We start from the raw sequence: 56,506 nt of genomic DNA, 5'->3' as shown, positions 1-56,506 counted from the left end.
ACAGGCCGAATTGTACAGGACTAGCGCGCTGCAACAGGGTTTTCGCCAGGTGGCGGCCGGCAGCGATGCAATCATGCGACAGATGCGCGCGTCATGGCGTAATTGGCGTGCTTTGTGCGCGATCTTGCGGCAATTTCCGTGAAAATCTTGCGACAACCCTGCCGATGGCGCGCGAGCGGGGCGTTTGGGCGAAGCTCGCGCTGTGGCATCATTTCTTCATTGCCGCCGCCGGCTTTCCTGGGAGCGCGCCGCCATGACCGCCTCCGCTTCATCCCCGCATGCCGTCCGGCACGCGCGCTGTCCGCGCTGCGGCTGCGCCTTCGACTGCGGCCGCCACACCGAGCCATTCGATTGCTGGTGCAACGCGCTGCCGGCCTTGCCGGCCAACCAGCTCGACCCGCGTGGCCGCTGCATGTGCCCCGAATGTCTCGCCGCGGCGGTGGCGGCGGGCGGCGCGCCGAAGAGCGGCGCGCCCCGCTGACGCGCGATGCTCAGGCCGCCCCGGCCCGATGGGCGGCGGCCAGTTTCGCCAGATCGGCGCGCATGTCGTCGAGCACCGGCTCCCATTGCCTGAACTGCTTCTGCCGATACAACGTGGTGTTCGGGTACCACGGGCTGTCGCGGCGATCGAGCAGCCAGACCCAATGCGGATTCACGTCCAGCAGCACCCAGGTGCGCTGGCCGAGCGCACCGGCCAGATGCGCGCTCGACGTGCAAACCGAGATCACCAGATCGAGCGCATCGACAAAAGCGGCGGTGTCGTCGAAATTTTTCCACTCGCGGGTGAAGTCGATCACCTCGAAGCCGGCTTCGCGCGCGGCGGCGACGTCGGCTTCGGCGCCCGGTTGCAGCGAGTAGAACGCCACGTTGTCGAGGCCGCCGAAGTGACGCGCCAGGCGATCCAGGCCAACGCGCCGGAACGGATTGCGCTTGTGCGTGAGGCTGCCGGTCCAGGTCAGGCCGACTTTCAGGCGCGTCTCACCGGCCAGGCGTTCGCGCCAGCGCGCGGTGGCGGCCGGTTCGGAACTCAGATAGCGCGTCGGGCCGGGAATCGTGTCTTCGCGGGTGGCGAAGAACAACGGCAGGCTGACCAGCGAGATCTCGTAATCGAACGGCGGCAGCGCTTCGACAGGGCCGCCCGCCGTGTACTGGTCATAGTGCCCGGCCATGCTGCGAGCGAGCAGCGCGCCCATCTGCGGGAACGAATTCCACAGGAGTTTGCCGCCTTCGCGGCGCACGCGTTCGGCGAGCATCGGGATATAGCGGCTGAACTGCAGCAGATCGCCCATGCCCTGTTCGCCCCACACCAGCAGCGTGCGGCCGGCCAGCGGCTCGCCGCGCCATTCGGGCTTCGGAAACACCGGGCGACCGGCTTTCAGTTCGCTCGAACCTTGCCAGCGCAACTCGTGATCGGCCCAGCCATCGGCGAAGTTGCCGCGCACGAGCTGCGTCATCGCCAGGTTCACGCGTATCGAGGCGTCGTTCGGGGCATACTGGCAGGCGGTACGGGCCGCGCGCTCGGCTTCCGCCCAGTTCTGCGCCTCCCGGTTGGCCATCGAGTAGTTGTTGAGCGCCAGCGGATTGTGAGGCGCCAGCGCAATGGCCCGGCGGCTCGCTTCGAGTGGCCGTGCGACATCGGTTTCGTCGGCACGCACGCGGCCGAGATTGGTCAAGGTGTTGATGTCATCGGGGTCCTGCGCGAGCTGTTCATCGAGCAGTGAGTTGGCTTCGTCGGCGTTCGAATTGATCTGCATCAAGGCGGTCGCAAGATTGTTGCGCAGATTTGGAAACGTTCGATCGATTTCGAGTGCGCGGCGGTAAGGTGCTACGGCGTCGGCATGGCGATTCGTGAATTGCAGGGCCAGGCCAGCAGCGAACCACGTGGCGGCGCGCCCGGGTTCGAGCCGGGCGGCGGCGGCGCTCAGGCGAACCGCTTCGTTCGCCAGTTCGGGCTGCTGGGCGCGTGAGGCGAGCACCATCAGCGTATCGTCGTCGAGCCCGCGCAGCGCGGCGCGCGTGGCGTACAGCAAGCTGTCGACCGACGACATATCGCCGCAGGCGGCATCAACGAAATCGAAAAAGAGATCACGCAGCGTTTGAGTGGGATCGGGCGTAAAGGTAGTCATCTTCTGCTTGCCATGTCGGAAAAAGCCGCCGTTTCAGTCATCGGCGTATGACAGATATTGAAGCAAACCTTTTCAAGACGATGAATCAGACAAGTCCGAACAGGTAAACTGACGCCATGCATCGCATAACTGTCAGTGCCCGCGTCAATCTTAGCCATGTGTTCTGGCTGCGCAGCCTCGCCATCATCGGCCAGCTGTGCACGATTGCGTTCGTGCAATTCTTCTTCGGCGTGCAATTGCCGCTGCCCGCCATGCTGTTCGTGATCGCGCTCGAAGTCGCGTTCAACGGCGTGACCTGGCTGCGTGTCACGCAGGATCGTCCCGAATCCGATCTCGAACTGTTCGGTCAACTATGGGTCGATCTGGGCGCGCTTTCGGCGCTGCTGTTTCTCTCGGGCGGCACGACCAATCCGTTCGTTTCGCTTTATCTGCCGTCGCTCGCCATCGCGGCCGCCGTGCTGCCGTGGTATCTCACGGCCTGGCTCGCGTGCTTTGCGGTCGTTTGCTACGTGCTGCTCGGTTTCGACAACGTTCCGCTCAGTCTCGACAATCCCGCCAACCTGTTCGATTACTACCGCGCGGGCATGTGGGTGAACTTCATGGTGAGCGTCGCGCTCATCGTGTGGTTCGTGGCGCGCATGTCGCGCGCGCTGCGCGAGCGCGAAAGCGCGCTTGCGGATGCGCAGCAGCGCCTGTTGCGCGACGAACGCGCGGTGGCGCTCGGCGTGCAGGCGGCCACCGTGGCGCACGAAATCGGCACACCGCTGTCCAGCATCGCCATGCTGACGGAAGAACTGCGCGACATCGCCCGCAGCGACAAAGGCCTCGAACCCTATTCCGCCGACCTCGAACTGCTCGACAAACAGATCACGCTTTGCACGTCCGCGCTGGCGCGCCTGCGTAGCCGGGCATCGTCCACGGGCAGCCGTCAGGCCGTGAGCGAATGGCTCGAGCCGTTTGTCGAGCAGTGGCGTCTGCGCCATCCGCATGTGCATTTCGAACTGCTTGGCAATACGCCTTCCGACCTGTGCCTGGACGACACCGTGGCGGTCGGGCAGATCCTCACGATCCTGCTCGACAACGCCGCGCGCGCGAGCCGCGACTTTGTGACGCTACGCGCCGCGTCGCTTCCGGGGTATATCGATTTCGAGGTTTGCGATGCAGGGCCGGGCATTCCGCCATCGCTGCGCGCCTCGCTGGGCGCGGCGCCGGTGGACAGCACGCAGGGCGGCCATGGCGTGGGACTGTATCTGGCGTTTTCGTCGGCGGCGCGTCTGGGCGGGTCGATCGATCTCGCCGATGTCTCGGCCAGCGCTTCGGCCAGCCGTGGCGCGGACGAATCGGCCGTCAGCGCCCGCCCGCGCAAGGCGCGCGGCACGCGCGCGGTGCTGCGCGTGCCGGTCAGCGAAGGCGTGGTGGCGGGTGAGGCGAGCGTGGCTGCGGGCTCGCGCGACGGCGCGGCAGCGGCGCATCAAGGGCATTAATCTGGGTTCAGGCGAGGCCTGGCGCGATCAACGCGGCCGGCCCCGACCCGAACGATACGGAACATCGGTGCAACACGGAGAAAGTGGCATGAGCGATATGAATTTTCTGGTGATCGACGACGACGAAGTCTTCTCCGACATCCTCGCGCGCGGTCTGACGCGACGCGGTTACCAGGTCCAGCAGGCGCACAACGCCGAAGAAGCAATCCGCTTCGCCAATCAGCAGAAGTTTGGGCAGATCACCGTCGACCTGCATCTGGGCAACGACTCGGGCCTCACGCTGATCGCGCCGCTGCGCGATCTGCAGCCCGACGCCCGCATGCTCGTGCTGACCGGCTACGCGAGCATCGCCACGGCGGTGCAGGCGGTCAAGGACGGCGCGGATAACTATCTGGCCAAGCCTGCCAACGTCGAAATGATCCTCACGGCGCTGCAAGGCGACGCCAGCGCGCTGCAGGCGGATGCCGCCATCGAGCATCCCGCGCCGCTGTCGGTTGCGCGTCTCGAATGGGAGCACATCCAGCGCGTGCTGTCCGAGCACGGCGGCAATATTTCGGCCACGGCGCGCGCGCTCAACATGCATCGCCGCACGCTGCAGCGCAAGCTCGCGAAGCGCCCGGTCAAGCAGTAAGCGTTTTCGAAGCGGTATCGCAATGAAAAAAGCCCTGCATTTGCAGGGCTTTTTGCTGGTGCAGCGAGAAAACGCCGGGTGCGCTTACAGCACGGCTTACAGCACGTAGCGCGACAGATCCTCGTCCTGCGAGACTTCGCCAAGCGCCTTGTCGACATAAGCCGCATCGACGGTCACGCTCTGGCCGGCATGATTGCCCGCCGCGAACGACACATCTTCCAGCAGCTTTTCGATCACCGTATAAAGACGACGCGCGCCGATATTCTCGGTCTTCTCGTTGACCGAGTAGGCGATTTCCGCGAGGCGGCGAATGCCGTCTTCGGCGAAATCGAGCTGCACGTCTTCGGTCGCGAGCAGCGCCTGATACTGCTTGACGAGGCTTGCGTCGGTAGAGACCAGAATTGCTTCGAAGTCCTTGACAGACAGCGATTCCAGTTCCACGCGGATCGGGAAACGGCCCTGCAGTTCGGGAATCAGATCGCTCGGCTTCGCGAGATGGAACGCACCGCTGGCGATGAACAGGATGTGATCGGTCTTGATCATCCCGTACTTCGTGTTGATGGTGGTGCCTTCCACGAGCGGCAGCAGATCGCGCTGCACGCCCTGGCGCGACACTTCGCCGCCGCCTGCGCCTTCGTTATTGCGCGAGGCGATCTTGTCGATTTCATCGAGGAACACGATGCCGTTCTGCTCGACGTTCTGCACGGCCTTCTGCTTGACCTCTTCGTCGTTGAGCATCTTGGCCGCTTCCTCGTCGGTCAGCAGCTTGAGCGCTTCCTTGACCTTCACCTTGCGGCGCGCCTTCTTGCCGCCGCCCAGATTGGCGAACATCGAGCGGATCTGCTCGGTCATGTCTTCCATGCCCGGAGGACCCATGATGTCCATGCCGGCTTGCGGCATTTCGACGTCGAGTTCGATTTCCTTGTCGTCGAGCTGGCCTTCGCGCAGACGCTTGCGGAAGGTCTGGCGCGTGGCGTTATCGCCTTCGGCAGGCGCCGCTTCCGACGGGCTGAAACCGACCGGGCGAGCGCCCGGCAGCAGGATGTCGAGAATGCGGTCTTCGGCCTGATCGGTGGCCTTGCTGCGCACTTTGCGCATTTCCGTTTCGCGCGTCTGCTTCACCGAAATTTCGATGAGATCGCGCACGATGCTGTCGACGTCGCGGCCCACATAGCCCACTTCGGTGAACTTGGTGGCTTCGATCTTGATGAACGGCGCGTCGGCGAGCTTGGCCAGACGGCGGGCGATTTCGGTCTTGCCGACGCCCGTCGGCCCGATCATGAGGATGTTCTTCGGCGTGATTTCCTGGCGCAGCGGCTCGGCCACCTGCTGACGGCGCCAGCGGTTGCGCAGCGCGACAGCCACGGCCTTTTTAGCCTTGGCCTGGCCGATGATGTGCTTGTCGAGTTCCGAGACGATCTCGGCGGGAGTCATGGTGCTCATCGTGATTCCTTGTCGTCCTGGTGGGTTACTCGATGGTTTCGATCACGCGGTTGTGATTCGTGTAGATACACATGTCGCCCGCGATTTCGAGCGACTTTTCGACGATCTCGCGCGGCGAGAGGTCGGTGTTGTCGACGAGCGCTTTTGCGGCCGCCTGGGCGTACGAGCCGCCCGAACCGATCGCGCAGATGCCGCCTTCGGGATCGAGCACGTCGCCGTTACCGGTGATGACGAGCGTGGTGGTGGCGTCGGCGGCGATCAGCATCGCTTCGAGACGGCGCAGCATGCGGTCGGTGCGCCAGTCCTTGGCGAGCTCGACGGCTGCGCGCGTGAGATTGCCCTGATGTTTTTCGAGCTTGGCTTCGAAGCGGTCGAGCAGCGAAAACGCGTCGGCAGTACCGCCGGCGAAGCCGACCATGACCTTGCCGCCGTAGATGCGCCGCACCTTCTTCGCGCCGCCCTTCATGACGATATTGCCGAGAGTGACCTGGCCGTCGCCGCCGAGGGCGACCTTGTCGCCGCGCCGCACGGATACGATCGTCGTGCCGTGAAATTGCTCCATGTGCGTTCCTTTTACCGTTGATGCCAGGTAGAGACTGGCGCGGCTGCGGAGGTCATTTCCGCGTTGCCGCGCCATCGGGATTCGGTACGCGCCGCGCGTGCCTGGCGAATGGGCTTCGGACTTGCACAAAGCCGTGCATCAGGACGCGCTGGCGGGCGTGTCGATAGAAGTTTAGGGCGGCGGCGGGCACTTCAAGAGTGCGCGGCGCAGAAAACGGGATAAGCGCGCTGAATACGCCGAAGAGGCGTGCGACGCAGGCGGGAGCGGGATGCGTATTGGCGCACGCGGGCGGCACGCGCAAATAAAAAAAGCGCACGGGGCTCCGTGCGCTTCTTCGAGAAGGCAGTCGATCCGGCAAGCGCTCACGGGGTACGTGGCGCAGCCGGCAGCCGGTCAGTCGCCGAACAGCTTCTGGCGCAGTTCGCGGCGCTCTTGCGCTTCGAGCGAGAGCGTAGCGGTCGGGCGGGCGAGCAGACGCGGAATGCCGATCGGCTCACCGGTTTCTTCGCACCAGCCGTAATCGCCCGATTCGATGCGCGCGATCGATTGCTGCACCTTCTTCAGGAGCTTGCGCTCGCGGTCGCGCGTGCGCAGTTCGAGCGCATGCTCTTCCTCGATCGTTGCGCGGTCGGCCGGATCGGGCACGATCACCGTTTCACGCAGGTTCTCGGTGGTCTGTCCCGCATTGCGGAGAATTTCCGCCTGCAGCTGTTCGAGCCGGTTCTTGAAGAAGGCGAGCTGATCCTCGTTCATGTAATCCTTGTCGCTCATCTTCAGGATTTCGGCTTCGGTCAAGAGTCGTGTCGTCGTCATCTGGCTTGCTTCTTCAATGAGTGAGGCAAAACTGGCACAGTTTGCCTGCACTTTTGTGTTGCCCGCAGTGGCCTTTACCACCCAAAACCGCGTTTTTGCGCGCGCTTTTTCGCGCCAAGGTGCGCACCGGCTGGCACGGACGGTGAATTGTCGTGACGCCTGAGCGCCGCTGCGGGGCCGAACTCCTCTGGAAACCGTGGTTCAGATGCTCCTGAGGCATATTTCGTACCGGCTGCGCGCTGCGACGCGATGCGCGGCCGGGGGCGATTGTTGCCCGAAATAGCCGGAAACCGATATTGGGAGACTCCGGGGCGCCTCTCTTCCAGTGGGGCCGTATTGTAACCGAACCGCAAACTCGCGCCGCAAGCGGGAAATCCCTGCGTTCGCAGCTTCGTCTTACGATCGATATCCAGAAAATATAACGCGCCAATCGTGAAAAAGCGATGGTCGGGTACGTTATTTGATGCGCGACGCACGGAAAGACGCAATTGCACGCATTGCAAGGCCGATAAATGCCGTTAAAAACGACAACGCCCGGCGTGAAAGCCGGGCGTGCAAACATCAAAGCGACATCAAACTGGTCTGATACGCGGATTTAGCGTTTCAGACGCGCCTTAAACCAGGCAGGCGTCGAGACCGTCGGTGATGAGATCCTTCGGCAGATCGATGCCGATGAACACCATCTTGCTGTTCTTCTTTTCGATCGGCAGCCACTTGGCGGCCAGATCGCTGCCCATCATCTGGTGCACGCCCTGGAACACGACCTTGCGGTCGACGCCCTTCATGTAGAGCACGCCCTTGTAGCGCAGCAGGTGCTCGCCGTAGATCTGCAGGATGCCGCCGAGGAAGTCTTCGAGGCGGTTCGGATCGAACGGGCGGTCGCTGCGATACACGAACGACTTGATCTTGTCGTCGTGGTGCGCGTGATGATGGTGATGGCCGTGATCGTGGCCTTCGTGCGAGCACTTGCCGTGGTCGTGATCGCAATCGGCGTGATCGGCGTGATCATGCGCGTGGCCGTGATCGTCGTGTGCGTGCGCGTGATCATGCGCGTGCTCGTGATCGTCTTCGGCGAGGAAGTCCGGATCGATTTCGAGCTTGGCGTTCAGATTGAAGCCGCGCAGATCGAACACTTCCTTGATGTCCGTTTCGCCGAAGTTCACTTCGCGCACCTGCGCCTTCGGGTTCATGTGCAGGACGCGGTGACGCAGATCGGCGACTTCCTTCGCATCGACCAGATCGGCCTTCGTGACGAAGATGCGATCGGCGAAACCGACCTGACGCTGCACGACTTCGTGTTCGTCGAGCTGCTTGTTGCCGTGCTTGGCATCGACCAGCGTGATGATCGCGTCGAGCAGGAAGGTGTCGGCGATCTCGTTGTCCATGAAGAACGTCTGCGCGACCGGGCCCGGATTCGCGAGGCCGGTCGTTTCGATCACGACGCGCTCGAAGTCGAGCTTGCCGTCGCGCTTTTGCTGCGCGAGGTCGCCCAGCACGCGTGCGAGGTCGCCGCGGATCGTGCAGCAGATGCAGCCGTTGCTCATCTGGATGATCTGCTCGTTGCTGTCCTGCACGAGAATTTCGTTGTCGATGTTCTCTTCGCCGAACTCGTTCTCGATCACGGCGATCTTCATGCCGTGGTTCTCGTTGAGGATGCGCTTGAGCAGCGTGGTCTTGCCGCTGCCGAGGAAGCCGGTCAGGATGGTGACGGGAATCATGCTGTTTGCCATGCTCTGTGCCTGATGAGTGTCGGGTGAGGACGCGGCGCGTCGCGCGGTCTGCGCGCTCTGTCGCCAGTGTTACAACATAACTATCTATTGAATCATATCTGCGGCGCGCACGCAGGAGTGGCGACGATCCGGGGCCGGATCGCGGCATGTCCGCGTGCGCGAATCAAGCGCAGATAGGGCCGTTTCAGGCGATTTGCAACAGCAGGCCCTTGAGGTATTCGCCTTCCGGGAACGCCGTGAGCAGCGGATGATCGACGCCCGCGCCCAGCCGCTTGATGATGCGCGCATCGACTTTCGCATCGGCGGCCGCGCCCGCGACGATCTTCTGGAACAGTTCCGCGTCGATCGCGCCCGAGCACGAGTAGGTGAACAGCAGACCGCCCGGACGCAGCAGCTTGAAACCGGTCAGATTGATGTCCTTGTAGGCGCGCGAGGCGCGATCCACGTGCTCGCGCGAAGCGGCGAACTTGGGCGGATCGAGCACGACCAGATCGAAACGCTCGCCTTCTTCGTGCAGACGGCGCAGCGTCTTGAAGGCGTCGGCGTCGAGCCAGGTGGCGCGGTCGGCGTCGAAGCCGTTGGCCTGCACGTTCTTCTGCGCGGTGTTCAGCGCTTCGCCCGAAGAGTCGATCGACACCACGCGCTTCGCGCCGCCCTTCATCGCCGCGAGCGAGAAGCCGCCGGTGTAGCAGAAGCAGTTGAGCACGTCGCGGCCATCGGCGTAGGTCTGCACCAGCGCGCGGTTGTCGCGCTGATCGACGTAGAAGCCGGTCTTGTGGCCCTTGCGCACGTCGACGTGATAACGCACGCCGTTTTCGCTCGCGATGATGGTTTCGGGCGGCTCGTCGCCGGCCAGCAGACCGGTGATGGGCTCCAGGCCTTCCTTTTCGCGGATCGACACGTCCGAGCGCTCGTAGACGTTCGGGCAGCCCGTGGCCTGCGTCAGCGCGTTGACGATGGCCTCTTTCCACGCTTCCACGCCCGCCGCCATGAACTGGCAGACCAGCTGGCCGCGCGCGTTCTGCGCGACGTCTTCCGTGTACCAGTCGACGATCAGGCCGGGCAGGCCGTCCGCTTCGCCGAAGATCAGGCGCACGGCGCCTGTGTTGCGCACCATCGCCTGACGATGCGCGAGTGCGCGCTGCACGCGGCGCTTGAAGAACGCGTGATCGATCGGTTCGTTTTCGTCGAAGCTCCAGACGCGGGCGCGGATCTGCGAATGCGGGCTGTACGCGGCGCGCGCGAGGAAGCGGCCGTCGTGCGCGCGCACGATCACCGTGGCGCCGGAGGCGGGCTTGCCGTCGACGCGATCGATCGCGTTGGCGTAGACCCACGGATGGCGGCGCAGCAGGGATTTTTCTTTCGACGGCTTGAGTGTGACGATGTTCATGATGGATGTGATGCCAATGATGCGGCGTCGTCCAGATGGCTGCGCATGCGAGCGCTGGACGCGCTGAAAACGGTGGATGCGCGGCGAAGCTTTGTCGGCTTGTGGGCCTGCTTATGGGCTTGCGTATGTGTCTGCTTACGAGCCCGATTCGTCGCGCTTCTTCGCGCGTGGATGCGCGTTGTCGTACACCTTCGCAAGATGCTGGAAATCGAGCGACGTGTACACCTGCGTCGCCGCGATGCTGGCGTGGCCGAGCAGTTCCTGCACGGCCCGCAGATCGCCGCTCGACTGCAGCAGATGCGTGGCGAACGAGTGCCGCAACACGTGCGGATGGACGTTCGCCGGAATCCCGGCCACCAGCGCGGCGCGCTTCACGCGCTCGCGCACGACGCCGGGCGCCATGCGATTGCCGCGCACGGAGAGAAACAGCGGGGCGTCGTCGTGCTTGACCCAGGCGTCGCGCACGGCGAGCCAGGCATCGATCGCATCGAGCGCCTTGCGCCCGACCGGCACGAGGCGATGGCGATCGCCCTTGCCGTGCACTTCGACTTCGGCGGCATCGCGCTTGAGCCAGCCCGCCGATTCGTAGCCGTCGCGCCGCACGTAGCGCACGTCGAGACCCACGAGTTCGGCCAGCCGCAGCCCCGACGAGTAGAACAGTTCGAGCATCGCGTGGTCGCGCAGCGCTTCCAGGCTGCCGGCGGCGGCTTCGCTCGCGGCGCCGGGCGCCTCCATGAGACGCGTCGCGTCATCGACGGAAAGCGCCTTGGGCAGCGTCTTCGCGCGCTTGGGCGCACGCACCGCGGCGACCGGATTGGCGTCGAGTTCGATGCGGCCCGCGAGCCAGCGATAAAACGCGCGCCACGCCGACAGCCGGTGCGCGATCGAGCGCGCCGACAGACCGCCCGCGTGCGCGCGCGCCACGGCGCCGCGCACCTCGGCGGGCGTGACCCGTTCGAGCGGCCGGCCGTTGGCGAGCTTCTTCAGCTCGTCGAGTTCGTGCGCGTAGCCGCGCAGCGTGTGCGCCGAGAGCCGGCGCACGTGCTCGAGCGTGTCGAGGTAATCGGCGATCGGATCGGTCGGGTTCACGGTGGCGGCTTCGGTACGGTTAAAAACAGCTTCGATGCAACATCAATGCGGCAGCAGACGGGCCAGCGCGCCACTGGCGAGCGTGCCGATCTGGCGCAGGAAATCGGTGCCCATGCCGTCATGGAAGCGGCGCGGATCGGGCGAGCCCATCACGAGCAGACCGAACGGCTCGCCGCTCGGGTCGCGCTCTTCATCGCTCACGCGCTTGCGCAGCGTGATGATCGCAACGGATTGCGGCTCGCCTTCGGCGCCGTCGAGCCATTGCGCGGCTTCGAAACCGGTGTTCGCGCCGCAATACGGCGTCTCCAGGCTGGCCGCGAACAGGCGCACTTCTTCGCCCGTGTGCTTCGCGAAACTCGCCTGCGCGTGGGTTTCGGCGACATCCCACAGACGCAGCGCCGATTGCGGCACGTCGAATTCCTCGCGCAGACGCTCGGCGATCATGCGCGGCAACGCGTGCGGATCGCGCTCGGCGAGCACGAGCGAGGTCCAGTGGACCATCTTCGCGGCGATGCTGTCGTTCTCGTGGCCGTAGCGCAGCAGCTCGGACAGACGCAGTTCCAGGTGTTTGTTCTTCTCGCGCAGCATCTCCATCTGGCGCTCCTGGAGCGACACGGCAGCCTTGCCGTGCGGATTGCCCAGTTTGAGCGAGACCAGCAGTTCGGCGTGCTCGACGAAGAAGTTAGGGTTGGCAAGCAGATAATCGGCGACTTCGCGATCGGTCATGTTGTTAGCACGTCAATAAGCGCGTTCGGTCAGGAAGCAGCGCGCGGTTGCGCGCCGGATGAGGCGATATATCGTGACACGCCACGATTGCATCCAGATGCATGCCGATGCAATCGCGACGCGGAAGGTCTTGCGTAGTGCTGGGTCCTGCAATGCTGCGCGCGGATGTCGAAGCGCGGGTTTCATCGGCGCTTCGACAGGAATGCCTCAAGCCTTAGTCCTGAAGCTCGATCTCGCCCTGGAACACGGTCGTGGCCGGGCCTGCCATGCTCAGCGCGGCGTTTTCGTCGCGTGCGCCGTCCCAGGCGATCGTGAGCATGCCGCCGTGCGTATGCACCTTCACCGGCGAATCGAGCAGACCGCGGCGAATGCCCGCGGCCACCGCCGCGCACGCGCCCGTGCCGCACGCGAGCGTTTCGCCCGCGCCGCGTTCGAACACGCGCAGCTTCACCTCATTGCGCGACACGATCTGCATGAAGCCCGCGTTCACCTTGTTCGGGAAGCGTGCGTGCTTCTCGATCACGGGACCGTCTTCGAGCACGGCAAAAGCTTCGGTATCGTCGACGATCTGCACGGCATGCGGATTGCCCATCGACACCGCTGAAATCCAGCGCGTCTGACCGTTGATGTCGAGTGGCCAGAGCGTGTCGTTGCCTTCGCGGCGGCCGTCGAGGCCGTTTGCATCGAATGGCACCTGCGCCGGTTCGAACACCGGGCGGCCCATGTCGACCACGACTTCGCCGTTGTCCTGCATGACGAGCGTGAGCACGCCCTTCTGGACCTGCACGCGCACGCTGCGCGCATCGGTGAGCTTGTGGTCGCGCACGAATTTGACGAAGCAACGTGCGCCGTTGCCGCAATGTTCGACCTCGCCGCCGTCGCAATTGAAGATGCGATAGCGGAAATCGACGCCGTCGATGGTCGGCTTTTCGACCACCAGCAACTGATCCGCGCCAACGCCGAAATGGCGGTCGGCGAGCGCGCGCACGCGTTCGGGCGTGAGCGTAAGCGACTGGGTATAGCCGTCGAGCACGACAAAATCGTTGCCCGCGCCGTGCATCTTGGTGAATTTCAGCTTCACGATTTGCTTCTGTTCCTTGCTGCGAGAGGATTCGTGGCGAATAGCGAATGATACACGGTGGCCCGGCGCCGGTAGCGGGCATCGAAAACGGCCGGCAAGCAAAAAGCCGCCCGCAGGCGGCTTTTCACGTTGACGCGCAGCCGGTCAATACACGCTCGCCTCACCCTCAGGCCGCGTCTTGAACCGCTTATGCACCCAGTAATACTGCTCGGGAATGCGCGGAATCTGCTCTTCGAGAAACGCGTTCATGCGACGCGCGTCGAGTTCATCGTCGCCGGTCGGATAGTTTTCCCAAGGTTTGAAGACTTTCAGCCGATAACCCTTGTAATTGGGCAGCACCTCGCCGATGAAAGGCACGACCTGCGCATGACCGACTTTCGCGAGCCGCCCGACCGCCGTCAGCGTACAGGCCTGCACGCCGAAGAAGGGTACGAAGGTGGAGTTGCGCATGCCGTAGTCCATATCCGCGCCGAGCATCACGGGCTTTTTGTCGCGCAGCCAGCGCAGCACGGCGCGCGCGCTGTCCGCGCGGCTGACCATTTCGGCGCCGAAGCGGCTGCGGCCGGCCTTCGCGGCGGCTTCGAATTCGGGGTTCGAAAACGGCTGATACAGCGATCCGCACGGACGATGCAGCGAGTAGTTCAGGAACATCGACCCCGCCTCGATCCCCACGAAATGCAGGCCGAGGAACAGCGTCGGCGGCAGGTTGGGATCGGTCAGGTCGATTTCGCTGTCGAGCTGGACGAGCTTTTCGAGCTTCTTCGCCGAGCCGAACCACTGCACGCTGCGCTCCATATAGCTGCGGATCGCCTGGCGGAAATGGAGGCCTGCGACTTCCTCGCGCTTTTCCTCGCTCCATTCGGGGAAGCACAGGCGCAGGTTGGTATGGACGACGCGCTTGCGGCGGCTTGGAATCTGGTACAGCAGCCAGCCCAGCCCGTCTCCCAGACGAGCGACGAAACCATAGGGTAGGATCGCAAATAGTTTCAGCAGACCAATGGCGAAACGTGAGCCGAGTTTGCCTAGCATGCGGCGACTCCCGTGACGTGCCAGGTAGCAGTGGAGAAAACGATTGACAACACGCGGTGTGACTCTGCGACAAATTAGGGAAGTCGCTATAATACGGGCTTCGCCGAGTTAACTGACAACTTGCGGGGCGAAGCCGGTTCGCCATGTATCGCGCCACGGAGCTAAGTGTGCGGTCATGACCAACTGGACCAGGAAATCCGCTAAAGCGTCGCCGCTTCAAAGCTCCCGAAGCTGGCTACGTGAAATTAACCGTCACCAGCTACAAGGAGCCTTACACGTGGCAAACGACTATTTCTTCACTTCCGAATCGGTTTCGGAAGGCCATCCGGACAAGGTCGCCGACCAGATCTCGGACGCAATCCTCGACGCCATCCTCACGCAGGACAAATACTCGCGCGTTGCAGCGGAAACGCTGTGCAACACGGGTCTCGTCGTCCTCGCCGGTGAAATCACCACGACCGCCAACGTCGACTACATCCAGGTCGCGCGCGACACGATCAAGCGCATCGGCTACGACAACACCGACTACGGCATCGACTACCGCGGCTGCGCGGTGCTCGTCGCTTACGACAAGCAATCGCCGGACATCGCTCAAGGCGTCGACCGCGCGCACGACAACAACCTCGATCAAGGCGCTGGCGACCAGGGCCTGATGTTCGGTTATGCGTGCGACGAAACGCCCGAACTGATGCCGCTGCCGATCCACCTTTCGCACCGCCTGGTCGAGCGCCAGTCGAACCTGCGCCGTGACGGCCGTCTGCCCTGGCTGCGCCCGGACGCGAAGTCGCAGGTCACCGTGCGTTACGTCGACGGCAAGCCGCACGCGATCGACACGGTCGTGCTCTCGACGCAGCACTCGCCGGACATCGATCTGGCCACGCTGCGCGAAGCCGTCATCGAAGAAGTCATCAAGCCGGTCCTGCCGGCCGACCTCATCAAGGGCGACATCAAGTTCCTCGTCAATCCGACCGGTCGTTTCGTGATCGGCGGCCCGCAGGGCGATTGCGGTCTGACCGGCCGCAAGATCATCGTCGATACGTACGGCGGCGCAGCCCCGCACGGCGGCGGTGCGTTCTCGGGCAAGGACCCGTCGAAGGTCGACCGTTCGGCCGCTTACGCGGGCCGTTACGTGGCGAAGAACATCGTCGCCGCCGGTCTGGCATCGCGCTGCCTGATCCAGGTTTCGTACGCCATCGGCGTGGCCGAGCCGACTTCGGTGATGGTCAACACGTTCGGCACGGGCAAGGTTTCGGACGCCACCATCACGAAGCTCGTGCGCGAGCATTTCGATCTGCGTCCGAAGGGCATCATCCAGATGCTCGACCTGCTGCGTCCGATCTACGAAAAGACCGCTGCTTACGGCCACTTCGGCCGCGAAGAGCCGGAATTCTCGTGGGAAGCGACCGACAAGGCGCTCGCGCTGGCCGAAGCGGCCGGCACGGAGCCGGTTGGCGCGCTCGCTTAAGCCGCGAAGCACGCTGCGCGAAGGCTGGTTTGACACCGGCCTTCCCGTTCATCGTCGCGCAAAGAAAAACCCCGCAGGGCGCAAGCCCGGGCGGGGTTTTTTGTTATGCGGTGCGGCGTGGCATGCCGCCGCGCTTTAACGCGTCGTTTAGCGCATCGCGAAGCCGAACCAGCCTTCGCTGCTGGGCGTGTTACGGCGCGGCCGGCGCGCGTTGCGGGCCGTATGCACGGTCGACGGCGCAGCCAGCGCGCGCAGCGTCGCATTCGGCCGATACAGCAGCGTGCGCAGCGAGAAGTGGCGCGAACCGGCGCGCTGGCGCAGCACCGAGAAGAACGTATGGAACCACGTGCGCATGTTGTCGACCGGATGCGCTGCGCGTACCTGTTGAGCGATTGCGCGCGTGCGCGCGGCATGGTGGCGCAGGGCGCGCACGACATGGCGGCGGGCGGGGCGCGCCGCTTTCAGGGCAGCATGGCTCATGCGACGGGTATCGGAAAGGGTATTCATGGTGTGAGCAGTGTCGGATTCGGTACGAAGTTCGAAGCGCGCCATGAGCGGCGCATCGATTCGAGCAGGTGTGCGTGCGGTGCGTGCCCTATCCACAGCACCAAACGTGCCTATTTTTAGCGTGGTCACAATAAAGGGAAACGCAGGGCTGGCCGGCTGGTGTGCGCAGGGCGGGAGAGGGCGCGCCGGGATGAACCTGAAAGGGCCGCGGCCCCGGTGGGCCAAGGCTCGACGGCGGTTCGTCCGCGCGATAGATGTTCTTTGTCGAAAAACAGCATGCGGGCAGACTACACGCGAATCATGACGCCCGAAAGTCGGTTAATACCCGCCCCCGCCGGTTCCCCGCGCGTTCTTGATGCATGTCATCGCGCCCTTAGTCGCCATGCCGGTGCGGTGCTGCTTCATCGATGTGCGTCGATGTGAGCATCGATGCGTGCGCGCGCCGCTTCCTGCCGCGTGCGCGCGCTCTTACAATCGAGCGGACGGCGCGCTTCTAGTGCATCAACGCATCGAGCGCGGCGCCGCAGCCGCGGTCCGGATGGCCGCGGTCTTTGCAGGCCTCGAATAACGGAAGTCTCATGTCAGTCCAGTCAAAGAAGGAACAGGTGCAGGCGCTGCACGAGCGCGGTTTCGTGGTCGTGCCGGGGCTCGTTTCGCCCGAGCGGTGCGACGAGATCAAGCGCGTGGCGCAGGAGCAGTTGGAGGCGGCCGTGGCGCCGCTCGAATTCGAAGCCGATCTGCGATATCCCGGCGCGCCCGATTCGAAGGACGCGCCCGGCGGCCATACGGTGCGGCGTCTGCTCGACGCGCATGGGCGTCATCCGCTGTTCCGCGAGTGGGCGACGTCGCCCGAGATCGCGGGCTGGATGGAGCTGTATTTCGGCGAGGAGCCGGTGCTTTCGCGCGTGCATCACAACTGCATGATGACCAAGCACCCCGCCTACGGCAGCCTGACCGGCTGGCATCGCGATGTGCGCTACTGGTCGTTCGAGCGCGACGATCTGGTTTCGGTGTGGCTCGCGCTCGGGCCGGAAACCATCGAGAACGGCGGCCTGTGGTTCGTGCCGGGCTCGCATACGGCGCCGTTCACGTCGGGCAGCTTCGACAGCGCGAAGTTTTTCCGCTCCGATCTGCCGGACAACCAGGCATGGATCGACAAGGCGACATCGCCCACGCTGCAAAAGGGCGATGTCGTGTTTTTCCACTGCAATACGCTGCACTCGGCGGGGCAGAACCAGAGCGACGACGTGAAGTTCTCGCTCGTCTACACCTACCACGGCGCGAGCAACGTGCCGCTGCCGGGCACGCGCTCGGCTTCGCTGCCCGAGGTCAAGCTGCTCTGACGCCAGGCTCGATGGCGCCCGGCGTTGCCGGGTGTCGCCTGGTGTCGTCTGGTGTCGCCCGGTGTCGTCTTGAAGGGCGTCGGCTTAACGCCGGCGTCCCGATACCACCAGACCGGTCAAGCCGGCGACCGTTGCAGCCGCGCCAGCCACGATCAGGATCATCGTGCGGTCGGTAGGCGCGCCGGTGACGATGCGCGAAACGTCGTTCGAGAACGAGTGAAACGACTGACCGCCGAAGTAAAGCAGCGCGACGCCGCAGGCGATCAGCGCGAACGAAAGCGCTTTGACCATAAAGACTCCATGCAAGGGACGGACGCCGCAGTGTAGGTGAGCGCGGCGGCAACGTCCATTGTCCTGTCCCACATGATGGACATCTGCAAGGAGCGCGCGGATCGGCTAGCATGGCAAGCCGCGTGGTGCGCCATATCCCGCTATTTGGGGCGTTTATGGCGCTATTGCTGCGTTATTCGCGCAATATGCGCAGGCTTTGCGCGCCGCCGCCGGACTTTCTGAAACCAGTTCTCGTTCGAGGATTCAAGATGGCCTACGAAGCAGCTGCTGAACGCTATTCGGAGATGCAATACCGCTTTTGCGGCAAGTCGGGACTCAAGTTGCCGGCACTGTCGCTCGGCCTGTGGCACAACTTCGGCGACACTACGCCGATTTCGACGCAGCGTGAAATCCTGCGCACGGCCTTCGACCTCGGCATCACGCACTTCGATCTCGCCAACAATTACGGGCCGCCCTACGGCAGCGCGGAAACCAACTTCGGCCGTATTTTCAAGGACGATTTCCGCCCGTACCGCGACGAACTGCTGATCTCGTCGAAGGCAGGCTGGGACATGTGGCCGGGTCCGTACGGTCAGGGCGGCGGCTCGCGCAAGTATGTGCTCGCGAGCCTCGACCAGAGCCTGCAGCGCATGGGTCTCGATTACGTCGATATCTTCTATTCGCATCGTTTCGATGCGGAAACGCCGCTGGAAGAAACCGCGGGCGCGCTCGCCACGGCCGTGCAGCAGGGCAAGGCGCTCTATGTGGGCATTTCGTCGTACTCGGCGCAGAAGACGCGCGAAATGGCGAAGCTGCTGGCTGAGTACAAGGTGCCGCTGCTGATCCATCAGCCGTCGTACAACCTGCTCAACCGCTGGATCGAGCATGACCTGCTCGATACGCTCGAAGACATCGGCACGGGCAGCATCGCTTTCACGCCGCTCGCGCAAGGTCTGCTCACGAACAAGTATCTGAACGGCGTGCCCGAAGATGCGCGCGTGAACCGTCCGGGCGGCGGCTCGCTCAAGAGCGAGCATCTGAGCGCGGAAAACATCGAGCACGTGCGCAAGCTCAACGAACTCGCCCAGCGTCGCGGCCAGAGCCTCGCGCAGATGGCGATTGCGTGGACGCTGCGCGGCGGCCGCGTGACGTCGGCGCTGATCGGCGCGAGCCGTGCGGAGCAGGTGCGCGAGAACGTCGCGGCGCTGAAGAACCTCGAATTCTCGGCGGAAGAACTCGCCGAAATCGATCGCTTCGCAACCGAAGGCGGCATCAATCTGTGGGAAAAGCCGTCGACCGATCAGGCAATCTGATGCGCTGATGCGCGTTCGCGTGCAAGGTATGGAAACCGCTTCGCCTCGCGCGAGGCGGTTTTTTTTCGTCGATGCAGAGCGTGCTTTGCACCCGTTCGCGCGGTCGTAATGCGCTGCAAGACGCGCGCCTTCTCGCTGTCACGCGGCGCTGCTATTTTCGCGGCAGTCTTTGCCGCGAGGTATGCCGATGGAGTCTACGAGCGCCGTTCGTCCTGTGTCCGCCGAGGTCGATGCGACCCATGCGGTCAATGCGGAGCCACTTGCCGCGCGGCCAGCCACGGCGGCGTTGCGGCGCGCGATTCCGGTGCGCGCGAACGTCGCGCTGATCGGCGTAACCGGGCTGGTGCTGGTTTATCAGCTAGTCGGCTTGCCCTTGCTGCTGCATGCCGCAGGCGGGCCGACGCTTGCGCTGCTGGCGACGCTCGTGCCGGTCGTGCTGGCGACGCCCGCGCACTGGGGTTTGATTCACGAAGGCATCCACGGGCAATTGCTGCGTTCGCGCCGCGCCAATGAAGCGCTCGCGCGGCTGCTGGCGATTGGCCTGGCGATGCCGTTCGACGCGGTACGTTTCGGACACCTGATGCATCACCGCTTCACGCGCGAAGCCTTCGATCGTCCCGATGTCGACGATGCGCACGGTCCGCGCTGGATGCGCCGCATCGCCTGGTATGTGCGTCTGCTCGGCGGTCTTTATGTGGCGGAACTGCTCGCGCCGCTGCTGGCGTTCGTGCCGGTGCGCCTCGCGCGCACGGTGATCGAGCGCGGGGTGGCCGCGCAGGGCGAAGAAGGCGCACAGGTGCAGCGTCTTTTCTCGAACCACGTGCAGGACCCCACGAAACGAAGCCGCGCGCGGCGCGACTGGCTCGGTTCGATCGTGCTTTATGCAGGCGCTTTCGCGCTGTACGGGAAGGCCTGGCCGGTGCTCGTGCTGGCGATGTATCTGCGCGGTTTGTGGCTGTCGCTGGCGGATAACCTGCCGCATTACGGCGTCGCGCTCGACGAACCGGGGCGTGCGCGCGATTTTCGCGTGCCGCGCGTGGTTGGCTTGATGCTGATGAATCATCATCTGCATCGGCAACATCATCTGCATCCGACTTTGCCGTGGTCCGTGTTGCCGGATCTCGCCGAAGCCGCGGCCGCCACCGGCGCGCCAAAGCGCGAAGCCTACTGGCGCGCGGCGCTACGGCAGTTGCGCGGTTTGCAGCCGGGCGTTGGGGTGCGTTAGGGGTGCGGGCGTTGGGGTGCGTTAGGGGTGCGTTAGACGCGTGCAGGATCACGCGCGCCCTGAAGGGCGCGTGCGACAAACATGGATGGATAAAGCGCCGGATCGTTACATCAACGCGTTACATCAACGCAGGCAGCGTTTCGACTAGCGCGACCGCCGCGAGCGCTCCGATCAACGCGCCGATGATCCGCAACGAGTTATGTCTGAATTCAGTCGAGCAGGGCACGGCCCCCAGAAAAAGCGCGCCTGCAAGGGCCATCGGGATGATCATCACGAAGTCGCCGATCGTGAAATAACCTGACATGCTCGTCTCCTTGTCATTAGGGGCCGGCGAGTGTCCTTCCTGCCGCGATAACGTCGCGCGCGACGCGGCAGCTTCGGCCCTGAATCGAGTATAGGTGAGGGCTGCAAACGTGGAGGCACGCAGACGTGCTGCTGTGTTGTCTGCGCCTCGCTGCGTGGCCCCGCCTGGCGGGACTTTGAGCCGCCGTGCCGGGTGCGCTGCAACACGCTTGCGCCTCATCTTCAAGGTTACGAACAGCTTTCGTCAGCCGGTTCCGGCGATGCGTTCTGCGTTCCGCGTGATGCCGGGTGTGTCCGGCTGTGTCCAGGTGACGCGCCGGATCAGGCCGCGCCGGCCTGCTCGCGTTTGCGCAGCAGACTCGCGCCAGCCAGGCCCAGCACGAGCAACGCGGCCACGAGACCCGCCACGCCGCCCCAGCCAAACGCGGCCCAGAAGTGACCGCCGACCGAACCCATGATGCTCGAACCCAGGTAGTAGCTCAACAAATAGAGTGCCGCCGCCTGGCCTTTCGCTTCGCGCGCGAGGCGTCCGACCCAGCCGCTCGCCACCGAATGGCCCGCGAAAAAGCCGATCGTCAGAAACGCGATGCCCGCCGCAATCGCGCCGATCGGCGCGAACATCGTGAGCACGACGCCGATCAGCATCAGCGCAAGACTGACGATCAGCACGCGGCCGCGCCCGAAGGTATCGGCCATGCGGCCCGACCACGGCGACGCGACCACGCCGGTCAGATACACGAGAAAGATCGCGCCGATCGCCGCCTGGCTCATGTTGTAGGGCGGCGCGATCAGCCGGTAGCCGATGTAGTTGTAGAGCGTGACGAAGCTGCCCATCAGCACGAAGCCCAGCGAAAACAGCACGGGCAGGCCGGGCCGCGCGAGATGGCGCAGCAGCGCCGCGCGATGATGCGCGAAGCCCAGGCCGCTCTTCGGCACGAAATGGCGCGAGGGCGGCAAAAGCGAGCGGAACGCGAACATCGACGCGAGCCCCAGCACGCCGATCACGGCAACCGCCACGCGCCAGCCGAACAGGTCGGTGCAAATGCCGGTGATCACCCGTCCGGCCATCCCGCCGATGGCGGTGCCGCCCACGTACAGCCCCATGGAAAGGCCGAGGCCTTCGGGGTGCATCTCTTCGGCGAGCCAGGCCATGGCGACGGCGGGCACGCCGCCCAGCGCGATGCCTTCGAGCATGCGCAGCACCAGCAGCGTGTTCCAGTGCGGCACGAACGCCACCGCGAGGGTGAGCAGCGAAGACGCCGTGAGCGACGCTGTCATCATCGTGCGACGGCTCCAGCCTTCGGAGACGAAGCCCGCCACGAAGATCGCGCAGGCCAGCGCGGCCGTGCTGAACGACAGCGAGAGGCTGCTTTGCGCGGGGCTCACGCCGAAGGTCTGCGAGAACGCGGGCAACAGCGGCTGCACGCAGTAGAGCAGCGAAAACGTGGCATAGCCCGCGAACAGCAGCGCGAGACTCGCGCGCCAGAACTCACGCGTGCCGCGCTCGATATAGGGAATGGCCGAAGGGGCGGCCTTGCTGCCGGCGCCCGATGATGCAGTCACGACATGGACTCCTTAGTGAAAAGCTGGCGAAAATCGCAAAGGCGCAACGATACGCCTGTTGCGCGAACCTTGCCGTGCCGATCCGCACTTTTAGCGCCTGTTTTTGTGCGACGCGCGCGCTCATGTTGTTGCGTGCGCAACTGAATATCGCTATTTCAACGGCACAATGTGCATTCGATGCGGTTCGCGGCCGGTGCAGCGCGCAAGTGCAGGCGTCACGGAAATGTCGTCGATATGGGTTATGGTCTGCCCTTTCGTGCCCGGTCGTCAGCATGCTGAAGTTCAGGAAGCCGGTTCACCATCTGGTACAGTCAGCCTTTTGCCGGGCCGGCGGCGCATGCGGATAGCACTGCAGGCGCGCGGGCTTCGTGCGAAAGTGATGGTGGGGTCGATACGCCCGGCACGTGAATACAGCGTGTTGCGCGTGGATCGGCCCCCCTATTTTTTTGCTTTGCGCGCGGGGCCAAAAAGGCAACAATGCGTAAACCGGTTTAGCACGCACGTGCGCTCCTGCGGGTATCGTCGCGGTTTCGTCATCATGTCGCGCGACGATGCAATGGAGTGTGCGGCAGGTTGCCGGCGCAGGTTGAATGTGTGCGCAACCTCGTATGCGCACGGGTTTTTGTCAGTACACTGACCGGCCTTTCCTGCGGGGAAGACGGCATTGACTTGGGAACGGGGAAACATCATGCAAATCGGTTCTATTGTCCGCACCGTCCATATCGCCGTGCCTCATGACGCACGCGGCATCGTGATGCGTATTCTCGGCGACATGGCCATGGTGACGTGGTACGTCGGCGAACCCGGCGCATCGCGTCAGCTCAATACCGAGCCCTTTTTTCTGGAAGATCTGATCGATACGGGCGAGCAGGTAATGCCCGCCGGTGCCAAAGTTCACTGAGGTTCAGTACCTGTCCTGACCGGTAGCGCCGTCGCGCTCCGCTCCCTGGCGTGCGCAATGCGCAGCGCCTCAACCCCGCAGCGCATGTACGCGGCGTGTGCGATCCGCACGCCGCGATTACGCCGGACGCAGCGCGCAACTCGCCGCCGCGGCCCGCAAGATGCACAATGCGGGGATGAACGATCACACCTCCTCTTCTTCCGACGCGGCTGACGAATCCGGCGCTGCGGGAGATTCGCTCGCGCCCTACGCGCGCCTGACGCCCGAGTGCGTGCTCGACGCCGTCGACGGCGTGCTGATGCCCGCAGGCCGTCGCACCGACGGCCGCATGCTCGCGCTCAACAGCTACGAAAACCGCGTCTATCAGATTGGCGTGGAAGACGAAGCGCCGCTCGTCGCCAAGTTTTATCGGCCGGGGCGCTGGAGCGACGAGGCCATTCTCGAAGAGCACGCTTTCGTGGCCGAACTGGCCGCTCGCGAAATTCCCGGCGTGCCCGCACTGGTACTCGAAGGCCGCTCGCTGCACGAGCACGAAGGTTTTCGCTTCTCCTTGTTCGAGCGTCGCGGTGGCCGCGCGCCCGATCTCGATCGCAGCGAAACGCTCGAATGGATCGGCCGTTTTATCGGCCGCATTCATGCGGTGGGCGCGCTGCATCCGTATCGCGAGCGTCCTGCCATCGACATCGAAAGCTATGGCTACGAGCCGCGCACGTTTCTGCTCGAACACGGTTTTGTGCCCGCCGATGTGCGCGACGCGTGGCAGGCTGCGGTCGGTCTCGCGCTGGAAGGCGTGGAAGCGGCGTTCGAACGCGCGGGCGATGTGCGCCCGCTGCGTCTGCATGGCGACTGTCACCCGAGCAACGTGTTGTGGACCGACGCCGGCCCGCATTTCGTCGACTTCGACGATAGCCGCATGGGGCCCGCGATCCAGGATCTGTGGCTGCTGCTGCCCGGCGATCGTGCAGATGCGTCGCGCGCGCTCGCGGATCTGCTCGCCGGTTACGAGGACTTCTGCGAGTTCGACCAGCGCGAGTTGCATCTGGTCGAAGCGCTGCGCACCTTGCGGCTGATTCACTACTCGGCGTGGCTCGCGCGGCGCTGGAACGATCCCGCGTTCCCGGCGGCGTTTCCGTGGTTCAACACGCAGCGCTACTGGGAAGAGCGCATTCTCGAATTGCGCGAGCAGATTGGCGCCATGCAGGAAGGGCCGCTCTGGCCGGTTTGAACGCGTCGCCAGAGCGTTCCATCAATCGCGCGTGATGTTTCCCTGCGCGCTCGTGCCCGAGGCCGTTTTCGCCTCGGGTTTCACGATCAGTTGCGCGCGCAGATCGCGCGCCATCGTCTCGAACGCCGGGCGCATCTGCGCGAAATCGGCGGCACTGCAGACATCGCTTGGGAAATGCGTGCGGCCCGTGCGCTTGACGCGCAGCACATTGGCGTTCGCATCGAGCGCATAGTCCGAACTGAAATCGATAAACGCATTGCCCGCGTGCTGCGGCGAAGGCATGTCGAGCACGCGCAGACCCGGCGGCAATGCAATGCGCGCACGCTCGGTCACCACCATGTTGCGGCACACGAAAGGCTGCGTGCGGCGCGGCTCGCCCAGCCAGTAGCGCAGGCTCGCGTCCAGCCCGCCCACGAGGCTCGTGAGCGTGGGCACGGGCGTGGTCATCTGCGGATCGACGAAGCTGTCCAGCGTGCCCGTGAGCGTCACGATCAGCGGCCCGCCGGTGGCCTCCAGCGGACTCGATGCAAGCTTCGCCTCGCCGCGCAGATTGGCGTTACGCAGTTCCCATTGCAATGATTCCTCGCGCTGCGCGGGCGTTTGCAGACGCAGCACGCTGCGCGTCTGCTCGGCGGCCCAGCCCGTCGATTCGAGCCGATAGATGAAGCGCGCGGAGCCATCGGGCGCCACGGTGATGTCGAGATCGCTATCGCGCGTGGTGTTCGCGGTGGCGGGCGTACGCATGAGCGTGCCGTCGCCGGCCAGCACGGTTTCGCGATTCATGTCGGTCGAGGGCAGATAGCCGAATTCGACGTTGTTCGCCGTGGAATCCGCGAACATCTGCAGATCGGGCAGCCACGTAATGACATGGTTGATCACGCCGAAGCCGGGCACGGCGGGCAGCGTATAGATCGTGCCGCTGTTCACGAGCGCAGGCACGTTGTGCACGCCCACGGCGTCGAGCAGCGCGCCATAGAGCGCCACGTGGTCCTTGCAGTCGCCGTAGCGGTTGGCGAGCACGTCGGTGACGCGATGCGGCACGATCTCGCCGCGCCCGACATTGATTGCCACGTAGCGGATATTGCGGCGCACCCAGTCGTAGAGCGTTTGCGCCTTCGCGCGCGGCGTCGCGTCGCGAGCGGTGAGCGACTGCGCAAGCTGCACGATGGCCGCGTCGCGTGCGCTCGGGTCGGCGGATGCTTCGCGATAGACCTTCGCGAACGCGCTGTAATCGGGAAACGTCGACACCATCAGACGGTCCCCATAACTTACATAGGAAACCGAACCATATTCGAGGCGATCGAAGTTCGCTTTGTCGTAGCGATATTCATAGCGCGTGCGACCGTTCGCCGTGACCGGTTTGATCGACGTGAAGCCGCGCGCATCGGCGTAAAGCGGCACGTTGGCGGGCAGATCGTAGATCGCGCGAAAGTTGAGCGTGGGCGCCATGTCGGGCGGCGTGAAGTCGCTGAACCAGCCAGGCACGAGCGGCACGCGCTGGGTTTTGCGCCACGTGAGATGCACGCGCGCGCCGGGCGCGACGGCCGGAAACACGATCACCTTGTCCTGCACGTCCTGGAACATCGGGGCGTCGAAGGAGCGTACTTCCTGCACGTCGCGGATCTGGTCGGGCCGCACGTCATGGCGGCCGCCCTGGGCGTCCTCGGTCCACGCTTCGAGAATGTCGACGTGCGCCATCTCCCGGTTGAACCAGACGTAGTACTGGCCCGCGCGCGCAATGCCGGCTTCGGTGTTCACGCGCAGCGTGAGCGAGTCGAGCTTGGTGTAGGAGCCGTCGGCGTTGATGGTGAAGGTCTGCGTTTCCGCTTCGTTCGTGTAGGGCGCCTGGCTGCTGACCGAAGGCGCGGAAGCGGGCTCGCTGCCCGCCCAGCCAGTCTGGGCGATAGCCGTGCCGATAGCAGCGATGAGAAGAACGAGGACGTGGCGCATGGCGGCGTTCCGTTGACGGCGCGGCGGTTGTGGGGACGGCTGGCGTGGGTGGTTCAAGACAGATTCAGGCAATCCCCTCACTTAAAAGTCAGGCTAATTCCTTGTCAAGCGGGGGCCCCGCACATAGGCGATAAAAGCGCTTCCAGTGCCAGGAATCCGGCGATTTCAGCCCGATTTCGGGCATTTTTTCCGCTTTCCCATTCCAGCTTCGCAGCTTCGCCGCATCCCAATCTGTCAGATGGCTTTCTGCTATGTAATAATAACCATTCTCAATTGTAAGCTGGGCGCGTGCTTCGAGCGGCGTCCGCCATGCCTGGAGCTGTGCCGTGAACGCCCGTCTTGACGAGCCCCTGATCGAGTCTACGACCCCCGATATCGCCGATGTCGTGCGCCGCGCGGGCCAGCCCCTCGATGCCGCCGATCTGGCCGCGCGCCGCAAACGCTCGCGCCGCGCCAATTTCATCAAGTGGCTGCGCAAGGTGCACGGTTGGGTCGGGTTGTGGGGCGCGGTGCTAGGCCTGCTGTTCGGCGTAACGGGTTTCCTGCTCAACCATCGCGCCGGGCCGCTGCACATCTCGTCGGGCACCGCGCAGGTCAAGGAAATGCAGGTCGCGCTGCCCGCCGATCCGGCGCAGCGTCCGGCCAAGCCGGAAGCGCTTGCGCGCTGGCTCCAGCAAACCCTCGAATTCGATGGCAAGCCCGGCAAGATTCGCCGCGAGAAGGCGCATCCGGTCGCGTGGGGCGATCGCAGCGTCGTGCAGCCCGAATCCTGGCAGTTCGCGCTGATGGGACCGCACGAGAGCATCGCCGTCGAATACTGGGTGGGCAACAGCACGGTTTCCGTGCGGCGCACGCAGAGTGCGTTCTTCGCCACGCTGAACAATCTGCATCGCGGTGTGGGCATGGGCATCGGCTGGGTGTTGCTGATGGACACCATCGCCGGCAGCCTGATTCTGCTTTCCCTCACCGGCGTGCTGCTGTGGACCGAACTTAATCGCAAAAAGACCGTGGGCGTGGTGCTGGTGGTCGGTTCGGTGGCCGCGGCCTTTGCCATCGGCCTGCTCTAAGGCGCGGCGAAAACGCTACACATCCCGTTTTATCCGCATTTTCTTCGCTCTCCTTCCTGCCTCGAAGAGGCTGCCGGCGGCGTTATTGCGCTGCACCAGCCTCATATGCATCGCTATCTCATATTGCCAAGTGCCCGGTTGTCGCACTAACGTTCGGGCGTGCCGGAATTCCGGCACGTAAGTGCTTCGTGCAGCCGCGCGCACCCAACCGTTCGAAACCGCCCGAAAATGCCTTTCTGGCCGGTCTCCATAACAAATCGCGCGCCTGCACAGTGATGACGAACATACGCTTCCCAGGGAGACCGACCAATGAGCAGCGTTGCGGATTCGACGCGCGGCACCGCAGCCGCGCCCTTCTTTTCCAAGGAGGCCACCATTGCACCGCCCGGCTTTTCGCGCTGGATGGTGCCGCCCGCCGCGCTCGCGGTGCATCTGTGCATCGGCCAGGCCTACGCCTTTTCGGTGTTCAACTCGCCGCTCACGAAAGTGATCGGCATTACCCAGTCGTCGCCCGATGACTGGACGCTCACGTCGCTCGGCTGGATTTTCTCGCTGGCGATCGTGTTTCTGGGCCTCTCGGCTGCGTTCGGCGGCAAGTGGCTCGAACGCGTCGGCCCGCGCCGCACGATGTTCACGGCGGCTTGCTGCTTCGGCGGCGGCTTCCTCGTTTCGGCGCTCGGCGTCTATCTGCATCAGATCGCGCTGCTGTATCTCGGCTATGGCGTCATCGGCGGCATCGGGCTGGGTCTGGGCTACGTTTCGCCGGTGTCGACGCTGATCCGCTGGTTCCCGGACCGCCGCGGCATGGCGACGGGCCTCGCGATCATGGGCTTCGGCGGCGGCGCGATGATTGCCGCACCGCTGTCCGTGATGCTGATGAAGCACTTCTCCAGCGACACGAGCGTGGGCGTCGCGCAGACCTTCGTGGTGCTGGGCGTGGCCTACTTCATCTCGATGACGATCGGCTCGATCGCGATTCGCGTGCCCGCCAAGGACTGGAAGCCGGCAGGCTGGACCCCGCCCGCGACGAGCGGCAAGCTGGTTTCGCGCTCGCACGTGCATATCGATCAGGCGCTCAAGACGCCGCAGTTCTACCTGATCTGGCTGGTGCTGTTCCTCAACGTGACCGCGGGCATCGGCATTCTCGGCCAGGCTTCGGTGATGATCCAGGAAAGCTTCAAGGACACCGTGACCGCAGGCGCGGCAGCCGGTTTCGTCGGCCTGCTTTCGCTGTTCAACATGGGCGGGCGTTTCGTGTGGGCGTCGGCGTCTGACTGGGTCGGCCGCAAGAACACCTACTTCATCTTCTTCGTGTTCGGCGCGGTGCTGTACTACGCGGTGCCGCAGTTCGCGCAGAGCGGCAACATCGTGCTGTTCGTGCTGGCCTACTGCCTGATCCTGTCGATGTACGGCGGCGGCTTCTCGACCGTGCCCGCATATCTCGCGGACATGTTCGGCACGGCTTTCGTCGGCGGCATTCACGGCCGTCTGCTGACCGCATGGGCGGCGGCGGGCGTGGCGGGCCCGGTGCTGGTGAACTACGTGCGCGCGTATCAGGTTGCGCACGGCGTCGCCAAGGCCGATGCCTACACGATGACCGTTCACATCATGGCTTCGCTGCTGGTGGTGGGTTTCGTCTGCAACCTGCTGGTGCGCCGCGTGCACGAGAAGCATCACATGAGCGACGCGCAACTCGCGGCCGCTGGCAAATAAGGAGCGCAGATCATGACGAATGCAAGCAACGCAGTCGCAACGCCGAAGCCATCGAACAAGGTGCTGATGGCGGTGTTCTGGCTCTACGTGGTGGTGCCGCTCGTGTGGGGCGTGACCAATACGCTCGCGCAGGCCATGAAGCTGTTTGGCTGATCGCGTAGTCGTACAGAAGCGAATAGCGCTTGTTTAACGCGCTAAAAAGACGGGCCGCTAGCATTACGCTGCGGCCCGTTTTCTATATGTGGTCGATTAACGCGGTCGATTAAACGTCGCAACTTGAACCGACGCTCGCCGCCTGCTCGCGCGCGGCCTTCGCGCCCTCGACCTTGAGGATGGTCGGCAGCGACACGCCGTTCTTCGCCGCCGTGACTTCCGCGAGAATCGACACGGCGATTTCCGGCGGCGTGCGGCTGCCGATATAAATGCCCACCGGCCCATGCAGGCGCGCGAGTTCGGCATCGCTCAAATCGAATTCCTTGAGACGTTCGCGCCGCGCCGCGTTATTGCGCCGCGACCCGAGCGCGCCCACGTAGAACGCGCGCGTCTTGAGCGCCTCCATCAGCGCGAGATCGTCGAGCTTGGGATCGTGCGTGAGCGCGATCACCGCGCAACGCTCGTCGAGCTTCATGTCGAGCACGGTGTCGTCGGGCATGGTGCGCACGAGCGCGGTGCCGGGCACGTTCCAGGTATCGGTGTATTCCTCGCGCGGGTCGCACACGGTCACCTGATAATCGAGCCCCACGGCGATCTGGCAGAGATAGCGCGAAAGCTGCCCCGCGCCGATCACCAGCATGCGGTAACGCGGACCGTGAATCGTGAGCAGACGCTCGCCGTCGAAATCGATGCCATCGGTGGCGCTGGCCGGCCCGAGCGTGGCGCGCCCCGAGGCGACATCGAGTGTGCGCGCAACCAGTTGGCCGCGCTCGACCGTCTCCAGCAGCGTGCGGACGCCGGATGCCGGCGTGAGCGGTTCCAGCACGAGCTGGATCGTGCCGCCGCAAGGCAGGCCGAAGCGATGCGCTTCTTCGGCGGTGATGCCGTATTTCACGGCTTCGGGCTTGACGATGTGAATGCCTTCGCGGCGCACGCGGTCGATCAGATCGTCTTCGATACAGCCGCCCGACACCGAGCCCACCACGAGGCCGTCGTCGCGCACGACGAGCATCGCGCCTTCCGGGCGCGGCGACGAGCCCCACGTCTTCACCACCGTCACCAGCAGGGCGCGGTGGCCTTCCTCGAGCCAGCGTACGCTGGATTTCAGGACTTCGAGATCCACGCTGTCCATGATCGTTTCCTTTTTTGCGGTTCATCGCCGTCGGCGGCTTCGCTGCCTTCCGCGGCGGGTGATTCTGTCGTGTCCGTGGCGTCGGACGTGTCTGGCGGCGCGGCGGCATCGCCGGCGCCAAGCTGCTCGCCGAAGCGTTTGAAAAACTCCGTGGCGATCTTGCGCGCGGCGCCGTCCACGAGCCGCGAGCCGATCTGCGCGAGCTTGCCGCCAACCTGCGCGCTGGCGGTGTAATGCAGCGTGGTGGCGTCGTCGCCTGCGGGTTCGAGCGTCACGCGCGCATCGCCCTTGCCGAAGCCCGCCGCGCCGCCCTGGCCCTCGAACTGGATCGTGTAGCTGCGCGGCGCGTCGATATCGGCGAGCTGCATGCGGCCCTTAAAGCGCGCCTTCACGGGGCCGACAGCAGCGGTCAGGGCGACAGCATAAGTGTTTTCGCCGTCGGCTTCGATGCTCTCGCATCCTGGAATACACACTTTAAGTATCGCCGTATCGTTGAGCGCTTCCCAGGCGCGCTGCTGCGGCACCGGCAAAGTGTGGCTTTCGGTCAGCTCCATCGTATCGCTCCTTGCGCTTTGGGATGCGTGACGTCCGCGCCGCGGGGCGCGACGGCGCGGCCCGGCGGCGCCTCCCGCAGGCTGCGTCCGAACGCTTCGAGGCATTCGAGGTTGTGCACGGGGTAATGCGCGTCGACGTGCGGCAGCATCGCCTGCACGCCGCGCGCTTTCGGCGAGAAACCGCCATAACGCAGCAGCGGATTGAGCCACACCACGCGATGCGCAAAGCGATGCAGCCGCGCCATTTCGTCGCCGAGCGCGCCGCCCGGATCGTGATCGAGCCCATCGGTGACGAGCAGCGCGGTGGCGCGCCCGCCCAGGACGCGACGTGCCCAGCGCCGATTGAACTGCGCGAGCGTTTCGCCGATGCGCGTGCCGCCCGACCAGTCCGCCACCTGCGCGCCGAGCTGCGCGAGCGCGACATCGGGATCGCGTTCGCGCAAGGCGCGCGTGGCGTGCGTGAGACGCGTACCGAACAGAAACACCTGCAGGCGTTCGCGCGATTGCAGCAGCGCGTGGCAGAAGTAGAGCACCGCGCGCGAATAACTGCTCATCGACCCGGAAATGTCGAGCAGCAGCACGAGCGGCAATTTGCGCTCGACGCGCGCGCGGTATTTCCACACGGTCCAGTCGCCGCCCGCGCGCACGGCCTGACGCGCGCTTGCGCGCAGATCGGCGTGCGTGCCGTGCGAAGCGGCTTTCAGGCGGCGTGTGGGCGCGCTCGCCAGCGGCAGACGGCGCGCGCGGATCAGATGGCGCAGCGTGCGCCATTCGTCGGCGCTGAGCGTGTCGAAATCGCGTTGACGCAGGCGTTCTTCGGCGCTGAAGGTCGCGTGCGCGCGCAACTCGTGTTCTTCGTGGCTGGCGGGCGGTTTGGCGCCCGCACGCGTGGCGGGACGCGCGGCGAGTGCATCGGCGAGGCGATTATTGCGGCGCGGCGGCGGCAGGCCGCCTTGCACCTTCGGCAGCAGCAGCGCGCGCAGCTTGTTTTCCCAGTCGGGGTCGCGCCAGAACAGCGCGAAGGCGGCGTCGAACAGTTCGCGTTCGTCGGGCGCGGCGGTGAGCACGGCGGCGAGCGCGGCGCGCACATCGTCGCGGCGCGCGAGGTCGATATGACTGAGCGCATCGAGTGCATCGACGGCGCGCGCGCTCGCCATCGGCAGGCCCGCGCCGCGCAGCACGCGCACGAAATGCACGACGTTGCGCGCGAGCATGGGCGGCGCGTTGGCGTTTTCGTTTTCGTTCGCGCGGGTCGGCGTGATCGGCATCGGCGTTACTCCGCGAGCGCGAGCGTGCTGGCGATCCGCTGCGAGTCGAGTTGCGCGAGATCGTCCTGATACTTGAGCAGCACGCCCAGCGTGTCCTGCACCGATTGCGGATCGAGTTCCGTCACCGCGAGCGCGGAAAGCGCGCGGCACCAGTCGATCGTTTCGGCGATGCCGGGCGCCTTGAACAGATCCATCGTGCGCAGCTGATGCACGAACGCCACGGCGCGGCGCTGCAATTCAAGGCTCGTTTGCGGTGCGCGCGCGGCGACGATCGCCAGTTCGCGCTCGCGATCGGGATAGCCGAGCCATTGATACAGGCAGCGCCGCTTGAGCGCATCGTGCACTTCGCGCGTGCGGTTCGACGTGACGATCACGAGCGGCGGCACGTTCGCGCGCACCGTGCCGTATTCGGGAATCGATACCTGGAAGTCCGAAAGAAGTTCGAGCAGGAAGGCTTCGAACGGTTCATCGGCGCGATCGATTTCGTCGATCAACAGCACGCGGCGTGCGCCGGGATTGTGCGGATCGCTTTCCAGCGCCTGTAAAAGCGGGCGTTTGAGCAAAAATTCGTCGCGATAGAGTGTGTCGCTGCGGGGCTTTTCTCCCGCGGATTCGGCCAGACGCAGCGCCATGATCTGACGCGGATAGTCCCATTCGTAAAGCGCGCTGGCCGTGTCGAGGCCTTCATAACATTGCAGACGCAGCAGCGTCGTGCCCGCGAGCGCGGCGGCGGCTTTGGCGAGTTCGGTTTTGCCCACGCCCGGTTCGCCTTCGAGAAAGAGCGGACGCTCCATCCTGAGCGCGAGAAACAGCGCAGTCGCCAGTTCGCGGCTGGCGAAATAGCGCTGCGCTTCGAGTTGCGCGAGCGTGTCGTCGATGGTGGCGGGAAGCATGACGTGCCTGTTGGTTTGCGTGAAAGCGCGTGAAAGCGCGCCGCCCGCGCTGCGCCGGTCGGCCGGCGAGCGCAGGCAGCGCGAGCGATCGCGAACTAGCCGAGCGCCTTCGTCACCGCGCGCGCCGTCAACACGGGGATCAGATGCGCGCGATAGTCGGCGCTCGCATGCAGATCGGTGTTGAGGTCGTTGGCGGCGATGCTCACCGCGCGCGCCGCGGCGGGCGTAAAGCTCGCCTTGAGCGCGTCTTCCAGCGCCGTCGCACGAAACACCGATGACGCCGCGCCCGTCACCGCCACCCGCACGCCGCCATCCGCAAGCTGCGCGACGAACACGCCCGTCAACGCGAAATGCGAAGCCGGATTGCGGAACTTCTCGTACGCAGAACGTTGCGGCACCGGAAACTCGACGGCCACGATCAGCTCGTCGGGTTCGAGCGCGGTTTCGTACATGCCGAGGAAAAAGTCGTCGGCGGCGATGCGGCGGCGGTCGGTCACGACCGTCGCGTTCAGGCCGAGCACGGCGGCGGGGTAATCGGCGGCGGGATCGTCGTTGGCGAGCGAGCCGCCGATCGTGCCGAGCGCGCGCACCTGGCGGTCGCCAATCTGCCCCGCAAGCTGCGCGAGGCCCGGCAGCGTGGCGATGATCTGCGCGTTCGCGGCCACGTCGGCATGACAGACGGCAGCGCCGATCTTCACGACCTTGCTGTCCACCTGAATGGTTTTCAGCTCGGGAATGCGCGTGATGTCCACGAGCGTCGAAGGCTGCGCGAGGCGCAGTTTCATCGCCGCGAGCAGGCTTTGTCCGCCTGCGAGGATCTTCGCTTCGGTGTCGGACGCGAGCGTTTTTACCGCGCCTTGCGCGTCGCTGGCGCGCTGGTAGTCGAACGAGTACATGGTGCGCCTCCGCTCAAGGTTGACCGGCAGATTTCGCCGTTTGAATCGCCTGCCAGACGCGATGCGGCGTCGCCGGCATCTGCATGTCCTTCACGCCGAGCGGCGCGAGCGCATCCAGAATCGCGTTGATGACAGCCGGTGGCGAACCGATCGCTCCCGCCTCGCCGCAACCCTTCACGCCGAGCGGATTGTGCGTGCAGGGCGTGCCCTTCGCGGTCTCCACGGTGAACGACGGCACATCGGAGGCATGCGGCATCGCGTAGTCCATATACGAGCCGGAGAGCAACTGGCCGCTCTCGTTGTCGTAGACGCAGCGCTCCAGCATCGCCTGACCGATGCCCTGGCCAAGACCGCCATGCACCTGACCTTCGACGATCATCGGATTGATGACGTTGCCGAAGTCGTCCACGGCCGTGAAGCGCTGGATGCGCGTTTCGCCGGTATCGGGATCGATTTCGACTTCGCAGATATACGCGCCCGACGGATAGGTGAAATTGGTCGGATCGTAGAACGCGCTTTCGTCGAGGCCCGGTTCGAGCGTCTCCAGCGGATAGTTGTGCGGCACGTAAGCCGCAAGCGAAATCTCGGCGAAGCTCTTCGTGCGGTCGGTGCCCGCGACGCGAAACACGCCGTTGGCGAACTCGATATCTTCGACGCCCGCTTCGAGCATGTGCGCGGCGATTTTCTTCGCCTTCGCCTCGATCTTGTCGAGCGCTTTCATGATCGCCGATCCCCCCACGGCAATCGAGCGCGAGCCATACGTGCCCATGCCGAACGGAATGCGTGCGGTGTCGCCGTGCACGATGTCGATCTGCTCGATCGGCACGCCAAGACGCTCGGAAACCACTTGTGCGAAGGTGGTTTCGTGTCCCTGGCCATGACTGTGCGAACCGGTGAACACGGTCACCGAACCGGTGGGATTTACGCGGATTTCGCCCGCTTCGAACAGACCTGCACGCGCGCCCAGCGCGCCCGCGATATTCGACGGCGCGAGTCCGCACGCTTCGATGTAGCACGAGTAGCCGAGGCCGCGCAGCATGCCGCGCGCCTTCGATTCGTCGCGGCGCGCCGGAAAGCCTTTGACGTCGGCGAGTTCGAGCGAGCGCGACAGGCAGGCTTCGTAATCGCCGATATCGTAGGTGAGGCCCACGGGCGTGGCGTAAGGGAAGGTCGTGATGAAGTTGCGGCGGCGCAGTTCGGCGGGATCGATATTCAGTTCGCGCGCGGCAGTTTCCACCAGGCGTTCGACCACGTAAGTCGCTTCCGGGCGGCCCGCGCCGCGATACGCGTCCACTGGCACGGTATTGGTGAACACGGCCTTCACTTCGGCGTAGATCGCGGGCGTGGTGTACTGGCCGGCGAGCAAGGTCGCGTAGAGGATGGTCGGCACGCTCGACGCAAACGTCGACAGATACGCGCCCATGTTCGCCGTGGTGTGCACGCGCATGGCGATGAACTTGCCGTCCTTGTCGAGCGCGAGTTCGGCTTTCGTCACGTGGTCGCGGCCGTGTGCATCGGAAACAAAGGATTCCGAACGTTCTGCGGTCCACTTCACCGGACGGCGGATTTTCTTCGATGCCCACGTGAGCGCCACGTCTTCGGCGTAGAGAAAAATCTTCGAGCCGAAGCCGCCGCCCACATCGGGCGCGACGATGCGCAGCTTCGTTTCCGGCAGCGCGAGCACGAACGCGGCCATCAGCAGACGTTCGACGTGCGGGTTCTGGTTCGCCACGTAGACCGTGTAGCTGTCGTCGTGCTGCGTGTAGCTCGCGTTGACGGCGCGCGGCTCGATGGCGTTCGGCACGAGCCGGTTGTTGACGATGTCGAGCGTGGTGACGTGCGCGGCCTGGGCGAAGGCGGCGTCGGTGGCGGCCTTGTCGCCGTGGCCCCAGGTGTAGCAGGTGTTGTTCGGCACGGCGTCGTGCACGAGCGGCTGGCCGTCGTCGCCGGCGTGAGCCGTGTCGATCGAAGCGGGCAGTTCTTCGTAATCGACTTCGACGAGTTCGGCGGCATCCTTCGCCTGCTTGAGCGATTCGGCGATCACGAGCGCCACCTGATCGCCGACATGCAGCGCTTTCTCGTGCGCGATCACCGGATGCGGAGGTTCGTGCATCGGCGTGCCGTCGATGCTGTGGATCAGCCAGCCGCACGGCAGGCCGCCCACGTTTTCAGCGGCGAGATCCGCGCCGGTGAACACCGCCACGACGCCAGGCGCGGCTTGGGCGGCGTGGGTATCGATACTTCGGATGCGCGCGTGAGCGTGCGGCGAGCGCACGAATACGGCGTAGCTCTGGGCGGGCAGCACGACGTCGTCGGTGTACTGGCCTGCGCCGGTGAGGAAGCGATAGTCTTCCTTGCGCTTGATCGACGCGCCGATCATATGCGGCGCCGGGGAGTCGGGTGCGTTCATGGCCGTCTCCCCGTTATGCCGCAGCGGCAGGTTGCGCGGCGGCGGCCTGCATGCCTTCTGCGCCTGCGAGCACGGCCTTCACGATGTTGTGATAGCCCGTACAGCGGCACAGATTGCCGTCGAGATTCGCGCGCACATCGGCTTCGGTCAGACCGGGTTTGTCGGTGGCGAGCGCCGTTGCGCTCATCACCATGCCGGGCGTACAGAAGCCGCATTGCAAGCCGTGGCATTCGCGGAACGCGGCCTGCATCGGATGCATTGCGCCGTTGCCATTGCCGTGCTCTGCCGCGAGTCCTTCGATGGTCGTCACGGTCATGCCTTCGCACTGCACGGCGAGCGTGTTGCACGACTTGACCGCGCGGCCGTTCAGATGGACGGTGCAGGCGCCGCACTGCGCGGTGTCGCAGCCGACGTGCGTGCCCGTGAGCCGCATCTGCTCGCGCAGGAACTGGACCAGTAAGGTGTGGGGTTCGATCTGGGCGGTTACGGGCTTGCCGTTGACCGTCAGGCTGAGACTGATCGACATGGACTTTGTCTCCTGTGTCGGCCGGAGAGCGTCGCCTCGATGAGCGATGCGCGAAACTCCGGTCCCATCCAAGGTAATGGGGGATAGAGACACCGGCCTGGGCCCGCAATCGCCCCTGCTGGTGCGTTGCTGTTCAGTAATGCCTGGAGCTTTTTTGCGTAGTGCGAGGGATATTGCGATAAGGCTCGATCAGTAAAGCACACTTTGCCGATCTGCGCTGCGCGGGCTTGTACCCGGCTTTCAAGAGCTCTTTCACGCGCTCTTTCACGCGCGAATCCAAACAAAAACGGCCCGCCGGAAAACCGTGCGGGCCGTTGCAGTGCAGCGAAAACTGCGTGCTGGCGTGTGCGCTTTAGCGATCCTGCGGCGCGCGCGCCAGATGCGCGTGACGGCGCGAATACAGGAAGTAGATCGCGAGGCCGATCACCAGCCACACCATGAACGCGACCCACGTGAGCCACGCGAGATTGAGCATCAGGAACAGGCACGACGCCACCGCGAGAACCGGCACCACGGGCACGCCCGGGCAGCGGAAGGCGCGCGGCAGGTTCGGGTGCGTCTTGCGCAGCACGAGCACGGCGACCGAGACCATCGAGAACGCCGCGAGCGTGCCGATGTTGATCAGTTCGGCGAGCACGTTCAGCGGCACCAGCGCGCCGATCAGGCCGAAGAAAATGCCCACGAGCCAGGTCGTGAAGAACGGCGTGGCAAAGCGCGGATGCACCTTCGAAAGCTTCGCCGGCAGCAGACCGTCACGCGACATCGCGAAGATGATGCGGGTCTGGCCGTAGCTCATCACCAGAATCACGGTGAGCATGCCCAGCACCGCGCCCAGATCGATGAAGCCCGCGACCCATTTTTCGCCCGCGACTTGCAGCGCGTACGAAACCGGGTGGCCGATGTTGGCGAACTGCTGCCACGGCACGATGCCCGTGACGACCGCGGCCACCGACACATACAGCACCGCGCACACAGCCAGCGAAGCGATGATGCCGACCGGCAGATCGCGCTTCGGGCTCTTCACTTCTTCGGCGGCCGAGGACACCGCATCGAAGCCGATAAACGCGAAGAACATCACCGCCGCCGCGCCGAACACGCCGTTCCAGCCGTGCGGCATGAACGGGTGCCAGTTCGCGGGCGTGACGTGGAACGCGCCCACGGCGATCACCAGCAGCACGACCGTGACCTTGATCGCGACCATGATGTTGTTGATGCGGGTGGACTCGCGCACGCCGATCGACAGCAGCGCGGTGATGCCCATCATCACGAGGAAGGCGGGCAGGTTGAAGAGCGTGTGCACGCCGGGCAGCGCGCCGGGCGCGGCGGTGAGCGCAGCGGGTAGCGTCACGCCGAAGCCGGACAGCAGCGACTGCAGATAGCCCGACCAGCCCACCGACACGGCCGAGCTGGCGAGACCGTATTCGAGCATCAGATCCCAGCCGATGATCCAGGCGATCACTTCGCCGAGCGTGGCATACGAGTAGGTGTAGATCGAACCGGCGACGGGAATCGTCGAGGCGAATTCGGCATACGAAAGCGCGGCGAAACAGCAGGCCACGGCGGCGATCAGGAACGAGACCATCAGCGCGGGGCCGGCTTGCACCGCGCCCGTGCCGGTCAGCACGAAAATACCGGTGCCGATAATCGCGCCGATGCCGAGAAAGGTAAGGTCCAATGCGCCGAGCGCCTTCTTCAGGCCGGCGCCCTTGGCGCTTGCCTGCAGCATGTGTTCGACGTTTTTCTTGCGAAAGAGGGACATTTGGCGGGGAACTCCAGGTGTAACGCGCGGGCGGGCGATCGAATGCATCGCGCCTCGCGTGCCGTATGTCGGGGGAAACCCATAATTTTAGCCGATCGCAGCTTTCAACCTGATTGATTCAGGCCGATTCGGGTCGGAATGGACCGGTTCCGCATCGGATTGGGCGGTCGATTCCGCCGCAAAGCGGCTTCGCCGCGCGCAAACCTTGCCTGCGCGCGTTGCTATCGGCGAAATGTATTTCTACATCAAGGGCTTGTGGCGAGAAGGCCGCCTTAGTGGGCTTAGTGCGCCGGCCGAACCGGCGCGGCGCTCAAACGGCCGGCGCGGGCGAGAGATCGATGAGCTGGTTGCTCATAACGTAGAAGGTCAGCTCCGCGTTATTGGCGAGCTTCATCTTTTCGAGCAGGCGCGTGCGGTACACGCTCACCGTCTTCACCGAAAGCGACAGCGTATGCGCGATATCGGTCAGACGTTTGCCCGAGGCGAGCATGCACAGCGTCTGGTATTCGCGGTCGGAGAGCTTTTCGTGCGGCAGTTGTTCGCCGTCGATCAGCACGTAATCGGCGAGCGCTTCGGCCATCGCCGGGCTCACGTATTTGCGGCCGCTCGCGACCTGCTGGATGGCGGCGGTCATCTGCGCGGCATCGACGGTCTTCGACAGATAGCCCGACGCGCCCGCCTTGAGCGCGCGCACGGCGTACTGGTCTTCGCGATACATCGAGAACATCAGCACCGGCACGCGCGGCGCCTTTTTCTTCGCGCGCTTGAGGACTTCGATGCCGCTCATGTCGGGCAGCGAGATGTCGAGCAGCGCCACGTCGCAGGCGTGTTTGGCGATGGCGGTGAGCGCTTCCGCGCCGGTCTGCGCTTCGATCACTTCGCTGGCGATGCCGCGGTCGAGCAGCAACTGGCGCACGCCCTGGCGCACCACGGCATGATCGTCGACGAGCAGGATGCGCAGGGTCATGAGTGAATGCCTTTGGCGAGGTTCGGGCCGATGTTCGTGCTGAGATTCGAGGCGACGTCGGCGTTCGCGCGCGCAAGCAGCGTGTCCCAGAAGAAGCGTGCTTCCACGGTCGTGCCGGGGCGCTCGCGCGCTTCGGGCGCGGCATCGGCGGCGAGCGGGTTGGCCATGGCGCGCAGCGCGCCGCCAAAGGCCGCACAACGTTCGCGCATGCCGGCGATGCCATAGGCGCCGCGCCGGTTGATGCCGTCTTCGGCGCAGGGCGCGCTTTCTTCGCGCTGGCCGCTCTGCTTCTTGGCGCGTCGCGCCGCTTCGCGCGACAGGCCGATGCCATCGTCGATCACGCTCAGCACGAGGGCGTAGGGCGTGCAGGCGAGCCGCACTTCGACGCGCGACGCCTGGGCGTGGCGCGCGACGTTAGTGAGCGCTTCCTGCGCCACGCGGAAGATCGCGAGCCCAGCTTCGTCGGGCAGGTGGGCGAGGCGTTCCTTGTCTTCGGCGCTGAAGCCCCGGCCGTAGTGACCGGAAGAGGCGCGCACGCTGAAGCTGGCCGCGAGACCCGTGCGCGCGCCAAAACCGCGCGTCCAGTTCGCGAGCGCAGTCGCCAGTCCTTCGTCGAGTTCGGGGGCGTGCAGGCCGTCGAGCACGTGGCGCACGGCTTCGGCGGCCGCGTCGAGCGAGCGCACCACCAGTGCGAGTGCCTGCGCGCATTGCGGCGAGGCATCGGCGGGCAGCCACGTTTGAACGTTTGCTAACGCGAAGCGCGTAGCGGCGAGTTCGGCGCCGACGCTGTCGTGCAGTTCGCGTGCGAGGCGGCGGCGGGCGGCTTCGTCGGCATGAACACGGGCGGCGCCCGCTGCGACGATCTGCCGCTGCACGCGCGAGATGGCGTCGAGCGCCGCGCGCGCGCCTTCGGCGTCCGCGAGGAAGGAAAGTCCGCCGGCTGCCTGTGCAGTGCGCGTAGCGGTCGCATCCGCACGAGGCGGGCGCGCGTCGAACGCGGCGTGAGTCGACGTATCCATCAATCCCCCGTTAATCCCAATAAGGAATCGGTTTCCTGCTGTTCTTCTGCCAGCGCTGTTCAGGCCAGCGCGGCGAAGCGCCGGCGTGGTCTTACGGCACGGCGCAGCGTAACGAAATTTACATACGGTAACAACCTGGCACTGATACCACCAGGCCTTACGGTATGACTAATGCTGCGCCGCGATATTATCCCAAAAACGGAAAACATTCAGTCGGGACAAGGCTTAGCGGCGCAACCCTGAGAGCCTGGATGAGGTCGGCATCCGGCGTTTTTGTAGGAAAAACACTGACAAGCAACTTACTTGAATTCCGCGAAAAATGTAACCGCTGTGCATCATTTCATGTCGCAGTGTGGCGTGCAAGCCGCGAAAAAAAACCGGAGCGCATGGCTCCGGTTTTGGGGGCGGCGTCAGCCGAAAACACTCTGTAAGACGGTGGTCTGAGCTTATCCCAGTTAGCCGCCCGATTTAGCCAACGAAGGCCTTTTCGATCACGTAATGACCCGGCTCGTTGTTGCTGCCTTCCTTCAGGCCGGCCTTTTCGAGCAGTTCGACCGTGTCGCGCAGCATGTGCGTGCTGCCGCACAGCATGATGCGGTCGCGCTCGGGCGTGAAGCCGGGCAGGTCGAGGTCCGTGAACAGCTTGCCGGTGTCGATCAGTTCGGTGATACGGCCGCGGTTGTCGAACACTTCGCGCGTGACGGTCGGGTAGTAGACCAGCTTTTCGCGCACGATCTCGCCCAGATACTCATGCTCGCGCAGTTCTTCGGTGATGAATTCCTTGTATGCGAGTTCATCGACGAAACGGCAGGTATGCGTGAGGACGATCTTGTCGAAACGGTCGTAAATGTCCGGGTCCTTGATGATCGACATGAACGGGGCGAGGCCCGTGCCGGTCGACAGCATCCACAGGACCTTGCCGGGCAGCAGGTTGTCCGCGACCAGCGTACCGACGGGCTTCTTGCCGATCAGAACCTTGTCGCCGACCTTCAGATGCTGCAGGCGCGACGTGAGCGGGCCGTCCGGCACCTTGATGCTGAGGAATTCGAGATGCTCTTCGTAGTTCGCGCTGGCGAGCGAGTACGCGCGCATCAGCGGCTTGCCGTCCACTTCGAGGCCGACCATGGTGAACTGGCCGTTGTCAAAACGCAGGGCCTGGTCGCGCGTGCACGTGAAGCTGAAAAGCGTGTCGGTCCAGTGGTGGACGCTCAGAACGGTTTCTTCGGTGAATTTGCTCATGGTTCCTGAAGGTGCGAAACAAGGTCCGCCAAACGGGGCGTTCCTTCCGGCCGTACATGCGAGGCATGACGGGCGGTCCTGACGATGCGCGGCGCGCGGTTTGCCGCCATGCGCCCGCCGATGTACCCCGCCGTTGTACCCGCCGTGATACCCATTGGTCGCCGGCCAGTCGCGCGAAGGCGAACGAGGCGCAATCCGCCATTTTACCGCGAGCGCGCCTCGTGGGCGACGCCGCGTCGAAAGGGGAAGAGGGCCACGCCATGGGCGAGGCGTTCTGCTGGCGCCCGCACGCGGGGCGTGACGGGGATCGCTGGCGTCGGCTGGGAGGCGGCGCCGTGACAGGGCGCGCTGGCCGCAAACGGCGTGCAATCGTGATCGGATCGGTACCCGAATATCGACGCACACCGGCGATTTAATGCAATTCTTCGGCCTAGATGATACCGGAAGGTCTGTCAGACCGCAGCATAGACCCTGCTGTCGAGGCCACTACAGTGCGCGTTGCGCGGCGTTTTACCGCCGCTTTCGCTGTTGCGGCGACGATCGCTTCACCGTTTCGTAGCTTCAGCGATCGGCGGCGAGTTTGGCCGCGAGGCCGATCAGCGCGGTGCCGCAAAACGCGTCGATGGGGCGGCGCAGGCGCTTGTAGCCGCGCTGCGTGCGTTGATCGGCGAACAGCAGCGCGAGGCTCGCATGCCAGCCGAACGACATCGACGCGACCAGCGCGAGCGCCGCGCCGTAAAACCACGTGGGCGGATGGGCGGGAAACACCGCGGCGAACACGCTGGTCCAGAACACGCAGGACTTCGGATTGGTGAGGCAGGTGAGAAAGCCCGCGCGCCACGTGCGCAGCCAGGTGCGGCGATCGGGCGGCGGCAGCGGCGTCACGGGCGCTTCCGGTGCATGCGTTTCAGCGGGGTCCTTGCGCACGCCCGAGCGCAGCAGCTTGAGGCCGAACCACAGCAGATACAGCGCGCCCGCCACGCGCACACCCTGATAAAGCCAGTCGATCTGCTGCAGCACGGCGGCGAAGCCGAGCATCGCAAGCGCGGCCCATAGCGTCGAACCTGCGCCCACGCCGAACGCCGAAGCGATACCGAGCCCGCGCCGCCCGGCCAGCGAAAGCTGCGTCACCATGAAAAAGTTCGGTCCCGGACTGATGAGCGCGAAGGCGTAGACGACGGCGATCTGAAGCAGCGTGGCGAGGTGGTGCATGGCGGCGGGCGTTGAAATGGCGGGCTGCAAAAAAACGCGCCGTTCGAGGCGCGCGACGCGACATGGTAGCGCGGCGCGAGCCCCTGTGCGTGCAAATCCACGCGCCATTGCATCGGTGTCCTGCCGATGTTTTCGGCGCCGCGTTGCGCGCGCCTCAGGCCCTTATTCGAGCCGCAGCCGCGCCATATACGGCAGGTGATCGGACAGCCACGCGGTTTCCTGCGCGGGCTGGATCAGCTCGACCGGTTTGAGACCGCGCACGAACATCTTGTCGAGCGCGAGCGCCGGCGAAAACGCCGGGAAGGTGCGCGCGGGTTCGCCCAGCAGCGTGGCCACTTCCTGCAGGCCGTGTTCGGCGAAAAGCGGCACGGAATCGTTGCGCCAGTCGTTGAAGTCGCCCGCGAGCACGAGCGGGCCGTCCGGCGCTTCCTTGGCGATCCAGTGCGCGATCCACGTCATCTGCCGCATGCGTGCGCTGCGCGTGAGCGCGAGGTGCGCGCACAGCAGCGTGACCGACTGGCCCGCGAAACTTGCGCGCGCAACCAGCAGGCCGCGCCGCTCGAACCGGTGCGCCGAGATATCCCAGCGGCCGCCCAGATCGAGCGGATGCGGCGAAAGAATCGCGTTGCCGTGCCGCCACGAAGGTTTGAAAACGTTCGGTCCGAGCGCGATCTGCAAGTCGAGCGCGTGGGCGATTTCCGTCGCCTGGCATTGCCAGACATCTTCGATGGGGTCGCCCAGCGGCGCGCCGAATGTCGATGACAACAACGGCTGCGGCAGACGCCGCGCCATCGCTTCCTGGAGAAACCAGGCATCGGCATGGGTGGATTGGACCCAGCGCCGCATCGCTTCCCAGGCCTGAAAACCGAGCGGCGAGCGGCCCTTGTGCAGGTTCCAGCTCACCGCGACGAAGTCCCCGGTATGAGCCGGGTCCAGGTCGATCAGAGGTTGTTCGAAATTTCGCATGCTGGTTACGGCAGGTTCTTACGACGATTTTTTACGACGGCTTCAAGGCGATTCCGCGCCCGATTCCGCGCCCGATTCCGCGCCGATGCCAGGCGCGCATCAAGGCTGCACCGAGGGCGGCGCGAGACTCGCCCGCACGCGATAGACGATCGTCGGGTCCTTGTCCACGATGGTCCAGTTGACCCACTGGCCAGCCGGCAGATTCAGCCCCGGATGGCTCGCGCCCACCTGGCGCGGTTGCGGCGGCAGCTTGCAGCCATCGGTGGTTTTGGGCGCGGCGGGGTTTTCCAGCGTTTCCTGCGCCTCGATCTGCATCAGCGTGTCGCTCGCGCTCGCCTGCAAGGGCGAAACGGTGATGGTGCGTTGCAGGTCGATGCTGCCCGCCGGTTGATCCTTGCAGCCGACGTTATGCGAGACGACCTTGTGGTGCGTATCCGTGCGCGCCTGGCCGACGGTGGTGGTGCCGTCGAACGTATCGATCTGCTGGCCGTCGCGCATCACCTGCAGCGTCCAATGGACCGAGGGCGGCGTGCCGTCAGGCGCAACGGCGACGGGCGCCGATGCCGGCCGTGCGGCCTGAGTCTGCGAGGCCGCTTTCGCGAGCGCGGCGCTGGCGGCGGCATCGGTGAATCCATTCGGTTTGCCGACGGGCGCCGAGGCTGGCGTAGCCGGCGTGGTCTGGGCCTGCGCGCCCGTGGCCGGCAGGGCGGCGCCGGCGCACAGCGCAGCAGCGATCAGGTAAGGCTTCAACGGTGTCCACAACGTCATATACCGGGCTCCATGCACGCATGCCGCGCGACTCGACAAAGGCGTTTCGCAGCGGCGGGCGGGTTCCTTATGACCATCGATCCTATACCGGGTTCGCAAACGCCGGACCGCAACAGTCCATTGCAGATGGGGACGGCGCGGCCGCGCTTCAACCACTTCGCATATCGACATTGACGACATATGCGCAACGATGGTGCATTTTTATCGTCAGTGGAAATGCGATTGTTATTTCTATTGCAACGGTGACTTGTTATTTATTGGGATGGTTTATCGATAGTACGTGTTTACACTGAAGTCACTGAGATTCACCGACCCAGCGCGATTGCCGGCATTCATGGCTAGATTTGCGCGCGCCGATTACCGATCTTTACCGTTAGAGGTTTCGTCATGAAGAAGACTGTCTCGCTCGCCGCTCTCGTTCTTGCCGCTGCTACCGCTTTCGCCGCCGCACCGGCTTTTGCCTCCGGTTACGCCTCCAGCAACGCGCCCAAAAGCCGTGCCGAAGTCAAGGCCGAACTCGCGCAGGCCCGCGCCAGCGGCGAAATGCAGAACCCGAATTCGCCCGACTATCCGCAGCAATTCGCCACCGGCGGCTACTCGGTTCCGCGCGTGCAGATCGCTACGCCGCGTCACTGAGGGCAACTGGGTAAAGCGCAGATCCGCAACCCGCATTAACTGATCCGCATCGCTTCCTGAAAGCGCGTGTTCGCCAGCACGCCTACACCGCGAATGGGCATCGGAGCCACCGCCGCGCACGGCGTACAATTTTCGTGAGGCGGCGCCGGTTTCGAATCGATTCAACCCGCATGTCGATAGACGATTCGCAGCGTGGCGCCGCGCCCATCGCATAGACGCAGGCGGCGCGCAGAAGCACAGGCAGCGCCGCCGCAATGGCCGGAGGCGGGCGCAGGGACATGGATCAGATCGAATGTGTGGTGATCGGGGCGGGCGTGGTTGGCCTTGCCGTGGCGCGCGCGCTGGCCGCGCGCGGACGTGAAGTGATCGTGCTGGAGGCCGCCGACGCGATTGGCACCAGCACCAGTTCGCGCAACAGCGAAGTGATCCACGCGGGGCTCTACTACCCGCGCGGCTCGCTCAAGGCGACGCTGTGCGTGCGCGGGCGCGAAATGCTCTACGAGTACTGCGAGTCGCGCAAGGTGGCGCACGCGCGTTGCGGCAAATTGCTGGTCGCCACCGCGCCCGCGCAGATTGCGCAACTCGATTCGATCCTCGCGCGCGGCAAGGAAAATGGCGTGTTCGACCTCACGCGCATCAGCGCGAGCGAAGCGCTTTCGCTCGAACCGGCGCTCGAATGCGTGGCGGCGGTCTACTCGCCGCAAACCGGCATCGTCGATAGTCATCAACTGATGCTGGCCCTGCAAGGCGATGCCGAACGCGACGGCGCGATGGTTGCGCTCAAATCGCCGGTCGAATCGATCGACGCCACGGCGAACGGTTTCGTGATCCGCACGGGCGGCGATGCGCCCACCGAGATTCGCGCGGCCAGCCTGATCAACAGCGCGGGACTGCACGCGACGCATATCGCCAAACGCATTCGCGGTCTCGATTCGCGCCATATTCCGCCGCTTTATCTCGCGCGCGGCAATTACTTCAGCGTGTCAGGGCGCGTGCCGTTTTCGCGGCTCATTTATCCGATGCCGAACGAGGCCGGTCTTGGCGTGCATCTGACCATCGATCTGGGCGGCCAGGCGCGTTTCGGGCCCGACGTGGAATGGATCAAGTCGATCGACTATGACGTCGATCCGCGTCGCGCCGAGGCGTTTTACGCGCAGATCCGCAGCTACTGGCCGGGCCTGCCCGATGACGCGCTGCAACCGGCTTACGCGGGCATCCGGCCGAAGCTTTCGGGTCCGGGCGAACCGGCCGCCGATTTCGTGATTCAGGGCAACGCCGCGCATGGCGTGCGCGGGCTCGTGAATCTGTTCGGGATCGAGTCGCCGGGTTTGACGGCCTCGCTCGCGATCGCGCAGCGCGTGTGCGAAATGGCGGGGCGCGCTTAAGGACGCTCAGACGTTGCGTCAATCCGCCGCGCCCGCGGCGGTTCAACCGCGCGCAAGGCCCACCCAAGCCCCAGCGGGCCCCATTTCTCGCCCGTTCAAGGCGCATCTTTCGCAAGATGCGCTTCCCTTATCTCCGGAATTTCGGGCGCACGCGTCGTGGCTGCGTTGCTATCCTTCACGCCACGCCGTCGTCAGAACGGTGTGCCCACAATACTGGAGTACGTCCCATGAAATCGTCCCGCCGCAGCTTTCTGATCACGAGCCTTGGCGTCGCCACGACCGTTGCGCTGTCGCGTCAGGCCTTCGCCGACGCGCCGAAAGCCACCGAGTCGGACCCCACCTCCCAGGCGCTCGGCTACAAGCTCGACGCCAGCAAGGTCGACAAGGCGAAATTCGCGAAATACGCCGCCGGCCAGGATTGCAGCAACTGCACCTTCTATCAGGGCAAGGCCACCGACGCCTTCGCTCCGTGCCCGATGTTCGGCGGCAAGCAGGTCGCCGGCAAGGGCTGGTGCAGCGCCTATAACAAGAAGGCCTGAGCCTGCTTCAGACGGCGCGCGCTTCGGGACGCATCGGCGGCACTCAGGCCCGCGCCATCAACAGCGGCGGACGCCTGCCGAACCACGGGCGCGCCGCTTCCAGTTGCGCCGCGAGTCGCAGCAGCAACGCATCGTTGCCCTCGCGCGCCGCGAATTGCACGCCGATCGGCAAACCGCGCGCATTCCACGCGAGCGGCACCGACATCGCCGGCTGTCCCGTCAGATTGAATAGCTCGGTGCAGCCCGCCCACGCGAAAGCCTTGTTCGAGGCTTCGGTCAGCAGTTTTCTCATCAGCGCTTCCACCGGCATCGCCGTGACGGCGCGCATCTGCATGCGCTCCGCCTGCGTGGGCTTCAGTTCGCCGATTTTCACCGGCGGCCCCGCGAGCGTCGCGCACAGGATCACATCGAAACGCGTCATCAGATCGGCGAGTTGCGCGGTGATGCGCTGCTGCACGTCGAGCGCGGCAGGCAGTTCGCGCTCGCCGAATTTGCGGCCGATATGCGCCATCGCCCAGGTGGCGATCTCGAAGTCCTGACGGCGCGGCTTCGTGCCGGTGATGGTGTCGGCGTTGAGCACGTATTGTTCGGCGACGACCGACCACAGCATCAGGAACGCCTCGCGCGCCGCCGAAAAATCGATGCCCAGTTTCACCGGCTCGACGTTGTGACCGAGCGAGGCAAGCAGCGCGGCCGCGTCGTCGAGCGCGCTGCGCACGTCGGGCGAAAGCGCATCGGCGAAGAGAGGGTCGTCGATATAGGCGATCGCCAGCGGCTTGCTGCCGTCGAGCGGCTCGCGCGCCGCCGCCAGATAAGTGCCCGGCGCGCCAGGCGCGAGCGTGGGATCGCCCGCGAACAGATCGAGTACGAGCGCGCTGTCACGCACGCTGCGCGACACGGCCAGATCGACGCCCAGCGCACCGGGCGCGGGTGGCACGTTCGAAGGCGGCTGCTTGCCGCGCGAAGGCTTCAGGCCGAACAGCCCGCAGCACGAGGCGGGAATGCGGATCGAGCCGCCGCCGTCCGACGCATGCGCGAGCGGCACGATGCCCGCCGCCACCGCCGCGGCCGCGCCGCCGCTCGAACCGCCCGGCGTGTGATCGAGACTCCACGGATTGCGGCAGGCGCCGAACAGTTCCGGCTCGGTGTACGGCATCTGGCCGAGTTCCGGCGAACTGGTCTTGCCGAAGATGTTGAGACCGGCGGCGCGAAAACGCTCGACCACGGGCGCATCGACCGTCGGCACGTAATGCCGGTAGTGGCGGCTGCCGAAGGTCATGCGCAGACCCGCGACCGACGCGCCCAGATCCTTGATGAGAAACGGCACGCCCGCGAGCGGCCCTGGCGCGAGCGCCTCGAAACCGTCGCCGCCCGCTTCGATGCGCAGCGCGCGTTGGCGCGCGGCGTCGTAGTCCTTGAGCACGACCGCGTTGATGGCGGGATTGGCGGCCTCGACGCGCGCGATGGCGTCGTCGAGCAGTTCGCGCGCGCTCACATCGCGGCGCTGCACGAGTTCGGCGAGGCCGATGGCGTCGTATTCCAGATAGTCGGACTGCAAGTGGTGCACTCCTTGTCGGCGTCGGGAAGCAGCTTGCGACGCAGTTGAGCTTGTTTCAGCGGACAAAATAAAACGGCCATTGCAGCGATTCTGCCGCAATGGCCGTTTTTTAGATGTCCGTGCTTGTCACAACCCGGTCACGCGTTGTTTTCGCGATGTTTTCGCGATGTTCTCGTGTGAGTCGCGCACATCGAGCGACTTACAGATGCTCGGCGAGGAACGCGAGCGTGCGGCCGTGCGCGAGCGCCGACGCGTTCTGGTTGTACGACGCGCGCACCGAGCAGTTGAAGCCGTGATCGGCGCCCGGATAGATATGCACTTCGGCGTTGTCGCGGCCTGCGAAACGCTCCTTCACCTGGCCGACCGCGTCGAGCGGAATGCCGTGATCGAGTTCGCCGTAGTGGAACAGGATCGGCTGCTTGATCTTGTCGGCGAGATCGAGTTGCGTGTGGATGCCGCCGCCGTAGTACGAAACCGCGACGTCGACTGCGCCCGCGCCCGCCGCCATGTAGGCGAGACGTCCGCCCAGGCAATAACCGATAGCCGCGACGCGGCCCGTGCACTCGGGCAGCTTGCGCAGCGTGTCGGCGGTAGCGGCGATGTCCGAAGCCACGTTGCCGAAATCGAGTTGCTTCATCAGTTCGATGCCGCGGTCACGGTCGGCGCCCGTGTATTCCAGCTCCACGCGCGGCGCGCTGCGCCAGAAGATGTCCGGCGCGATCGCCACGTAGCCGTCCAGCGCGTACTGCTCGACGACGTCGCGGATATGGCCGTTCACGCCGAAGATTTCCTGCAGGATGACGATGCCGGGGCCCTTGCCGCCCTTGGGCAGGGCGAGATAGGCGCCGAAGCTGTCCTTGCCGGCGGGAATGTCGATCCACTTGGTCGATACGCTCACGTTGCTCTCCTTCTTCGCGATTAGGTAATGCCGAAAAAACAATGCCGTAAAAACGGGCAGCCAGTTTGCCATAGGCCGGTGACATCACGCAGCGCGCTTCTCGCCGGCACCGTTCTCGCAAGCGGATCGTAATGATCTCGATTATTCATTTTTCGCCTGCGAAGGGCTTCGTTAGAGTCGGTGGCGGGCATCGTTCGATCAGCAAGGATATCGCCATGACTTCTTCTTCGGCTTTTGCGTCACTTCCTGCGCCACGTTCTACGTCATTCAGCCGCCGCTTCGATTTGCGCCTGCCGCTCGTCCAAGGTCCGATGTTGGGGGCGAGCACGCCCGCGCTCGCGGCCGCTGTGTCGAATGCGGGCGGCCTGGGTTTTATCGCGGTTTCCGCGCTGGCACCCGAAAAGCTCGCCAGCGAAGTGGCCGCGCTTCGCGCGCTCACCTCGAAGCCGTTCGGCGTGAATCTGTTCGTGCAGGACGTCGCGCGCCCGGACGACGCCACCGTGCGCCGCGCGCTGTCGGCCATCGATCCGTTGCGCGCGCAATTCGATCTGCCGCCTGGCGCGCCGCTGGCGGCTTATGCTCCGGACTTTCGCGCGCAACTGGATACGCTCGTCGATCTGCGCGTGCCGGTCGTGAGCTTCACCTTCGGTCTGCTCGGCAAGGAAGACGTGGCGCGCCTGCACGCGGCGGGCAGCTACGTGATCGGCACCGCGACGCACGTGGCCGAAGCGCTCGCCTGGCGCGATTCGGGCGCGGACGCGATCGTCGCGCAGGGCGCCGAAGCGGGTGGCCATCGCGGCACCTTCATCGGCGACGTGGCGCATGCGTTGATCGGCACGATGGCGCTGGTGCCGCAAGTCGTGGACGCGACCGGTCTGCCCGTGCTGGCGGCGGGCGGCATCATGGACGGACGCGGTATCGCCGCCGCGCTCGCGCTGGGCGCGCAGGGCGTGCAGATGGGCACGGCGTTTCTGGGCTGCGTGGAAAGCGCGATCGCCGCCGACTGGAAAGCGCGCCTGCGCACGTCCGCCGATACCGCCACGTCGGTCACGCGCGCGATCACCGGCCGTCACGCGCGCGGCATCCGCAATCCGCTGATGATGCAACTCGAAGCGCGCGCTGAAACCGTCGCGCCGTATCCCGTGCAAAACGCGCTCACGCAGGAGTTGCGTCAGCGTGCGGCGCGCGCGAATGACGGCGACTGGCTTTCGCTGTGGTCGGGGCAAGGCGCGCCGCTTTCACGCGTGCGCGAAGCGGGCATCGGCGCGGCACAACTCGTGGAGGCGATCGACGCCGAATGGCGCGCCGCGTTGCGCAGTTTTCACGCCTGAAGATAGACGCGCGGCGTAGACATCGCGCGGACATAAAAACCGTGCTGCGCACATCACCTGGCGCGTCGCGCGAGCGCGTCAGGAATTAATCGAAAGCTGACTTTAACGATATCGATTGTCATGTTGTACGAATCAGTTGCGCACTCAATCAACTTCGAATCAACTTCGCCTCATGCAAACGTTGCCGCGCCGCTTTTTCGCCCGCCTTATAACTCGCCAAAAATATCAAAAAAATATTCGGATGGACCCTGGAGAAAGCTTTCTAAAGGATTGCAAACCTCTTTTTCGAGCCTTGCTGGATAAGGGTTTGCGAGAAATTGATCAGGGTTTCGAAGCACTCGGGTGAAAACCTATTGGTACTCGCCCCGATATCTGAAAAAAGTCCCCCAAATTAATTTGATCACCTACACTTGCGCGCAAGTATGGTGCGCGAACGCTGTCACAAACGGCATTCGAAACCATACTGGCCAGGTGCATCAAGGATGCATCCTGCGTGGTCGTCCGCACGGGGAGCGACACGTTCGGGGCGCGGGGGCACAGGGCGATTACGTAGCTTTTGGGTTCGAAACTGGAGACTTACATGACTATCAAGCTTCACAAGCTGTTGCCGATCAGCGCTGCAGCCATGCTGTGCGCCTCATTCGCAACGGTGGCGAGCGCCGACGAAACCATCAAGATTGGCCACGTCGCGCCGCTGACGGGCGGCATCGCGCACCTTGGTAAAGACAACGAAAACGGCGCGCGTCTCGCAGTCGAAGAGATCAACGCCAAAGGCCTGACGATCAACGGCCAGAAGGTCACGCTCGTGCTCGACGCGCAGGACGACGCGGCTGACCCGCGTACGGCTACGCAGGTCGCGCAGAAGCTCGTCGACGACAAGGTCGTGGCAGTCGTTGGCCACCTGAACTCGGGCACGTCGATTCCGGCTTCGAAGATCTATAGCGATGCAGGCATCGTGCAGATCTCGCCGTCGGCCACGAACCCGGCCTACACGCAGCAAGGTTTCAAGACGACGTACCGCGTCGTGGCGACCGATGCGCAGCAAGGCCCGGCGCTCGCGAACTACGCGTCCAAGACCATGAAGGTGAAGAGCGTCGCTATCGTCGACGACTCGACGGCCTACGGTCAGGGTCTCGCGAACGAATTCGAAAAGACCGCCAAGTCGCTCGGCATGAACGTGGTTTCGCATGACGCGACCAACGACAAGGCCGTCGACTTCCGCGCAATTCTGACGAAGATCAAGGGCGAAAACCCCGACGCGATCATGTACGGCGGCATGGACGCCACCGGCGGCCCGTTCGCCAAGCAAGCCAAGCAGCTCGGCCTGCGCGCCAAGGTGCTGGCCGGCGACGGCGTGTGTACCGACAAGCTCTCGGACCTGGCCGGCGACGCAACCGACAACATCGTGTGTTCGGAAGCCGGCATGGCGCTGGAAAAGATGGCGGGCGGCAAGGCATTCGAAGCGAAGTACGAAAAGCGCTTCGGCCAGCCGATCCAGATCTACGCGCCGTTCACGTATGACGCGGTGTACATCATCGTCGACGCGATGAAGCGCGCCAACTCGACCGATCCGGCGAAGATCCTCGCTGCGATGCCGGCCACCGACTACAAGGGTGTGATCGGCGAGACGACCTTCGATGCGAAGGGCGACCTCAAGCATGGCGTGATCTCGCTGTACAACTACAAGGCAGGCAAGAAGTCGCTGCTCGACGTAGTGAAGATGTAATTGCGCATGCAGCGCCCGCCGGTTCGCCGGCGGGTGTCGATGTGAAAAAGCCCGGCACTGGAAGGTGTCGGGCTTTTGGTTTTTTTGAGTGAAGTCTGATGTCTCGGTCGGCTTCAAATCCCCAATCGCCGCAACACCTTCGGCCCGGCAAATGCCACCAGCGCCGCGCACAGCGCGACGACCGCGAGACCGACGGTGAGATTCGTCACCTGCGTGATTGCGCCGATCACCACCGGCCCGAACAGCAGCCCGAAATACGCGATGCCCGCGACGTGCGCGAGGCCTTCCGCCGCGTGAATGCCCTTCACGCGCGCCGCCGCCGCGAACAGCACCGGCATCATATTGGCGAGGCCGAGACCCATCAGCGTGAAGCCGGTCAGCGCGGTGATCGAATACGGCAGCAGCAGCGCGCCGATCATCCCCGCACACGCCAGCGAGGCGCTCGCGAGCACCAGTTGCGGCGCGCCGAAGCGCGCGCGCACGGTATCGCCCGCAAAACGCGCGATCGCCATGCCGCCCGAGAACGCCGCGTAGGCGGCGCTGGCGAGCGCGGGCGTCGACACCACGACGTCGCGCATATACACGGTCGCCCAGTCGTACATCGCGCCTTCGGCGATCAGCGCGATCAGGGCGATGCCGCCGAGCGCCCACAGCGCGGGCGTGCGCCAGCGGTTGCCGGTTTTCGCGTGCTCGCCATGGGCGGCGTGCGGCACGTGCGGCAGCACGGCGGGGCACGAAATCCACAGCACGACCGCAGCGAGCGCCGATGCCAGGAACAGATGCAGCGCGGGCGCCATGCCGCGCGACAGCAGCGCGCCGCCGGTCGCCGCGCCCGCCATCCCGCCCAGGCTGAACATGCCGTGCAGCGCCGACATGATCGGGCGGCCGACGGCTTCTTCGACGGCGCTGGCTTCGGCGTTCATCGACACATCGAGCGTCGCCATGCCGATGCCGAACGCGGCCAGCACGACCAGCAGCATCCAGTAGTACGGCACCACGAGGATCAGCGCGCCGCAGATCGACATCGTCAGGCCGCCCGCGAGGCAGGCGCGGCGCGAGCCCACGCGCGCGATCCAGCCGCCGATCGTCGTCATGGCGGCGATCGAACCGCCCGCCACGGCGAACAGCGCGTAGGAGAGCATCGCGGCGCTCAGGTGGAATTTGTCGCGCACCGTGGGCACGTGCACGCCCCAGGAGGCGTACATCATCCCGGCGATGAAGAACAGCGCCATGGTGGCGTAGCGCGCGCGCTCGCGCGTGGCGGCGGGCAGGGCGCGATGGGCCGCGGCGGGCGTTGCGGCATGCGGCGCGGAAGAGGACGTCGAAAACGCCGGATCGGTGGTGCGGTCGGACACGGAAAATCCCGTCGAAGAGAGGGCGCGCGCTGAATCGGCGCTGATTGGAGGCGACCGCCTGGCCGCACGCGATGGGCAGCACAAGCCGTCTGAAAGGCAAGCGATGATTCTAGCGAAGGCGCGCCGGTCCTGCTCACGCCGGTCCTGCGCGCGGTTTGCTCTAATAGAAGATAGAAAGCGAAGGCGGTTGGTCATCGCCGCCATATCGGCATCATCGACATCATCGACTCCACCGACCGAGGACGTTTCCTTGAAGATTCCCGCTCACGCTCCGCTGCATCTGCTGCATCAGGTCGGCGCCGGCACGCTCGCGACCCATGCGCGCGATCCGCATGGCTTTCCGTATCCGACGCTGCTGCCCTTCGCGACCGACGCCCAGCATCGCCCCGTGATCCTCGTGAGCCGTCTGGCCGAGCACACGCGCAATCTGCAGGGCGACCCGCGCGCGGGCTTTCTGGTGGCGCAAACCCAGGGCGACGACGTGCTGAACGCGCCGCGCATGACCTTGCTCGGCCTGTTCGAGCCGACCCATGACGATGCCGGTTCGCCGCTCGCGCGCCGCTATCTGCGCTATCACCCGGACGCGGCGCGTTATCTCGCGCTCGGCGACTTCACGTTCTGGACGCTGCATATCGAGCGGCTGCGCTATATCGGCGGCTTTGGCGCGATGGGCTGGCTCGACGGCGCCGATCTCGACACGCTCGAACCATTGGCCGCCGAGGAAGAAGAAGCACTGATCCGCCTGGCCGAAGTGCGTCCGGCGCCGCGCGATCGCTTTGCGCTGCTGGGCGTGGACCGTTACGGCGCCGATCTGCTGATCGACGGTCAACGCACTCGCGAAGTTTTCGAAACACCGCAACGCGATGCCGCATCCTTGCATGCGGTGCTAGCCGATTGTCTCGCCCGTTACTCAGACTGAATATTTTCTCTAAATCACGGCAGTGCTAATGCGCTGCCGTGTATGGTGCATTGCGCCATTCAGCGATTATGAGCGGGATTCGTCAGAAGTTATCATGGCATGAAATGTTTGGTCAGTTTTAGTCAGTTAATTTCCATGCCTTGCGATTTATGAGAAACGGATTTATCAGAAAAAAGGGGCATTTAGTAAAAATACCGATTTGCACGATATGAAAGATTCTTTCCATTTGTTCTATCGAGCAAACACCGGCTAAGCGTGGCCAATCGGCAAGCAAACGTTTCGTAAAATATTTTGATTATTTTTATTGCCGCGCGCTTTTCGCGACATTCGATTGTGTGTTAATCTCGCCTCCAATTTCCGAGGCGCATCAACTGTCAATCGGCATACTGGCATCAGATCGGTAGCCATTATCAACAAACCACCAAGGCACCTGACTCATGTCGTCATACAAAGAACTCCTCGCTCAGCGCGAAAAGCTGGAAAAGCAGATTGAAGAGGCGAAGGCTCGCGAATATGCCGAGGTCCTCGACGAAATCAAACAGAAAATGTCCGACTACGGCATTACCATCGCCGAACTCGGCGGCAGCCGCGCTGCAGGCAAGGCCGCCAAGGCAGCCAGCCGTTCGCGTGCGAGCGTCGCGCCGAAGTACCGCGACCCGGACAGCGGCAGCACGTGGTCGGGCCGCGGCAAGCCGCCGCGCTGGATCGCCGGCAAGGACCGCGATCAATATCTGATCTCGAAGTAATAAGTAGTAATGGGGTGAGCTCCAGAGCTCATCGCTTAAAAAGAAGCCGCGCTGTCACGTGAGACGCGCGGCTTTTTGTTATTTACCTTACCGAACCTTTCTTTCGCTTTCTGGAGTTTGCCGCGTGTTTTGCATCGCTGCGGCCTGAACGGCCTGCACGCTTCTACGTGAGATGCTGAACGCGAATACGAAGGGTTCTTGTAGTCGCCTGATTTAAAAGAGGTTTCCAGGGTTATCTCCAATTGGGGACGGCGTGGCGTTTACAATCGCTGAAATATCCCTCGCGCTTTTGACCAGCATGTCGCCTTCCACCGCCGCCGCGTTATCCGATAAACAGCAGGTCGCCCGCAAGACAACGTATGTCAGCGTTGTCTTGAATTCGGTGCTGGTCGTGCTGCAAATTGCCGTCGGCGTGATTGCGCATTCGCAGGCCTTGATCGCCGATGGCGTGCATTCGCTTTCCGATCTGGTTTCCGATTTCGTCGTGCTGATCGCGAATCGGCATAGCGGAACAAAACCGGATGCCGATCACAATTACGGTCACAGCCGTTATGAAACCGTTGCGTCACTATTTCTCGGCGCATTATTGATTGCGGTCGGTGTGGGCATGCTCGCGCGCGCCGGCACGCGTCTGGCCAATCTCGGCGATATTCCGCCCGTGCACGCGAGCGCGCTTGCGGTGGCGGTGCTGGTGCTGGTGTC

General features: G+C 64.5%; 51 protein-coding genes and 1 pseudogene (1 of these 52 running past the window's edge). 20 read left to right on the top strand and 32 right to left on the bottom strand.

Going from position 1 to position 56,506, the window contains the following annotated elements; translation table 11 throughout:
• Positions 1–253: 253 nt before the first annotated feature.
• Positions 254–481 (top strand): cysteine-rich CWC family protein, encoded by a 228-nt coding sequence (locus tag G3N59_RS13165; RefSeq protein ID WP_205983075.1) that lies wholly within the window; start codon positions 254–256, stop codon positions 479–481.
• A 10-nt stretch (positions 482–491) separates the two neighbouring features.
• Here the strand turns inward: G3N59_RS13165 and G3N59_RS13160 are convergent, their stop codons facing one another.
• Entirely contained in the window at positions 492–2,126 is a 1,635-nt protein-coding gene (locus tag G3N59_RS13160) for a hypothetical protein (RefSeq protein ID WP_205983074.1), read from the bottom strand.
• 116 nt (positions 2,127–2,242) lie between these two features.
• On the opposite strand from G3N59_RS13160, the gene G3N59_RS13155 reads away from it, so the two are divergent.
• Together G3N59_RS13155 and G3N59_RS13150 are read left to right on the top strand one after the other, a co-directional pair.
• A complete protein-coding gene (locus G3N59_RS13155; RefSeq protein WP_205983072.1) occupies positions 2,243–3,610 on the top strand; it encodes an ATP-binding protein in 1,368 nt (455 codons plus the stop codon).
• 88 nt (positions 3,611–3,698) lie between these two features.
• A complete protein-coding gene (locus G3N59_RS13150; RefSeq protein ID WP_205983071.1) occupies positions 3,699–4,241 on the top strand; it encodes a response regulator transcription factor in 543 nt (180 codons plus the stop codon).
• A gap of 96 nt (positions 4,242–4,337) precedes the next feature.
• On the opposite strand, the gene hslU is transcribed toward G3N59_RS13150, so the two are convergent.
• From hslU to G3N59_RS13105, 9 genes are all read right to left on the bottom strand, one after another.
• Positions 4,338–5,684 (bottom strand): ATP-dependent protease ATPase subunit HslU, encoded by a 1,347-nt coding sequence (gene hslU, locus G3N59_RS13145; RefSeq protein WP_205983069.1) that lies wholly within the window; start codon positions 5,682–5,684, stop codon positions 4,338–4,340.
• Positions 5,685–5,709: 25 nt separating this feature from the next.
• Positions 5,710–6,246 carry an ATP-dependent protease subunit HslV gene (gene hslV / locus G3N59_RS13140; protein WP_103702740.1) on the bottom strand — a complete coding sequence of 179 codons (537 nt, stop codon included), beginning with the start codon at positions 6,244–6,246 and terminating at the stop codon, positions 5,710–5,712.
• Between the two features lie 393 nt (positions 6,247–6,639).
• Positions 6,640–7,059 carry an RNA polymerase-binding protein DksA gene (gene dksA, locus G3N59_RS13135; RefSeq protein WP_205983067.1) on the bottom strand — a complete coding sequence of 140 codons (420 nt, stop codon included), beginning with the start codon at positions 7,057–7,059 and terminating at the stop codon, positions 6,640–6,642.
• Positions 7,060–7,673: 614 nt separating this feature from the next.
• Complete coding sequence (locus G3N59_RS13130; protein ID WP_205983247.1) at positions 7,674–8,777, bottom strand: GTP-binding protein; 1,104 nt, start codon at positions 8,775–8,777, stop codon at positions 7,674–7,676.
• Between the two features lie 196 nt (positions 8,778–8,973).
• Complete coding sequence (locus G3N59_RS13125) at positions 8,974–10,179, bottom strand: class I SAM-dependent rRNA methyltransferase (protein WP_205983063.1); 1,206 nt, start codon at positions 10,177–10,179, stop codon at positions 8,974–8,976.
• A 135-nt stretch (positions 10,180–10,314) separates the two neighbouring features.
• Complete coding sequence (xerC, locus tag G3N59_RS13120) at positions 10,315–11,268, bottom strand: tyrosine recombinase XerC (RefSeq protein WP_205983060.1); 954 nt, start codon at positions 11,266–11,268, stop codon at positions 10,315–10,317.
• Between the two features lie 42 nt (positions 11,269–11,310).
• Positions 11,311–11,994 carry a DUF484 family protein gene (locus tag G3N59_RS13115; protein ID WP_205983059.1) on the bottom strand — a complete coding sequence of 228 codons (684 nt, stop codon included), beginning with the start codon at positions 11,992–11,994 and terminating at the stop codon, positions 11,311–11,313.
• Between the two features lie 214 nt (positions 11,995–12,208).
• Positions 12,209–13,075: a diaminopimelate epimerase gene (gene dapF, locus G3N59_RS13110; protein ID WP_205983058.1), complete on the bottom strand. Its 867-nt coding sequence runs from the start codon at positions 13,073–13,075 to the stop codon at positions 12,209–12,211.
• Positions 13,076–13,219: 144 nt separating this feature from the next.
• Positions 13,220–14,104, bottom strand: coding sequence for a lipid A biosynthesis lauroyl acyltransferase (locus G3N59_RS13105; RefSeq protein ID WP_205983057.1), 885 nt, complete (start codon positions 14,102–14,104; stop codon positions 13,220–13,222).
• Positions 14,105–14,381: 277 nt separating this feature from the next.
• Between G3N59_RS13105 and metK the strand changes: the two genes are divergently transcribed.
• Positions 14,382–15,569, top strand: a complete 1,188-nt coding sequence (gene metK, locus G3N59_RS13100; protein ID WP_205983055.1) for a methionine adenosyltransferase — start codon at positions 14,382–14,384, stop codon at positions 15,567–15,569.
• A gap of 147 nt (positions 15,570–15,716) precedes the next feature.
• Here metK and G3N59_RS13095 read toward each other — a convergent pair whose 3' ends face one another.
• A complete protein-coding gene (locus G3N59_RS13095) occupies positions 15,717–16,049 on the bottom strand; it encodes a hypothetical protein (RefSeq protein WP_321813769.1) in 333 nt (110 codons plus the stop codon).
• Between the two features lie 605 nt (positions 16,050–16,654).
• Between G3N59_RS13095 and G3N59_RS13090 the strand changes: the two genes are divergently transcribed.
• Entirely contained in the window at positions 16,655–17,419 is a 765-nt protein-coding gene (locus G3N59_RS13090) for a phytanoyl-CoA dioxygenase family protein (protein WP_205983052.1), read from the top strand.
• Positions 17,420–17,503: 84 nt separating this feature from the next.
• Here the strand turns inward: G3N59_RS13090 and G3N59_RS13085 are convergent, their stop codons facing one another.
• Complete coding sequence (locus G3N59_RS13085; protein ID WP_167063978.1) at positions 17,504–17,710, bottom strand: DUF3185 family protein; 207 nt, start codon at positions 17,708–17,710, stop codon at positions 17,504–17,506.
• 248 nt (positions 17,711–17,958) lie between these two features.
• Here G3N59_RS13085 and mgrA point away from each other — a divergent pair, with 248 nt between their 5' ends.
• Together mgrA and G3N59_RS13075 are read left to right on the top strand one after the other, a co-directional pair.
• On the top strand, positions 17,959–19,002 hold the full coding sequence (gene mgrA / locus G3N59_RS13080; RefSeq protein ID WP_205983051.1) for an L-glyceraldehyde 3-phosphate reductase: 1,044 nt from the start codon (positions 17,959–17,961) through the stop codon (positions 19,000–19,002).
• Between the two features lie 187 nt (positions 19,003–19,189).
• Complete coding sequence (locus G3N59_RS13075; RefSeq protein WP_205983050.1) at positions 19,190–20,227, top strand: fatty acid desaturase; 1,038 nt, start codon at positions 19,190–19,192, stop codon at positions 20,225–20,227.
• Positions 20,228–20,345: 118 nt separating this feature from the next.
• Here G3N59_RS13075 and G3N59_RS13070 read toward each other — a convergent pair whose 3' ends face one another.
• Positions 20,346–20,531 (bottom strand): hypothetical protein, encoded by a 186-nt coding sequence (locus tag G3N59_RS13070; protein WP_205983048.1) that lies wholly within the window; start codon positions 20,529–20,531, stop codon positions 20,346–20,348.
• A 320-nt stretch (positions 20,532–20,851) separates the two neighbouring features.
• On the bottom strand, positions 20,852–22,093 hold the full coding sequence (locus tag G3N59_RS13065) for an MFS transporter (protein WP_205983047.1): 1,242 nt from the start codon (positions 22,091–22,093) through the stop codon (positions 20,852–20,854).
• Between the two features lie 688 nt (positions 22,094–22,781).
• Between G3N59_RS13065 and G3N59_RS13060 the strand changes: the two genes are divergently transcribed.
• Together G3N59_RS13060 and G3N59_RS13055 are read left to right on the top strand one after the other, a co-directional pair.
• A complete protein-coding gene (locus tag G3N59_RS13060; RefSeq protein WP_205983046.1) occupies positions 22,782–22,994 on the top strand; it encodes a hypothetical protein in 213 nt (70 codons plus the stop codon).
• Between the two features lie 175 nt (positions 22,995–23,169).
• The gene (locus G3N59_RS13055; protein WP_205983045.1) at positions 23,170–24,219 is read left to right on the top strand and encodes a serine/threonine protein kinase; all 1,050 of its coding nucleotides are present in this window, start codon (positions 23,170–23,172) and stop codon (positions 24,217–24,219) included.
• Between the two features lie 21 nt (positions 24,220–24,240).
• On the opposite strand, the gene G3N59_RS13050 is transcribed toward G3N59_RS13055, so the two are convergent.
• Complete coding sequence (locus tag G3N59_RS13050; RefSeq protein WP_205983044.1) at positions 24,241–26,169, bottom strand: DUF3857 and transglutaminase domain-containing protein; 1,929 nt, start codon at positions 26,167–26,169, stop codon at positions 24,241–24,243.
• A gap of 374 nt (positions 26,170–26,543) precedes the next feature.
• On the opposite strand from G3N59_RS13050, the gene G3N59_RS13045 reads away from it, so the two are divergent.
• The 3 genes from G3N59_RS13045 to G3N59_RS13035 all read left to right on the top strand — a co-directional run bounded on the left by G3N59_RS13045 (position 26,544) and on the right by G3N59_RS13035 (position 29,102).
• A complete protein-coding gene (locus tag G3N59_RS13045; protein ID WP_346777882.1) occupies positions 26,544–27,236 on the top strand; it encodes a PepSY-associated TM helix domain-containing protein in 693 nt (230 codons plus the stop codon).
• Between the two features lie 309 nt (positions 27,237–27,545).
• Positions 27,546–28,949: an OFA family MFS transporter gene (locus tag G3N59_RS13040; protein WP_199125061.1), complete on the top strand. Its 1,404-nt coding sequence runs from the start codon at positions 27,546–27,548 to the stop codon at positions 28,947–28,949.
• Between the two features lie 12 nt (positions 28,950–28,961).
• On the top strand, positions 28,962–29,102 hold the full coding sequence (locus tag G3N59_RS13035) for an oxalate:formate antiporter (protein WP_205983042.1): 141 nt from the start codon (positions 28,962–28,964) through the stop codon (positions 29,100–29,102).
• A gap of 109 nt (positions 29,103–29,211) precedes the next feature.
• Here the strand turns inward: G3N59_RS13035 and G3N59_RS13030 are convergent, their stop codons facing one another.
• From G3N59_RS13030 to G3N59_RS12965, 14 genes and pseudogenes are all read right to left on the bottom strand, one after another.
• Positions 29,212–30,234 (bottom strand): XdhC family protein, encoded by a 1,023-nt coding sequence (locus G3N59_RS13030; RefSeq protein ID WP_205983041.1) that lies wholly within the window; start codon positions 30,232–30,234, stop codon positions 29,212–29,214.
• Positions 30,207–30,788 (bottom strand): carbon monoxide dehydrogenase subunit G, encoded by a 582-nt coding sequence (locus tag G3N59_RS13025; protein ID WP_205983040.1) that lies wholly within the window; start codon positions 30,786–30,788, stop codon positions 30,207–30,209. The genes G3N59_RS13030 and G3N59_RS13025 overlap by 28 nt, the downstream gene beginning before the upstream one ends.
• Entirely contained in the window at positions 30,779–32,056 is a 1,278-nt protein-coding gene (locus G3N59_RS13020; RefSeq protein ID WP_205983039.1) for a VWA domain-containing protein, read from the bottom strand. The genes G3N59_RS13025 and G3N59_RS13020 overlap by 10 nt, the downstream gene beginning before the upstream one ends.
• Before the next feature lie 5 nt (positions 32,057–32,061).
• Complete coding sequence (locus G3N59_RS13015; RefSeq protein ID WP_205983038.1) at positions 32,062–32,949, bottom strand: MoxR family ATPase; 888 nt, start codon at positions 32,947–32,949, stop codon at positions 32,062–32,064.
• 95 nt (positions 32,950–33,044) lie between these two features.
• Positions 33,045–33,845: a xanthine dehydrogenase family protein subunit M gene (locus G3N59_RS13010; RefSeq protein ID WP_205983037.1), complete on the bottom strand. Its 801-nt coding sequence runs from the start codon at positions 33,843–33,845 to the stop codon at positions 33,045–33,047.
• A 13-nt stretch (positions 33,846–33,858) separates the two neighbouring features.
• A complete protein-coding gene (locus tag G3N59_RS13005; protein ID WP_205983036.1) occupies positions 33,859–36,255 on the bottom strand; it encodes a xanthine dehydrogenase family protein molybdopterin-binding subunit in 2,397 nt (798 codons plus the stop codon).
• Positions 36,256–36,268: 13 nt separating this feature from the next.
• Positions 36,269–36,781, bottom strand: coding sequence for a (2Fe-2S)-binding protein (locus tag G3N59_RS13000; protein WP_205983035.1), 513 nt, complete (start codon positions 36,779–36,781; stop codon positions 36,269–36,271).
• Between the two features lie 352 nt (positions 36,782–37,133).
• A complete protein-coding gene (locus G3N59_RS12995) occupies positions 37,134–38,540 on the bottom strand; it encodes an amino acid permease (protein WP_205983034.1) in 1,407 nt (468 codons plus the stop codon).
• A gap of 310 nt (positions 38,541–38,850) precedes the next feature.
• Complete coding sequence (rqpR, locus tag G3N59_RS12990) at positions 38,851–39,507, bottom strand: response regulator transcription factor RqpR (RefSeq protein WP_205983033.1); 657 nt, start codon at positions 39,505–39,507, stop codon at positions 38,851–38,853.
• Positions 39,504–40,526 (bottom strand): ATP-binding protein, encoded by a 1,023-nt coding sequence (locus G3N59_RS12985; protein ID WP_205983032.1) that lies wholly within the window; start codon positions 40,524–40,526, stop codon positions 39,504–39,506. The genes rqpR and G3N59_RS12985 overlap by 4 nt, the downstream gene beginning before the upstream one ends.
• Before the next feature lie 468 nt (positions 40,527–40,994).
• Positions 40,995–41,765: a ferredoxin--NADP reductase gene (locus G3N59_RS12980; protein WP_027815827.1), complete on the bottom strand. Its 771-nt coding sequence runs from the start codon at positions 41,763–41,765 to the stop codon at positions 40,995–40,997.
• Positions 41,766–42,326: 561 nt separating this feature from the next.
• Positions 42,327–42,977, bottom strand: coding sequence for a LysE family transporter (locus G3N59_RS12975; protein ID WP_205983031.1), 651 nt, complete (start codon positions 42,975–42,977; stop codon positions 42,327–42,329).
• A 162-nt stretch (positions 42,978–43,139) separates the two neighbouring features.
• Positions 43,140–43,943 (bottom strand): endonuclease/exonuclease/phosphatase family protein, encoded by an 804-nt coding sequence (locus G3N59_RS12970; protein WP_205983028.1) that lies wholly within the window; start codon positions 43,941–43,943, stop codon positions 43,140–43,142.
• Between the two features lie 99 nt (positions 43,944–44,042).
• Positions 44,043–44,450, bottom strand: a pseudogene (locus G3N59_RS12965) (hypothetical protein); the annotation flags it as partial.
• 648 nt (positions 44,451–45,098) lie between these two features.
• Here G3N59_RS12965 and G3N59_RS12960 point away from each other — a divergent pair.
• From G3N59_RS12960 to G3N59_RS12950, 3 genes are all read left to right on the top strand, one after another.
• Positions 45,099–45,347: a DUF4148 domain-containing protein gene (locus tag G3N59_RS12960; RefSeq protein ID WP_205983027.1), complete on the top strand. Its 249-nt coding sequence runs from the start codon at positions 45,099–45,101 to the stop codon at positions 45,345–45,347.
• A gap of 278 nt (positions 45,348–45,625) precedes the next feature.
• Positions 45,626–46,732 (top strand): NAD(P)/FAD-dependent oxidoreductase, encoded by a 1,107-nt coding sequence (locus tag G3N59_RS12955; RefSeq protein ID WP_205983026.1) that lies wholly within the window; start codon positions 45,626–45,628, stop codon positions 46,730–46,732.
• Positions 46,733–46,959: 227 nt separating this feature from the next.
• Positions 46,960–47,271, top strand: coding sequence for a high-potential iron-sulfur protein (locus G3N59_RS12950; protein ID WP_205983025.1), 312 nt, complete (start codon positions 46,960–46,962; stop codon positions 47,269–47,271).
• A gap of 43 nt (positions 47,272–47,314) precedes the next feature.
• Here G3N59_RS12950 and G3N59_RS12945 read toward each other — a convergent pair whose 3' ends face one another.
• Together G3N59_RS12945 and G3N59_RS12940 are read right to left on the bottom strand one after the other, a co-directional pair.
• On the bottom strand, positions 47,315–48,829 hold the full coding sequence (locus G3N59_RS12945) for an amidase (RefSeq protein ID WP_205983024.1): 1,515 nt from the start codon (positions 48,827–48,829) through the stop codon (positions 47,315–47,317).
• Between the two features lie 199 nt (positions 48,830–49,028).
• Positions 49,029–49,727 (bottom strand): dienelactone hydrolase family protein, encoded by a 699-nt coding sequence (locus tag G3N59_RS12940; protein WP_321813755.1) that lies wholly within the window; start codon positions 49,725–49,727, stop codon positions 49,029–49,031.
• A 215-nt stretch (positions 49,728–49,942) separates the two neighbouring features.
• Here G3N59_RS12940 and G3N59_RS12935 point away from each other — a divergent pair, with 215 nt between their 5' ends.
• Together G3N59_RS12935 and G3N59_RS12930 are read left to right on the top strand one after the other, a co-directional pair.
• Positions 49,943–51,058, top strand: a complete 1,116-nt coding sequence (locus G3N59_RS12935) for a nitronate monooxygenase (RefSeq protein ID WP_205983022.1) — start codon at positions 49,943–49,945, stop codon at positions 51,056–51,058.
• A 580-nt stretch (positions 51,059–51,638) separates the two neighbouring features.
• On the top strand, positions 51,639–52,784 hold the full coding sequence (locus G3N59_RS12930; protein WP_205983021.1) for a branched-chain amino acid ABC transporter substrate-binding protein: 1,146 nt from the start codon (positions 51,639–51,641) through the stop codon (positions 52,782–52,784).
• A gap of 113 nt (positions 52,785–52,897) precedes the next feature.
• On the opposite strand, the gene G3N59_RS12925 is transcribed toward G3N59_RS12930, so the two are convergent.
• Positions 52,898–54,055 carry an MFS transporter gene (locus G3N59_RS12925; RefSeq protein WP_241023429.1) on the bottom strand — a complete coding sequence of 386 codons (1,158 nt, stop codon included), beginning with the start codon at positions 54,053–54,055 and terminating at the stop codon, positions 52,898–52,900.
• A gap of 334 nt (positions 54,056–54,389) precedes the next feature.
• Here G3N59_RS12925 and G3N59_RS12920 point away from each other — a divergent pair, with 334 nt between their 5' ends.
• From G3N59_RS12920 to G3N59_RS12910, 3 genes are all read left to right on the top strand, one after another.
• Positions 54,390–55,058 (top strand): pyridoxamine 5'-phosphate oxidase family protein, encoded by a 669-nt coding sequence (locus tag G3N59_RS12920; protein WP_205983020.1) that lies wholly within the window; start codon positions 54,390–54,392, stop codon positions 55,056–55,058.
• Between the two features lie 437 nt (positions 55,059–55,495).
• Positions 55,496–55,804 carry an H-NS histone family protein gene (locus tag G3N59_RS12915; protein ID WP_205983019.1) on the top strand — a complete coding sequence of 103 codons (309 nt, stop codon included), beginning with the start codon at positions 55,496–55,498 and terminating at the stop codon, positions 55,802–55,804.
• A gap of 298 nt (positions 55,805–56,102) precedes the next feature.
• Positions 56,103–56,506 carry the 5' portion of a cation diffusion facilitator family transporter gene (locus tag G3N59_RS12910; RefSeq protein WP_205983018.1) on the top strand. The gene runs 754 nt beyond the window's last position, so the window shows 404 of its 1,158 coding nt (coding positions 1–404); it begins with the start codon at positions 56,103–56,105; its stop codon lies beyond the right edge, outside the window.

This window comes from Paraburkholderia sp. Ac-20340 (assembly GCF_017104965.1).
Taxonomy (GTDB): Bacteria; Pseudomonadota; Gammaproteobacteria; order Burkholderiales; family Burkholderiaceae; genus Paraburkholderia.
The sequence above is the reverse complement of the archived record's forward strand: the minus strand, read 5'-3'. Positions and strand labels throughout refer to the sequence as shown.

What these genes read in the sequence shown, in the direction of transcription:
- G3N59_RS13075 (WP_205983050.1), top strand. Translation starts at nt 19,190, where the DNA reads ATGGAGTCTACGAGCGCCGTTCGTCCTGTGTCCGCCGAGGTCGATGCG.
- G3N59_RS13025 (WP_205983040.1), bottom strand. Translation starts at nt 30,788, where the DNA reads ATGGAGCTGACCGAAAGCCACACTTTGCCGGTGCCGCAGCAGCGCGCC.
- G3N59_RS13020 (WP_205983039.1), bottom strand. Translation starts at nt 32,056, where the DNA reads ATGCCGATCACGCCGACCCGCGCGAACGAAAACGAAAACGCCAACGCG.
- G3N59_RS13070 (WP_205983048.1), bottom strand. Translation starts at nt 20,531, where the DNA reads ATGTCAGGTTATTTCACGATCGGCGACTTCGTGATGATCATCCCGATG.
- G3N59_RS13050 (WP_205983044.1), bottom strand. Translation starts at nt 26,169, where the DNA reads ATGCGCCACGTCCTCGTTCTTCTCATCGCTGCTATCGGCACGGCTATC.
- G3N59_RS13125 (WP_205983063.1), bottom strand. Translation starts at nt 10,179, where the DNA reads ATGAACATCGTCACACTCAAGCCGTCGAAAGAAAAATCCCTGCTGCGC.
- G3N59_RS13035 (WP_205983042.1), top strand. Translation starts at nt 28,962, where the DNA reads ATGACGAATGCAAGCAACGCAGTCGCAACGCCGAAGCCATCGAACAAG.
- G3N59_RS12915 (WP_205983019.1), top strand. Translation starts at nt 55,496, where the DNA reads ATGTCGTCATACAAAGAACTCCTCGCTCAGCGCGAAAAGCTGGAAAAG.
- mgrA (WP_205983051.1), top strand. Translation starts at nt 17,959, where the DNA reads ATGGCCTACGAAGCAGCTGCTGAACGCTATTCGGAGATGCAATACCGC.
- hslU (WP_205983069.1), bottom strand. Translation starts at nt 5,684, where the DNA reads ATGAGCACCATGACTCCCGCCGAGATCGTCTCGGAACTCGACAAGCAC.
- G3N59_RS13030 (WP_205983041.1), bottom strand. Translation starts at nt 30,234, where the DNA reads ATGGACAGCGTGGATCTCGAAGTCCTGAAATCCAGCGTACGCTGGCTC.
- G3N59_RS13130 (WP_205983247.1), bottom strand. Translation starts at nt 8,777, where the DNA reads ATGATTCCCGTCACCATCCTGACCGGCTTCCTCGGCAGCGGCAAGACC.
- G3N59_RS13060 (WP_205983046.1), top strand. Translation starts at nt 22,782, where the DNA reads ATGCAAATCGGTTCTATTGTCCGCACCGTCCATATCGCCGTGCCTCAT.
- G3N59_RS12950 (WP_205983025.1), top strand. Translation starts at nt 46,960, where the DNA reads ATGAAATCGTCCCGCCGCAGCTTTCTGATCACGAGCCTTGGCGTCGCC.
- G3N59_RS12995 (WP_205983034.1), bottom strand. Translation starts at nt 38,540, where the DNA reads ATGTCCCTCTTTCGCAAGAAAAACGTCGAACACATGCTGCAGGCAAGC.
- G3N59_RS13115 (WP_205983059.1), bottom strand. Translation starts at nt 11,994, where the DNA reads ATGACCGATCGCGAAGTCGCCGATTATCTGCTTGCCAACCCTAACTTC.
- G3N59_RS13005 (WP_205983036.1), bottom strand. Translation starts at nt 36,255, where the DNA reads ATGAACGCACCCGACTCCCCGGCGCCGCATATGATCGGCGCGTCGATC.
- G3N59_RS13055 (WP_205983045.1), top strand. Translation starts at nt 23,170, where the DNA reads ATGAACGATCACACCTCCTCTTCTTCCGACGCGGCTGACGAATCCGGC.
- dksA (WP_205983067.1), bottom strand. Translation starts at nt 7,059, where the DNA reads ATGACGACGACACGACTCTTGACCGAAGCCGAAATCCTGAAGATGAGC.
- G3N59_RS13000 (WP_205983035.1), bottom strand. Translation starts at nt 36,781, where the DNA reads ATGTCGATCAGTCTCAGCCTGACGGTCAACGGCAAGCCCGTAACCGCC.
- G3N59_RS13085 (WP_167063978.1), bottom strand. Translation starts at nt 17,710, where the DNA reads ATGGTCAAAGCGCTTTCGTTCGCGCTGATCGCCTGCGGCGTCGCGCTG.
- G3N59_RS12975 (WP_205983031.1), bottom strand. Translation starts at nt 42,977, where the DNA reads ATGCACCACCTCGCCACGCTGCTTCAGATCGCCGTCGTCTACGCCTTC.
- G3N59_RS13150 (WP_205983071.1), top strand. Translation starts at nt 3,699, where the DNA reads ATGAGCGATATGAATTTTCTGGTGATCGACGACGACGAAGTCTTCTCC.
- G3N59_RS12970 (WP_205983028.1), bottom strand. Translation starts at nt 43,943, where the DNA reads ATGCGAAATTTCGAACAACCTCTGATCGACCTGGACCCGGCTCATACC.
- G3N59_RS13155 (WP_205983072.1), top strand. Translation starts at nt 2,243, where the DNA reads ATGCATCGCATAACTGTCAGTGCCCGCGTCAATCTTAGCCATGTGTTC.
- G3N59_RS13010 (WP_205983037.1), bottom strand. Translation starts at nt 33,845, where the DNA reads ATGTACTCGTTCGACTACCAGCGCGCCAGCGACGCGCAAGGCGCGGTA.
- G3N59_RS13160 (WP_205983074.1), bottom strand. Translation starts at nt 2,126, where the DNA reads ATGACTACCTTTACGCCCGATCCCACTCAAACGCTGCGTGATCTCTTT.
- G3N59_RS12930 (WP_205983021.1), top strand. Translation starts at nt 51,639, where the DNA reads ATGACTATCAAGCTTCACAAGCTGTTGCCGATCAGCGCTGCAGCCATG.
- G3N59_RS13015 (WP_205983038.1), bottom strand. Translation starts at nt 32,949, where the DNA reads ATGCTTCCCGCCACCATCGACGACACGCTCGCGCAACTCGAAGCGCAG.
- G3N59_RS13095 (WP_321813769.1), bottom strand. Translation starts at nt 16,049, where the DNA reads ATGAGCCATGCTGCCCTGAAAGCGGCGCGCCCCGCCCGCCGCCATGTC.
- G3N59_RS13090 (WP_205983052.1), top strand. Translation starts at nt 16,655, where the DNA reads ATGTCAGTCCAGTCAAAGAAGGAACAGGTGCAGGCGCTGCACGAGCGC.
- G3N59_RS13040 (WP_199125061.1), top strand. Translation starts at nt 27,546, where the DNA reads ATGAGCAGCGTTGCGGATTCGACGCGCGGCACCGCAGCCGCGCCCTTC.
- G3N59_RS12960 (WP_205983027.1), top strand. Translation starts at nt 45,099, where the DNA reads ATGAAGAAGACTGTCTCGCTCGCCGCTCTCGTTCTTGCCGCTGCTACC.
- G3N59_RS12985 (WP_205983032.1), bottom strand. Translation starts at nt 40,526, where the DNA reads ATGGATACGTCGACTCACGCCGCGTTCGACGCGCGCCCGCCTCGTGCG.
- G3N59_RS12955 (WP_205983026.1), top strand. Translation starts at nt 45,626, where the DNA reads ATGGATCAGATCGAATGTGTGGTGATCGGGGCGGGCGTGGTTGGCCTT.
- G3N59_RS13165 (WP_205983075.1), top strand. Translation starts at nt 254, where the DNA reads ATGACCGCCTCCGCTTCATCCCCGCATGCCGTCCGGCACGCGCGCTGT.
- rqpR (WP_205983033.1), bottom strand. Translation starts at nt 39,507, where the DNA reads ATGACCCTGCGCATCCTGCTCGTCGACGATCATGCCGTGGTGCGCCAG.
- G3N59_RS12935 (WP_205983022.1), top strand. Translation starts at nt 49,943, where the DNA reads ATGACTTCTTCTTCGGCTTTTGCGTCACTTCCTGCGCCACGTTCTACG.
- hslV (WP_103702740.1), bottom strand. Translation starts at nt 6,246, where the DNA reads ATGGAGCAATTTCACGGCACGACGATCGTATCCGTGCGGCGCGGCGAC.
- G3N59_RS12980 (WP_027815827.1), bottom strand. Translation starts at nt 41,765, where the DNA reads ATGAGCAAATTCACCGAAGAAACCGTTCTGAGCGTCCACCACTGGACC.
- G3N59_RS13105 (WP_205983057.1), bottom strand. Translation starts at nt 14,104, where the DNA reads ATGCTAGGCAAACTCGGCTCACGTTTCGCCATTGGTCTGCTGAAACTA.